At 62.5% G+C, this 56,140-nt stretch carries 53 protein-coding genes, 3 tRNA genes and 3 rRNA genes (2 of these 59 cut by a window edge); 38 read left to right on the plus strand and 21 right to left on the minus strand.

The features are described from left to right. The 4 genes in view from AC3IRM_RS02065 to AC3IRM_RS02080 are tightly spaced (at most 49 nt apart) and all read right to left on the minus strand, a layout consistent with a single transcriptional unit that may run on beyond the window. Positions 1-4 carry the 5' portion of an ABC transporter permease gene (locus AC3IRM_RS02065; RefSeq protein WP_489204657.1) on the minus strand. It extends 1,295 nt beyond the left edge of the window, so the window shows 4 of its 1,299 coding nt (coding positions 1-4); its start codon is at positions 2-4; the stop codon falls past the left edge of the window. An 11-nt stretch (positions 5-15) separates the two neighbouring features. Then, positions 16-738, minus strand: a complete 723-nt coding sequence (locus AC3IRM_RS02070; protein ID WP_489204658.1) for an ABC transporter ATP-binding protein — start codon at positions 736-738, stop codon at positions 16-18. Between the two features lie 49 nt (positions 739-787). Further along, entirely contained in the window at positions 788-988 is a 201-nt protein-coding gene (locus AC3IRM_RS02075; RefSeq protein ID WP_489204659.1) for a hypothetical protein, read from the minus strand. 2 nt (positions 989-990) lie between these two features. After that, positions 991-2,304: an efflux RND transporter periplasmic adaptor subunit gene (locus AC3IRM_RS02080; RefSeq protein WP_489205804.1), complete on the minus strand. Its 1,314-nt coding sequence runs from the start codon at positions 2,302-2,304 to the stop codon at positions 991-993. Between the two features lie 488 nt (positions 2,305-2,792). Here AC3IRM_RS02080 and glmS point away from each other — a divergent pair, with 488 nt between their 5' ends. From glmS to AC3IRM_RS02150, 14 genes are all read left to right on the plus strand, one after another. Further along, positions 2,793-4,625 carry a glutamine--fructose-6-phosphate transaminase (isomerizing) gene (gene glmS, locus AC3IRM_RS02085; protein WP_489204660.1) on the plus strand — a complete coding sequence of 611 codons (1,833 nt, stop codon included), beginning with the start codon at positions 2,793-2,795 and terminating at the stop codon, positions 4,623-4,625. Between the two features lie 552 nt (positions 4,626-5,177). Next, positions 5,178-6,722, plus strand: a 16S ribosomal RNA gene (locus tag AC3IRM_RS02090). A 71-nt stretch (positions 6,723-6,793) separates the two neighbouring features. After that, positions 6,794-6,870 (plus strand) — tRNA-Ile (locus tag AC3IRM_RS02095). Positions 6,871-6,873: 3 nt separating this feature from the next. Then, a tRNA-Ala gene (locus AC3IRM_RS02100) sits at positions 6,874-6,949 on the plus strand. Between the two features lie 241 nt (positions 6,950-7,190). Then, positions 7,191-10,074 (plus strand): 23S ribosomal RNA (locus tag AC3IRM_RS02105). A 167-nt stretch (positions 10,075-10,241) separates the two neighbouring features. After that, positions 10,242-10,355 (plus strand): 5S ribosomal RNA (rrf, locus tag AC3IRM_RS02110). The 16S, 23S and 5S rRNA genes sit together here with 2 tRNA genes alongside, the layout of an rRNA operon. A 559-nt stretch (positions 10,356-10,914) precedes the next feature. Further along, positions 10,915-10,990, plus strand: a tRNA-Ile gene (locus tag AC3IRM_RS02115). A gap of 180 nt (positions 10,991-11,170) precedes the next feature. Continuing rightward, on the plus strand, positions 11,171-12,349 hold the full coding sequence (locus tag AC3IRM_RS02120; RefSeq protein WP_489204661.1) for a tyrosine-type recombinase/integrase: 1,179 nt from the start codon (positions 11,171-11,173) through the stop codon (positions 12,347-12,349). A gap of 359 nt (positions 12,350-12,708) precedes the next feature. Beyond that, complete coding sequence (locus AC3IRM_RS02125; protein ID WP_225218078.1) at positions 12,709-12,798, plus strand: SEC-C metal-binding domain-containing protein; 90 nt, start codon at positions 12,709-12,711, stop codon at positions 12,796-12,798. A 61-nt stretch (positions 12,799-12,859) separates the two neighbouring features. After that, a complete protein-coding gene (locus AC3IRM_RS02130) occupies positions 12,860-13,252 on the plus strand; it encodes a hypothetical protein (RefSeq protein WP_096009489.1) in 393 nt (130 codons plus the stop codon). Positions 13,253-13,308: 56 nt separating this feature from the next. Continuing rightward, a complete protein-coding gene (locus tag AC3IRM_RS02135) occupies positions 13,309-14,589 on the plus strand; it encodes a TolC family protein (RefSeq protein ID WP_489204662.1) in 1,281 nt (426 codons plus the stop codon). Next, positions 14,586-15,566: an efflux RND transporter periplasmic adaptor subunit gene (locus tag AC3IRM_RS02140; RefSeq protein ID WP_489204663.1), complete on the plus strand. Its 981-nt coding sequence runs from the start codon at positions 14,586-14,588 to the stop codon at positions 15,564-15,566. Before AC3IRM_RS02135 ends, AC3IRM_RS02140 begins: the two co-directional genes overlap by 4 nt. 22 nt (positions 15,567-15,588) lie before the next feature. Then, entirely contained in the window at positions 15,589-18,765 is a 3,177-nt protein-coding gene (locus AC3IRM_RS02145; RefSeq protein WP_489205805.1) for an efflux RND transporter permease subunit, read from the plus strand. Position 18,766: 1 nt separating this feature from the next. Beyond that, entirely contained in the window at positions 18,767-19,360 is a 594-nt protein-coding gene (locus AC3IRM_RS02150) for a cation efflux transmembrane domain-containing protein (protein ID WP_095208872.1), read from the plus strand. An 8-nt stretch (positions 19,361-19,368) separates the two neighbouring features. Here AC3IRM_RS02150 and AC3IRM_RS02155 read toward each other — a convergent pair whose 3' ends face one another. After that, positions 19,369-19,764, minus strand: coding sequence for a MerR family transcriptional regulator (locus tag AC3IRM_RS02155; RefSeq protein WP_095208871.1), 396 nt, complete (start codon positions 19,762-19,764; stop codon positions 19,369-19,371). Positions 19,765-19,858: 94 nt separating this feature from the next. Between AC3IRM_RS02155 and AC3IRM_RS02160 the strand changes: the two genes are divergently transcribed. The 4 genes from AC3IRM_RS02160 (at position 19,859) to AC3IRM_RS02175 (ending at position 22,539) form a co-directional block, all read left to right on the plus strand. Next, positions 19,859-20,482 carry a cation efflux transmembrane domain-containing protein gene (locus AC3IRM_RS02160; RefSeq protein WP_095209458.1) on the plus strand — a complete coding sequence of 208 codons (624 nt, stop codon included), beginning with the start codon at positions 19,859-19,861 and terminating at the stop codon, positions 20,480-20,482. A gap of 329 nt (positions 20,483-20,811) precedes the next feature. Beyond that, positions 20,812-21,120: a type IIL restriction-modification enzyme MmeI gene (locus tag AC3IRM_RS02165; protein ID WP_206733290.1), complete on the plus strand. Its 309-nt coding sequence runs from the start codon at positions 20,812-20,814 to the stop codon at positions 21,118-21,120. 10 nt (positions 21,121-21,130) lie between these two features. Beyond that, on the plus strand, positions 21,131-22,243 hold the full coding sequence (locus AC3IRM_RS02170) for a Wadjet anti-phage system protein JetD domain-containing protein (RefSeq protein WP_164972148.1): 1,113 nt from the start codon (positions 21,131-21,133) through the stop codon (positions 22,241-22,243). Between the two features lie 83 nt (positions 22,244-22,326). Continuing rightward, positions 22,327-22,539: a hypothetical protein gene (locus tag AC3IRM_RS02175; protein WP_489204664.1), complete on the plus strand. Its 213-nt coding sequence runs from the start codon at positions 22,327-22,329 to the stop codon at positions 22,537-22,539. A 15-nt stretch (positions 22,540-22,554) separates the two neighbouring features. Here AC3IRM_RS02175 and AC3IRM_RS02180 read toward each other — a convergent pair whose 3' ends face one another. The 3 genes from AC3IRM_RS02180 to AC3IRM_RS02190 are packed head-to-tail and all read right to left on the minus strand — an operon-like array spanning position 22,555 to position 24,163. Beyond that, positions 22,555-23,304 (minus strand): hypothetical protein, encoded by a 750-nt coding sequence (locus tag AC3IRM_RS02180; RefSeq protein WP_394005089.1) that lies wholly within the window; start codon positions 23,302-23,304, stop codon positions 22,555-22,557. Continuing rightward, positions 23,304-23,777: a hypothetical protein gene (locus AC3IRM_RS02185; protein ID WP_394005090.1), complete on the minus strand. Its 474-nt coding sequence runs from the start codon at positions 23,775-23,777 to the stop codon at positions 23,304-23,306. The genes AC3IRM_RS02180 and AC3IRM_RS02185 overlap by 1 nt, the downstream gene beginning before the upstream one ends. Beyond that, positions 23,774-24,163, minus strand: coding sequence for a hypothetical protein (locus AC3IRM_RS02190; protein WP_394005091.1), 390 nt, complete (start codon positions 24,161-24,163; stop codon positions 23,774-23,776). Before AC3IRM_RS02190 ends, AC3IRM_RS02185 begins: the two co-directional genes overlap by 4 nt. Before the next feature lie 326 nt (positions 24,164-24,489). Between AC3IRM_RS02190 and AC3IRM_RS02195 the strand changes: the two genes are divergently transcribed. From AC3IRM_RS02195 to AC3IRM_RS02205, 3 genes are all read left to right on the plus strand, one after another. Continuing rightward, entirely contained in the window at positions 24,490-25,131 is a 642-nt protein-coding gene (locus tag AC3IRM_RS02195) for a hypothetical protein (RefSeq protein WP_394005092.1), read from the plus strand. 55 nt (positions 25,132-25,186) lie between these two features. Then, positions 25,187-26,311: an XRE family transcriptional regulator gene (locus tag AC3IRM_RS02200; protein WP_489204665.1), complete on the plus strand. Its 1,125-nt coding sequence runs from the start codon at positions 25,187-25,189 to the stop codon at positions 26,309-26,311. A 73-nt stretch (positions 26,312-26,384) separates the two neighbouring features. Further along, complete coding sequence (locus AC3IRM_RS02205) at positions 26,385-28,979, plus strand: AAA family ATPase (RefSeq protein ID WP_394005094.1); 2,595 nt, start codon at positions 26,385-26,387, stop codon at positions 28,977-28,979. Positions 28,980-29,162: 183 nt separating this feature from the next. On the opposite strand, the gene AC3IRM_RS02210 is transcribed toward AC3IRM_RS02205, so the two are convergent. Beyond that, entirely contained in the window at positions 29,163-29,588 is a 426-nt protein-coding gene (locus AC3IRM_RS02210; RefSeq protein WP_043766636.1) for a MerR family transcriptional regulator, read from the minus strand. A 41-nt stretch (positions 29,589-29,629) separates the two neighbouring features. Between AC3IRM_RS02210 and AC3IRM_RS02215 the strand changes: the two genes are divergently transcribed. The 3 genes from AC3IRM_RS02215 to AC3IRM_RS02225 are packed head-to-tail and all read left to right on the plus strand — an operon-like array spanning position 29,630 to position 30,487. Further along, a complete protein-coding gene (locus AC3IRM_RS02215) occupies positions 29,630-29,986 on the plus strand; it encodes a mercuric transporter MerT family protein (protein WP_043766639.1) in 357 nt (118 codons plus the stop codon). Between the two features lie 8 nt (positions 29,987-29,994). Next, positions 29,995-30,282 (plus strand): heavy-metal-associated domain-containing protein, encoded by a 288-nt coding sequence (locus AC3IRM_RS02220; protein ID WP_017355169.1) that lies wholly within the window; start codon positions 29,995-29,997, stop codon positions 30,280-30,282. Positions 30,283-30,340: 58 nt separating this feature from the next. Then, a complete protein-coding gene (locus AC3IRM_RS02225) occupies positions 30,341-30,487 on the plus strand; it encodes a GDCCVxC domain-containing (seleno)protein (RefSeq protein ID WP_489205806.1) in 147 nt (48 codons plus the stop codon). Positions 30,488-30,846: 359 nt separating this feature from the next. Here the strand turns inward: AC3IRM_RS02225 and AC3IRM_RS02230 are convergent, their stop codons facing one another. The 11 genes from AC3IRM_RS02230 to AC3IRM_RS02280 all read right to left on the minus strand — a co-directional run bounded on the left by AC3IRM_RS02230 (position 30,847) and on the right by AC3IRM_RS02280 (position 40,889). After that, positions 30,847-31,059: a hypothetical protein gene (locus tag AC3IRM_RS02230; RefSeq protein ID WP_043766647.1), complete on the minus strand. Its 213-nt coding sequence runs from the start codon at positions 31,057-31,059 to the stop codon at positions 30,847-30,849. A gap of 30 nt (positions 31,060-31,089) precedes the next feature. Then, complete coding sequence (locus AC3IRM_RS02235) at positions 31,090-33,444, minus strand: heavy metal translocating P-type ATPase (protein WP_394005095.1); 2,355 nt, start codon at positions 33,442-33,444, stop codon at positions 31,090-31,092. Positions 33,445-33,617: 173 nt separating this feature from the next. Continuing rightward, on the minus strand, positions 33,618-34,109 hold the full coding sequence (locus AC3IRM_RS02240; protein ID WP_394005096.1) for a DUF305 domain-containing protein: 492 nt from the start codon (positions 34,107-34,109) through the stop codon (positions 33,618-33,620). A gap of 158 nt (positions 34,110-34,267) precedes the next feature. Continuing rightward, positions 34,268-35,212, minus strand: a complete 945-nt coding sequence (copD, locus tag AC3IRM_RS02245; RefSeq protein WP_394005097.1) for a copper homeostasis membrane protein CopD — start codon at positions 35,210-35,212, stop codon at positions 34,268-34,270. Positions 35,213-35,221: 9 nt separating this feature from the next. Beyond that, on the minus strand, positions 35,222-35,605 hold the full coding sequence (gene copC / locus AC3IRM_RS02250; RefSeq protein ID WP_489204666.1) for a copper homeostasis periplasmic binding protein CopC: 384 nt from the start codon (positions 35,603-35,605) through the stop codon (positions 35,222-35,224). A gap of 102 nt (positions 35,606-35,707) precedes the next feature. Then, on the minus strand, positions 35,708-36,076 hold the full coding sequence (locus tag AC3IRM_RS02255; protein ID WP_489204667.1) for a four-helix bundle copper-binding protein: 369 nt from the start codon (positions 36,074-36,076) through the stop codon (positions 35,708-35,710). Between the two features lie 51 nt (positions 36,077-36,127). Continuing rightward, the gene (locus AC3IRM_RS02260) at positions 36,128-36,652 is read right to left on the minus strand and encodes a DUF411 domain-containing protein (protein ID WP_489205807.1); all 525 of its coding nucleotides are present in this window, start codon (positions 36,650-36,652) and stop codon (positions 36,128-36,130) included. Positions 36,653-36,666: 14 nt separating this feature from the next. Next, entirely contained in the window at positions 36,667-37,179 is a 513-nt protein-coding gene (locus AC3IRM_RS02265) for a nuclear transport factor 2 family protein (RefSeq protein WP_489204668.1), read from the minus strand. Between the two features lie 82 nt (positions 37,180-37,261). Continuing rightward, positions 37,262-38,500, minus strand: a complete 1,239-nt coding sequence (locus AC3IRM_RS02270; RefSeq protein ID WP_489204669.1) for a copper resistance protein B — start codon at positions 38,498-38,500, stop codon at positions 37,262-37,264. A 5-nt stretch (positions 38,501-38,505) separates the two neighbouring features. Continuing rightward, positions 38,506-40,359: a copper resistance system multicopper oxidase gene (locus AC3IRM_RS02275; RefSeq protein WP_489204670.1), complete on the minus strand. Its 1,854-nt coding sequence runs from the start codon at positions 40,357-40,359 to the stop codon at positions 38,506-38,508. A 104-nt stretch (positions 40,360-40,463) separates the two neighbouring features. Then, positions 40,464-40,889, minus strand: a complete 426-nt coding sequence (locus tag AC3IRM_RS02280) for a CopL family metal-binding regulatory protein (protein ID WP_489204671.1) — start codon at positions 40,887-40,889, stop codon at positions 40,464-40,466. A gap of 628 nt (positions 40,890-41,517) precedes the next feature. Between AC3IRM_RS02280 and AC3IRM_RS02285 the strand changes: the two genes are divergently transcribed. The 9 genes from AC3IRM_RS02285 (at position 41,518) to radC (ending at position 48,532) form a co-directional block, all read left to right on the plus strand. Continuing rightward, a complete protein-coding gene (locus AC3IRM_RS02285; RefSeq protein ID WP_489204672.1) occupies positions 41,518-42,795 on the plus strand; it encodes a TolC family protein in 1,278 nt (425 codons plus the stop codon). Further along, positions 42,795-44,063 carry an efflux RND transporter periplasmic adaptor subunit gene (locus AC3IRM_RS02290; RefSeq protein ID WP_489204673.1) on the plus strand — a complete coding sequence of 423 codons (1,269 nt, stop codon included), beginning with the start codon at positions 42,795-42,797 and terminating at the stop codon, positions 44,061-44,063. Before AC3IRM_RS02285 ends, AC3IRM_RS02290 begins: the two co-directional genes overlap by 1 nt. Further along, positions 44,053-44,322 (plus strand): hypothetical protein, encoded by a 270-nt coding sequence (locus tag AC3IRM_RS02295; protein WP_489204674.1) that lies wholly within the window; start codon positions 44,053-44,055, stop codon positions 44,320-44,322. The genes AC3IRM_RS02290 and AC3IRM_RS02295 overlap by 11 nt, the downstream gene beginning before the upstream one ends. A 179-nt stretch (positions 44,323-44,501) precedes the next feature. Next, positions 44,502-45,458, plus strand: coding sequence for a DUF932 domain-containing protein (locus AC3IRM_RS02300; RefSeq protein WP_489204675.1), 957 nt, complete (start codon positions 44,502-44,504; stop codon positions 45,456-45,458). 3 nt (positions 45,459-45,461) lie between these two features. Further along, positions 45,462-45,779, plus strand: coding sequence for a hypothetical protein (locus AC3IRM_RS02305; RefSeq protein WP_489204676.1), 318 nt, complete (start codon positions 45,462-45,464; stop codon positions 45,777-45,779). A 75-nt stretch (positions 45,780-45,854) separates the two neighbouring features. Continuing rightward, positions 45,855-46,841 carry a YqaJ viral recombinase family nuclease gene (locus tag AC3IRM_RS02310; protein WP_489204677.1) on the plus strand — a complete coding sequence of 329 codons (987 nt, stop codon included), beginning with the start codon at positions 45,855-45,857 and terminating at the stop codon, positions 46,839-46,841. Next, positions 46,835-47,728: a recombination directionality factor gene (locus AC3IRM_RS02315; RefSeq protein WP_489204678.1), complete on the plus strand. Its 894-nt coding sequence runs from the start codon at positions 46,835-46,837 to the stop codon at positions 47,726-47,728. Before AC3IRM_RS02310 ends, AC3IRM_RS02315 begins: the two co-directional genes overlap by 7 nt. Before the next feature lie 21 nt (positions 47,729-47,749). Further along, the gene (locus AC3IRM_RS02320; protein WP_489204679.1) at positions 47,750-47,908 is read left to right on the plus strand and encodes a hypothetical protein; all 159 of its coding nucleotides are present in this window, start codon (positions 47,750-47,752) and stop codon (positions 47,906-47,908) included. A gap of 120 nt (positions 47,909-48,028) precedes the next feature. Then, the gene (radC, locus tag AC3IRM_RS02325; RefSeq protein WP_489204680.1) at positions 48,029-48,532 is read left to right on the plus strand and encodes a RadC family protein; all 504 of its coding nucleotides are present in this window, start codon (positions 48,029-48,031) and stop codon (positions 48,530-48,532) included. 79 nt (positions 48,533-48,611) lie between these two features. On the opposite strand, the gene AC3IRM_RS02330 is transcribed toward radC, so the two are convergent. Then, entirely contained in the window at positions 48,612-49,538 is a 927-nt protein-coding gene (locus AC3IRM_RS02330; protein ID WP_489204681.1) for a hypothetical protein, read from the minus strand. 171 nt (positions 49,539-49,709) lie between these two features. Between AC3IRM_RS02330 and AC3IRM_RS02335 the strand changes: the two genes are divergently transcribed. The 5 genes from AC3IRM_RS02335 to AC3IRM_RS02355 form a co-directional block, all read left to right on the plus strand. Then, positions 49,710-50,972: a hypothetical protein gene (locus AC3IRM_RS02335; RefSeq protein ID WP_489204682.1), complete on the plus strand. Its 1,263-nt coding sequence runs from the start codon at positions 49,710-49,712 to the stop codon at positions 50,970-50,972. Positions 50,973-51,167: 195 nt separating this feature from the next. Beyond that, positions 51,168-51,413 carry a DUF4258 domain-containing protein gene (locus tag AC3IRM_RS02340; RefSeq protein ID WP_489204683.1) on the plus strand — a complete coding sequence of 82 codons (246 nt, stop codon included), beginning with the start codon at positions 51,168-51,170 and terminating at the stop codon, positions 51,411-51,413. Between the two features lie 2 nt (positions 51,414-51,415). Next, on the plus strand, positions 51,416-53,299 hold the full coding sequence (locus AC3IRM_RS02345; RefSeq protein WP_489204684.1) for an N-6 DNA methylase: 1,884 nt from the start codon (positions 51,416-51,418) through the stop codon (positions 53,297-53,299). A gap of 8 nt (positions 53,300-53,307) precedes the next feature. Further along, positions 53,308-55,488 (plus strand): N-6 DNA methylase, encoded by a 2,181-nt coding sequence (locus AC3IRM_RS02350; RefSeq protein WP_489204685.1) that lies wholly within the window; start codon positions 53,308-53,310, stop codon positions 55,486-55,488. Between the two features lie 188 nt (positions 55,489-55,676). Then, positions 55,677-56,140: the 5' end (the start) of a restriction endonuclease subunit S gene (locus AC3IRM_RS02355; protein ID WP_489204686.1), read on the plus strand. The gene runs 589 nt beyond the window's last position; the window shows 464 of its 1,053 coding nt (coding positions 1-464); it begins with the start codon at positions 55,677-55,679; its stop codon lies beyond the right edge, outside the window.

Below are 56,140 nucleotides of genomic sequence, written 5' to 3' on the forward strand. Positions count from 1 at the left end.
ACATGCCGGATCTCCTCAGGCGTCTGCGGGAGCGCGCGATGCGGCCCCGGACAACGGCGCCGCGTGCAGCGCCTGCAGGTCGGTCGCCATGCCGTCGACGATGTGCACGTTGCGATGCGCGCGCGCGGCGAGTTCCGGGTCGTGCGTCACCATCACGATGGTGGTGCCGCGTGCGTTGATGTCCTCGAGCAGCTCCAGCACGCTGCGCGCCATCTGCGAATCGAGGTTGCCGGTGGGTTCGTCGGCGAGCAGCAGACGCGGGCTGCCGGCGAGCGCACGCGCGATCGCCACACGCTGCTGCTGACCACCCGACAGCTCCGCCGGGAAGTGCTTCATGCGCGAGCCCAGGCCCACCAGCGACAGCGATTCCTCGATGCGCAGGCGACGCTCGGACGCCGCCATGCCGCGATAGCGCAGCGGCACGTCGACGTTGTCGAACAGGTTGAGATCAGGGATCAGGTTGAAGCCCTGGAAGATGAAGCCGATCTTCTCGTTGCGCAGCTTCGAGCGCGCATCGTCGCCGAGCCCGCGTACCTCGACACCGTCGATCCGGTATTCGCCACCGGTGAAGGTTTCCAGCAGGCCGGCGATGTTGAGGAAGGTCGTCTTGCCCGAGCCCGACGGACCGGTGACGGCGACGAACTCGCCCTCGGCCACGTGCAGGTCGAGCGAGCGCAGCGCATGGGTTTCGACGAGTTCGGTGCGGTAGACCTTGGCGACCTGGCGCATGTCGAGCATGGGGATGTGTCCTGTGACGTGAACTGGAAAGAAGAAGGGCGCGTCGCGCTCAGCGGATGCGGAACAGGGTGGGCAGACCGTGGTCGACGGTGCGCCGGCGTGCGCGTGCGAACGCCGGCATGCGCGCGCTGGATGACATGTCGGTGGGAATGCCGGCCTCGAATGCCGACGACAGCCGGCGCGGCACCGCGCTGGCGAGTTCGTCGGCGGTCCAGGCGACGGGGAACGGGCAATCGATGCGTGTGTGCATGATCAGAGTCCGGAGATGCGGATGCGGTCCGCGTTGTCGAAGAGATCGGTGCCGGCGACGACGACGCGTTCGCCGGGTTGCAGGCCGTCGACGATTTCCACCGCCGACAGGCTGCTGGCGCCGGCGGTGATCGGCCTGCGCACCGCTGTATTGCCATCCATCACATAGGCCGCGCTGCCGCCTTCCTGATCGAGGAACGGACCGCGCGCCACCATCAGCACGTCCTTGCGCGTGTCGAGCAGAATCCGCGCGGTCAGGCGCTGGCTCTGGCGCAGGCCCGGCGGCTGGCTGTTGGCGTCGAATCGCAGGCGCGCGACAACTTCACCATTGACCACCTCGGGCGAGACCGCAGAGACCTTCGCCGGATACGTCGTGCCGACGCTGCGCAGTTCGGCCGGCATGCCGATCTCGAGATCGCGCGCGAAGCTTTCCGGCACCTTGATCTCGACTTCGAACACCGACAGGTCGACGACCGACAGCACCGGCGCGTTCGCGGCGACGTTGCTGCTCTGTACCGCCTGCACCTGGCCGACGATGCCGTCGAACGGCGCCCGCAGCGTCAGCGCCTCGACCTGGCGACGCACTTCCATCACCACGCTGCGCTGGCGTTCCGCGACGAGTTGCTTGTTGCGCGTGTCCAGGCCCGCACCGCGGCCCTGCAGTCCGAGATCCTCGGTCGCGGAGGACACGCCGATCTCGGTCTTCTTCAAGGTGTCCTGCGCGCGCGCCAGATCGACCTGCGCCACCGCGCCGCCCTCGTACGCGCGTTGATAGCGCTGCAGATCGCGTTCCGCAGCAGTGCGATCGATCTGCGCCTGGTCCAGCACCTTTCGCGCTTCGGCGCGGCGCAGCTGCGCGTCGAGCGCGGCGCGTCCGGCTTCGGCCTCGTAACCGGCGAGGGTGGCTTCTTCCTGCGCCAGCTTGCTGCGCAATTCCGGGCTGTCGATCTCGGCCAGCGCCTGGCCGCGCTCGACGCGATCACCGGCCACGACCTTGAGGTTGAGCATGCCGCCGGAGATCGCATACAGCGTCGGGCTGTTGGCAGCGATGACCCGGCCTTCCGCTGCGATGTCGCGGACCAGATCGCCGCGGGTGACCTCGGCGAAGCGCAGACGCTGCGCGTCGACCGATTGCGCGCCCGAGGCCCAGCCGGTGAGCAACCAGGCGACAGCGGCGATCAGCAATGCGCCCGCGATGCCGCCGATCAGCCAGGGACGACGGCGCGACGTGCCTGAGCGCGCATGGACGGTGTCCTGCCCGGCGGTGTCGCGGATGCCGGCAGGACGGGGGGAGGGACTGGAGACGGGGTTGGACATGCGGGCGATCTCTTGCGGATATGGCTTACAAAGCAGATCCCGTGCCAATTTTTAGTCATTGATTTTCAAGGAATAAATATCTCGATCGTGGTGTCCGCGGAGCATCCGGACGTCCGCGGGCGTACGACGGCGCGGGCGGCAGCGCGCAGTCGGGGACAGGCACGGTGACGACGTGGGATGGACTCGTCAGGCTGGACGGCCATCCACGATGCGCCGGTCCCGGAGCGGGGGCTCTGCCGGTCATCGACGGTCGCGCCGCAAGATTCCGGTGCGCATTGCCTGGGCCGCAGGCGGGTTGTCGCCCGTGCGGGGCTTTCGGTCCGTATCGCCCGCCGCGACGGGGGCGGATCTATCGCTACCAGCGCGCCGCCCGCCCCTTCGAGACCGCGCGGACTATTTGTTCACGCGCTGAACGCCGGCAAGGCCGCCTCCGGGCGTGGCAGTCGGCGCCGCTAGAATGGGCGCTTCTATAGAGAGGAGCAGGCCGGATGTGCGGAATTGTCGGGGCGATCGCGGGGCGTGACGTGGTGCCCGTCCTCGTCGAGGGCCTCAAGCGGCTGGAGTATCGCGGCTACGATTCGGCCGGCATTGCAGTGGTCACGGGCGGCGCCGTCCGTCGCGTGCGTCGCACGGGCCGTGTCGCAGAAATGGAAGCGGCTGCGCGCGCCGATGGTCTGCAGGCCGGCCTCGGCATCGGCCACACGCGCTGGGCGACGCACGGCGGCGTGACCGAAACCAACGCACACCCGCACATCAGCCACGACAGTCTGGCGCTGGTGCATAACGGCATCATCGAGAACCACGAGGCGCAGCGTGAGCGGTTGAGCGAACTCGGCTATGTGTTCGAGTCGCAGACCGATACCGAGGTCATCGCGCACCTGATCCACCATCACCAATCGCAAGGCCTCGATCTGCTGGCTGCGCTGCAGGCGACGGTGCAGGAACTCGAGGGCGCGTATGCGCTGGCGGTGATCGACAAAAGCGATCCCGACCGGATGGTCGTCGCGCGGATGGGCTGCCCGCTGCTGGTCGGCCTGGGCGAGGGCGAGAACTTCGTGGCTTCCGACGTCTCGGCGATCCTGCAGGCCACGCGCCGCGTGATCTTCCTCGAGGAAGGCGACACCGCTGTCCTCACCCGCGCCGCGGTGCAGGTCTATGACGGCAACGGCGACAACGTCACCCGCGACGAACACCTGTCGGATGTCTCGCTGGCCTCGCTGGAACTCGGCCCCTATCGCCATTTCATGCAGAAGGAGATCCACGAGCAGCCGCGCGCGCTGGCCGACACCATCGAGGCGATCATCGACGCGGCGGCCTTCGAACCTACTCTGTTCGGCAAGGATGCGGGCGATGTGCTGCGCGAGGTCGAGGGCGTACAGATCCTCGCCTGCGGCACCAGCTTCTATGCCGGCTCGGTCGCGCGCTACTGGATCGAGGCCATCAGCGGCCTGCCGTGCTCGGTCGAGATTGCAAGCGAATACCGTTACCGCAAGGCGGTCGCCAATCCGAAGCATCTGATCGTCACGATCTCGCAGTCGGGCGAGACACTCGACACGATGGAGGCGCTCAAGTACGCCAAGTCGCTCGGGCATACGCGCACGCTGTCGATCTGTAACGTGCCCGAGAGCGCAATTCCGCGCGCCAGTGGTCTGGTGTTCTACACCCGCGCCGGTGCGGAGATCGGGGTGGCATCGACCAAGGCGTTCACCACGCAACTCGTTGCTCTGTTCGCGCTCGCGGTCACCCTGGCCAAGCTCAATGGCCGTCTCGACGGGGAGCAGGAAGCGAGCTACATCGAGGACCTGCGCCAGCTGCCTGGCAGCGTGCAGCACGCACTCAATCTCGAACCTCAGATCACCTCCTGGGCGGAGAAGTTCACGCCCAAGCACCACGCGTTGTTCCTGGGGCGTGGCGTGCATTACCCGATCGCGCTGGAGGGCGCGCTCAAGCTCAAGGAGATTTCCTACATTCACGCCGAGGCCTATCCGGCCGGCGAGCTCAAGCATGGCCCTTTGGCGTTGGTGGACGCCGACATGCCGGTGGTGGTGATCGCCCCCAAGGATGCGCTGCTGGAGAAGGTGAAGTCGAACATGCAGGAAGTGCGCGCGCGTGGCGGCGAATTGTTCGTGTTCACCGATGCGGACAGCAACTTCAGCGCCTCCGAGGGCGTCCATGTGATCCGCACGCCACGACACGTCGGCGTGCTCAGTCCCATCGTGCACACCATTCCGGTGCAGTTGCTGGCGTACCACACCGCCCTATCGCGCGGCACCGATGTCGACAAGCCCCGCAACCTGGCCAAGTCGGTGACTGTCGAGTAGCGCCGCTGCGGCGATTTCGCTGAACAGGCGACGGCGTTTAACGGGCTGATACAGGAATGTGTGTCAGCCTCTTTTCAAACCGATTGCATCTATGCATAATTCGCGCCCCGCTTGACGGGCTGCACTTCGGAGCAGCGGTTGAGCGGGGCGAGGACGACAACAGCCTTCACGCGGTGTTGACAGCCTCGAAAGTCGCGGTAAGATGTGCGGCTCGCTTCAACGAAACGCTTTCGGGCCGGACGCTGAAGTCGGCGGAAACCAACCCTCACCGAGGTGTTGACGAAAGCCAAAACCGCGCTATGATGGGCGGCTCGCTTCGGAGGAAACTTCGAAGCACTGGGAAGCAGGCGCTGAGGCCGCTTCCGAAGATCTTTGACAGTGTGCGCAGGATACTTATGCGGACGTCTGGCTGGTGGTGTTAGTCCATTAGCAGACGTTCTAGAAAGAGCAAGAAAGATTCAAAAGCATGCAAATGCTGGTGAGTAGTTCGAGTTCTGGAAAAGACATCTGCACTCGAAGCATTAGATGTCACTTCGGTGATGTCGAAACATTTAAGTGAAGAGTTTGATCCTGGCTCAGAGTGAACGCTGGCGGCAGGCCTAACACATGCAAGTCGAACGGCAGCACAGAGGAGCTTGCTCCTTGGGTGGCGAGTGGCGGACGGGTGAGGAATACATCGGAATCTGCCTATTTGTGGGGGATAACGTAGGGAAACTTACGCTAATACCGCATACGACCTACGGGTGAAAGCGGAGGACCTTCGGGCTTCGCGCAGATAGATGAGCCGATGTCGGATTAGCTAGTTGGCGGGGTAAAGGCCCACCAAGGCGACGATCCGTAGCTGGTCTGAGAGGATGATCAGCCACACTGGAACTGAGACACGGTCCAGACTCCTACGGGAGGCAGCAGTGGGGAATATTGGACAATGGGCGCAAGCCTGATCCAGCCATGCCGCGTGGGTGAAGAAGGCCTTCGGGTTGTAAAGCCCTTTTGTTGGGAAAGAAAAGCAGTCGGTTAATACCCGATTGTTCTGACGGTACCCAAAGAATAAGCACCGGCTAACTTCGTGCCAGCAGCCGCGGTAATACGAAGGGTGCAAGCGTTACTCGGAATTACTGGGCGTAAAGCGTGCGTAGGTGGTTTGTTAAGTCTGATGTGAAAGCCCTGGGCTCAACCTGGGAATTGCATTGGATACTGGCAGGCTAGAGTGCGGTAGAGGGTAGTGGAATTCCCGGTGTAGCAGTGAAATGCGTAGAGATCGGGAGGAACATCCGTGGCGAAGGCGACTACCTGGACCAGCACTGACACTGAGGCACGAAAGCGTGGGGAGCAAACAGGATTAGATACCCTGGTAGTCCACGCCCTAAACGATGCGAACTGGATGTTGGGTTCAATTAGGAACTCAGTATCGAAGCTAACGCGTTAAGTTCGCCGCCTGGGGAGTACGGTCGCAAGACTGAAACTCAAAGGAATTGACGGGGGCCCGCACAAGCGGTGGAGTATGTGGTTTAATTCGATGCAACGCGAAGAACCTTACCTGGCCTTGACATGCACGGAACTTTCCAGAGATGGATTGGTGCCTTCGGGAACCGTGACACAGGTGCTGCATGGCTGTCGTCAGCTCGTGTCGTGAGATGTTGGGTTAAGTCCCGCAACGAGCGCAACCCTTGTCCTTAGTTGCCAGCACGTAATGGTGGGAACTCTAAGGAGACCGCCGGTGACAAACCGGAGGAAGGTGGGGATGACGTCAAGTCATCATGGCCCTTACGGCCAGGGCTACACACGTACTACAATGGGAAGGACAGAGGGCTGCAAACCCGCGAGGGCAAGCCAATCCCAGAAACCTTCTCTCAGTCCGGATCGGAGTCTGCAACTCGACTCCGTGAAGTCGGAATCGCTAGTAATCGCAGATCAGCATTGCTGCGGTGAATACGTTCCCGGGCCTTGTACACACCGCCCGTCACACCATGGGAGTTTGTTGCACCAGAAGCAGGTAGCTTAACCTTCGGGAGGGCGCTTGCCACGGTGTGGCCGATGACTGGGGTGAAGTCGTAACAAGGTAGCCGTATCGGAAGGTGCGGCTGGATCACCTCCTTTAGAGACAAGGCTGCATCGCTTGTCCAGGCGTCCTCATAAGTAACCTGCACGATTGGTAATCAAGCAAGACTGGGTCTGTAGCTCAGGTGGTTAGAGCGCACCCCTGATAAGGGTGAGGCCGGTGGTTCGAGTCCTCCCAGACCCACCACATGGGGCCTTAGCTCAGCTGGGAGAGCACCTGCTTTGCAAGCAGGGGGTCGTCGGTTCGATCCCGACAGGCTCCACCATTCTTGATTGATGATTCACCGATCGCTGCGCACACATCAGATTTGAATGTCGCCGGGCACTGTGGCCTGACGACTGTTCTTTGAAAAATAGGGAAGTAGCGAGCGTCTGAGACAAGAACTCATACGTGTCGTGTGGCTAAGGCGGGGACCTCGAGTCCCTAGTAAATTGAGTCGTTATATTTGCGTCGATGCTTTGTACCCATCGACAGAAGTATGGCTCCGAGGCAACTTGGGGTTATATGGTCAAGCGAATAAGCGCACACGGTGGATGCCTTGGCGGTCAGAGGCGATGAAGGACGTGGTAGCCTGCGAAAAGTATCGGGGAGCTGGCAACAAGCTTTGATCCGGTAATGTCCGAATGGGGAAACCCACCTCTTAGGAGGTACTGCATGGTGAATACATAGCCATGCAGGGCGAACGCGGTGAACTGAAATATCTAAGTAACCGTAGGAAAAGAAATCAACCGAGATTCCCTGAGTAGTGACGAGCGAACGGGGAACAGCCCAAAAGTCGATATGGTTTTAGCAAAACGGTCCTGGAAAGACCGGCCATAGAAGGTGATAGCCCTGTATGCGAAAGGGCCATATCGATGAAAAATGAGTAGGGCGGGGCACGAGAAACCCTGTCTGAATATGGGGGGACCATCCTCCAAGGCTAAATACTCCTGACCGACCGATAGTGAACCAGTACCGTGAGGGAAAGGCGAAAAGAACCCCGGAGAGGGGAGTGAAATAGACCCTGAAACCGTGTGCGTACAAGCAGTAGGAGCCTCGCAAGGGGTGACTGCGTACCTTTTGTATAATGGGTCAGCGACTTATTGTTCGTGGCAAGCTTAACCGTATAGGGGAGGCGAAGGGAAACCGAGTCTGATAAGGGCGCATAGTCGCGGGCAATAGACCCGAAACCGGGTGATCTAGTCATGCCCAGGATGAAGGTTGAGTAACATCAACTGGAGGTCCGAACCCACTCCCGTTGCAAAGGTAGGGGATGAGGTGTGATTAGGAGTGAAAAGCTAATCGAACCCGGAGATAGCTGGTTCTCCTCGAAAGCTATTTAGGTAGCGCCTCATGTGAATCTTCTTGGGGGTAGAGCACTGTTATGGCTAGGGGGTCATTGCGACTTACCAAACCATTGCAAACTCCGAATACCAAGACAGACTGCATGGGAGACACACGGCGGGTGCTAACGTCCGTCGTGAAAAGGGAAACAACCCAGACCCACAGCTAAGGTCCCAAATTATCACTAAGTGGGAAACGATGTGGAAAGGCACAGACAGCCAGGAGGTTGGCTTAGAAGCAGCCACCCTTTAAAGAAAGCGTAATAGCTCACTGGTCGAGTCGGTCTGCGCGGAAGATTTAACGGGGCTAAGTGATAAACCGAAGCTTGGGGTGCACATATTTATATGTGCGCGGTAGAGGAGCGTTCCGTAAGCCGTCGAAGGCAGATTGAGAAGTCTGCTGGAGGTATCGGAAGTGCGAATGCTGACATGAGTAACGATAATGGGGGTGAAAAGCCTCCACGCCGAAAGCCCAAGGTTTCCTTGCGCAACGTTAATCGACGCAGGGTGAGTCGGCCCCTAAGGCGAGGCAGAAATGCGTAGTCGATGGGAAGCTGGTTAATATTCCAGCACCTCGCATAAGTGCGATGGGGGGACGGAGAAGGTTAGGTCTACCAGGCGTTGGTTGTCCTGGGGAAAGGCGGTAGGAGTGGGTCTTAGGCAAATCCGGGACCCTTTAACTCCGAGCACCGAGACGAGCTCATTAGAGCGAAGTGACTGATACCACGCTTCCAGGAAAAGCCCCTAAGCTTCAGCTTATGCAGACCGTACCGTAAACCGACACAGGTGGGTAGGAAGAGAATTCTAAGGCGCTTGAGAGAACTCGGGTGAAGGAACTAGGCAACATAGCACCGTAACTTCGGGAGAAGGTGCGCCCTTGATCGTGGCCCATGCGGGCTACAGCGATCGGGGGCCGCAGTGACCAGGCCGCTGCGACTGTTTATCAAAAACACAGGACTCTGCAAACACGAAAGTGGACGTATAGGGTCTGACGCCTGCCCGGTGCCGGAAGGTTAATTGATGGGGTCAGCCGCAAGGCGAAGCTCTTGATCGAAGCCCCGGTAAACGGCGGCCGTAACTATAACGGTCCTAAGGTAGCGAAATTCCTTGTCGGGTAAGTTCCGACCTGCACGAATGGCGTAACGATGGCGGCGCTGTCTCCACCCGAGACTCAGTGAAATTGAAATCGCTGTGAAGATGCAGCGTTCCCGTGGCAAGACGGAAAGACCCCGTGAACCTTTACTATAGCTTTACATTGAACGTTGAGTTCGTCTGTGTAGGATAGGTGGGAGGCTTTGAAACCATGGCGCTAGCTGTGGTGGAGCCAACCTTGAAATACCACCCTGTCGTGCTTGACGTTCTAACCTAGGTCCGTTATCCGGATCGGGGACCATGTATGGTGGGTAGTTTGACTGGGGCGGTCTCCTCCCAAAGAGTAACGGAGGAGCTCGAAGGTACGCTCAGCGCGGTCGGACATCGCGCACTGTGTGCAAAGGCATAAGCGTGCTTGACTGCGAGATCGACGGATCAAGCAGGTAGGAAACTAGGACTTAGTGATCCGGTGGTTCTGTATGGAAGGGCCATCGCTCAACGGATAAAAGGTACTCCGGGGATAACAGGCTGATACCGCCCAAGAGTTCATATCGACGGCGGTGTTTGGCACCTCGATGTCGGCTCATCACATCCTGGGGCTGTAGTCGGTCCCAAGGGTATGGCTGTTCGCCATTTAAAGTGGTACGCGAGCTGGGTTCAGAACGTCGTGAGACAGTTCGGTCCCTATCTGCCATGGGCGTTGGAGATTTGAGAGGGGCTGCTCCTAGTACGAGAGGACCGGAGTGGACGAACCTCTGGTGTTCCGGTTGTCACGCCAGTGGCACTGCCGGGTAGCTATGTTCGGAAGCGATAACCGCTGAAAGCATCTAAGCGGGAAGCGCGCCTCAAGATGAGATCTCCCGGGAGCTTGACTCCCCTGAAGGAACCATCAAGACCAGGTGGTTGATAGGCTGGGTGTGTAAGCACAGCAATGTGTTGAGCTAACCAGTACTAATGATCCGTGTGGCTTGACCATATAACCTCAAGTTGCTTCTAACCGAAGCATCCTTGGCCAACGACACGAATGAGTCGTCAAAAATGTTCGCTACTTCCCAACCTCTGAGAGCGTGAGCGCTGTCAGTCCCACTTTCGAACGCATATCTGCGTCGAAAATCGGGCCGACCTGCGACCCTCCACCCTCTCCCTGGTGACTATAGCTGTATGGAACCACCCGATCCCATTCCGAACTCGGAAGTGAAACGTACATGCGCCGATGGTAGTGTGCATCTAGCATGCGAGAGTAGGTCATCGCCAGGGTTTTTACCCAAAACCCCCGCCGGTATCCCGGCGGGGGTTTTTCTTTGCGGCGGTGTTTGCAGCAACCCTAAGCAGGGAGAAAGTCAGGTGCCGCTTCCGACGCATCAGGATTTAGTCAGGCGTGTACCCAAGGAGATCTAGGGATTGCTGCGCTCCTGCTGGACAGGTGATCGGGAGATATGTCGGGTGTGCACGATGGGCTGATTCAAGGAGTCTAATGATGCCCAGACACCGGGCTGCGCACTGGCACGCGAGTCATCACTCACGCGCTGGTGCCCCGGGCTCTGCTTCGCTCTAATCATCCTACGCAGCAGCGCTCTTGAGATACGTGGTTGTCATTCCTGGGAAAGGTGCGTAACCGCACCAAGGTGGCAGTCAATAATTTGCTGTGCGCCAATAGCGGACAGGTAGCCAAGTTCGTCGCCGATCAACGAGGCACCGTGTTGCTGCCGCGGAGACAGATCGCAGCGCTTGGTTCGGTATCTGGGGCGCAAGCCTTTTACGACGAACACTTCTCGCATTCGCTCATGTCGAGCGAATTGATACGATTGCCGGCCGCGGGCCTATAGCTCAATGGTTAGAGCAGAGGACTCATAATCCTTTGGTTCCAGGTTCGAGTCCTGGTGGGCCCACCATCTTCTGATCCGAGCACGTCCAGATCAGTCCGAATATCCTAGAAAAATAGCTATATTTCGGGTCTTTCTTGTCCAGTCAGGTCCGGTCGCGTGCGCCACCATCCAGCTGGAAGGTGAGTAACGGTGCGAGTAAGATGACCGGAAGGTCTTCGCTTACTCACATATCGGTTACTCACAGCCATGTTGACGGACACTAAGCTGCGCAGCCTCAAGCCCCAAGGCAAGGTCTTCCGCCTCGCTGACGCCAATGGGCTGTGCGTTGAGGTCAGGCCTTCGGGGGCCAGGATCTGGCGCTATCGGTACCGGTTCGCCGGCAAGGCGAACATGCTGACTATCGGGGACTACCCAGCGGTTTCCTTGGCGGAAGCTCGCGCCGAAAGGGACAAGGCCCGGGCCCAGCTTAAAAAGGGCATGGACCCAGCGCTGGTGGTGAAGATCGAGCGGGCGGCGCAGGAGGAAGAGGCCGGCAATACCTTTGGCGCGCTTGCTGAGGAACTGGCGACGCAACGGGCCAAGAAGCTGACCCCTGGGTCAGTCGTTCGGGAGCGCCGGATGCTGGAACGCGATCTGGGGAGCATAGGTGATCTGCCCGTTCGGAGCGTGACTGCGCCAATCCTGCTGAAGGCCCTCCGGAAGATCGAGGCCCGTGGAGCAGTTGAGACGGCACATCGGGCTCGCGCCGCCGCGGGCATGGTCTTTCGCTATGCCATCGCCACCGGCCGTGCAGAGAACAACCCCGCCCTGAGTCTTGCCGGTGCGTTAACCCCTACGAAAACCAAGCACTTCTCCAGCCTGACTGAGCCAGAGGAGGTGGCAAAGCTTCTCAAGGCGATCTACTGCTACCAAGGGTCGCCCATCGTCTCCGCCGCGCTCAAGCTCTCGGCACTTCTGTTCGTCAGGCCCGGCGAGCTCCGCGCGGCGCGCTGGGAGGATATCGACCTGGATGCTGCCGAGTGGCGTTACGTCACCAGCAAAACCCAGACCCAGCACATCGTTCCCTTGGCTGGGCATGTCGTCGAGCTCTTGGAAGATGTCCAGCCCTACGCTCGGAAAAGCCAGTACGTCTTTCCCAGCGTGCGCAGCATCGAGAAGCCAATCAGTGAGAACACGATCAACGCCGCTCTCCGGAACCTCGGGTTCGACGGCGCGATGATGACTGCCCATGGCTTTCGGGCCATGGCGAGAACGTTGCTGGACGAGGTGCTTGGGTTCAGGCCGGACTTCATCGAGCATCAGCTTGCCCATGCGGTGCGGGATCCGCTGGGGCGGGCGTACAACCGGACTACCCACCTCGAAGAGCGCAAGAAGATGATGCAGGCTTGGGCCAACTATCTGGACGAGCTAAGGCGTGGCACATAGGCCTCGATCCATGGATGAAATCATGCGTCGTTGCCGAACCTTGCACGGTGAGCGCGGATCTTGTCCGGTGCTTAGAAGGCCGCTTCCGACCCAAAGCGGACCTCTCGTTGGAACATCGCGCACCACTTCGTCCCACGGATCACTCAGGCAGCCAAGCCCGACCGCATGACCTCGTAGAGCGCAGTCCGGGTATTGCTGTCTGCCATCGAAGGGCTAGCAGCCCATGCAACGGCAAGAGCCCCCAGGAAGAGACTGAGCCGGGGCATCCCGGCGGCTCCCGGCGAGGTCAGTGTCCCCGCGCATGAAATCGAACCGCTGCAGCAGGCGCACCAGTTCCTGGACACGCACTGTCGTCGGGGCTGCGCGATCACCAGCCGTGCCAGTGCGGCAGCGGAAACAAGTACAAGCGGTGCCATGGCCGACAACTGGAACGCGCCTTTTCCCTGTAGCCCTCTCGACGCATTCAGCGGAATTGTATAACCCCATCATCCGCAGGTACCCTGCGCGGCCATGACCCGCCTGCATCCCCGCTTCTTGTTGCCGCTCCTGCGCGTCGTCGTGCTGGGTGTGCTTGCGTTGGGGTTGGCGTTCCAACCGGTGATGACAGCCGCTGGCGAAATGCATGAGCTCGCGCACGATCCGTCGGGCGCGCACAGCCACGGCCCGCATGCCAACGATCCGGGCGCGGAGTTCGCCGCGGCGGACGCGCACGATCAAGACGGATCGGAGACGTTGCACCTGTTGCTGGATTTCGCCCATTGCTGTGGTTCAGCCGCGGCCGTGTTGCCGGTCCTGGATTCATTTTCCACTCGACCGGTCGCCGGTCGAATGGGGGTCGAAAAAGCATCGCCCCCGGCCGCCTTGCGTCTGCCGAGCCCATTCAAGCCTCCGATCTTCGGATGACCGCGCCGTCGGCCTGATGCCGACTCCCGTCAATTCGATTCATCGGAGCAACCCCCATGCGTTTGCGATCAGCGGCCCTGGCCGCGTTCGTCGCCGTGTGTGCCGTGGCATTCCCCACGCACGCCGCCGACCCCCTCACCCTGGACGACGCTTTCCTTCGCGTTGCCGACGCCCATCCCGATCTACGCTTGTTTGGTGCCCGCCATGAGGCCCTGAAAGCCGAACTGGATCGCTCCTCGTTGCGCCCGGCGCTGGTCGCTGGAGCCGAGGTCGAGAACGTGCTCGGTACCGGCCCGGCCAGCGGCCTGGATGGCGCCGAGATCACGCTGAGCCTCGCCTCCGTGCTGGAGCGCGGCGGCAAGCTCGATGCCCGCCGCACGCTCGCGCAAAGCCGGATCGACGCGCTGGCCATCGAGCGCGAGGCGCAGCGGTTGGATCTCCTGGCCGAAGTGGCCCGCCGCTACCTGGCGGTCGTCGGTGCGCAACGCGAAGGCGAGCTTGCGCAGTTGGACGTCGACCAGCGCGAACGCACCGTTGCTGCGGCGCGCCGGCGTCACGAGGCCGGCGCTTCGCCGGAATCGGTCGTACTCACCGCCCAGGCCGCCCTCGCGCGGTCGGAACTGGATCGCGCTCGCGCCCGGCAACGTCAGGCGGCCGCCCGCCAGCATCTCGCGGCCCTGTGGGGCGAGCGAAATCCCGCATTCGAGATCGTCGGGGGCGATCTGCTCGCCGTGCCCCAGATCGCGGACTTCGCGGTACTCGCCGACTGGTTGCAACGCACTCCCGAGCTGGCGCAGTTCGTCGACCAGCAGCGCATTGGCGAGGCGCGCCTGCAGCTGGCACGCAGCGAAGCGACCCCGGACTTCGACTGGCAGGTAGGCGTGCGACGGATGGCGGACGGCGATGACTTCGGCTTGGTCGGCAGTGTCTCGATCCCGCTGGGCACCACCCGCCGGGCACAGCCGGGCATCCGTGCCGCACGCGCCGAGTTGACAGCGCTGGAAATCGAACGGGAGGCCGTGGGGCTGTCGCTCTACTCCACCCTCGCTGAGGCGCATGGCCGCTTCGGGGTGGCCCGCCTGGAAGCACAGCGGCTGGGTGAGGACGTGCTTCCACGTCTGGCCAAGGCCGAAGCAGCGGCCGCCACCGCGTACCGCGCAGGCGCCGCCAGTTATCTGGAGTGGTCGAGCCTGCAGGCGGAGCGCGCCGCCGCACGGCAGCAACAGCTGGCAGCTGCGCTGGAAGCCCAGCGCGCCCTGATCGAGATCCAGCGGCTGACCGGCCAGGCATTCGTCGCCGGCCCGGGCCCGCAAGACAACCAAGGAGCAACCCCATGAAGCCTGTCCACCTGATCCCGGCATTGGCGCTGGCCTTGAGCCTGGCGGCTTGCAGTGGTGAGCCGGACCAGCCTAGCCAGCCGGCAAACGACGCCCATGCTGACGAGGCCGCCGACCACGGCACCGAGGCCGACGAACACGGTCATGAAGCGGGTGAAGTCGCCAGCACGGTCATCCCTGCCGAAATTGCCGAAAAGTCCGGTATCCAGACGCGGCCCGTCGGCCCCGGCGTGATCGCCGACGAGCATGAGGTGCAAGGCCTGTTGACCCCGGTCGAGGGGCGTGTTGCGCAGGTCACCGCCCGCTTCCCAGGCCCGATCCGCTCACTGCGCGCCAATGTCGGAGACCAGGTTCGCGCCGGCCAGATGCTCGCGACGATAGAGAGCAACCTGAGCCTGAGCACCTACAGCGTGGCCGCACCGATCTCCGGCGTGGTCGTCGAGCGCAGTGCCTCGGTCGGCGGCTTGGCCGGCGAGGGCGCGCCGCTGTTCGAGATCGCCGATCTCTCGCAGCTCTGGGTCGACCTCCACATCTTTGGCGCCGACGCCCAGCACATCCAGCCCGGCGTGCCGGTGGCGGTCACCCGCATGAGCGATGGCGAGACGGTCCGAACCACGCTCGAACGCGTGCTGCCGGGCATGGCCACCGCCAGCCAGAGCACGGTGGCCCGCGCAACGATCGACAACGCCGACAACCAATGGCGGCCGGGAACGGCGGTCAAGGCGCGGATCACGGTCGCGCAGGAGCCGGTGGACCTGATGGTGCCGCTGACCGCGCTGCAGTCGATGGATGGCCAGGAGGCCGTGTTCGTACGTGAGGGCGAGACGTACCTGACCCGACACGTCGAACTCGGTGCCCGCGATGCCACGCAGGTGCAGATCCTCTCGGGCCTGAGCGAAGGCGAGGAGGTGGTCGTCGCGGAGAGCTACTTGATCAAGGCGGACATCGGCAAGGAGGGCGCGGCGCATGACCACTGACGCCGTAGCCCTCCAGCCGGGCCTGCTGGAGCGAATCGTCCGGTTCTCGATCCGACATCGCTGGATGATGCTGGTGCTGACCCTCGGGCTGATCGGCGTGGGCATCTGGAGCTTCACCCGGCTCCCGATCGATGCAACGCCCGACATCACGAACGTCCAGGTACAGATCAACACCGAGGCGTCCGGCTACTCGCCACTGGAGTCCGAGCAGCGGGTTACCTACCCGATCGAGACGGCACTCGCCGGCCTGCCGCGCCTTGACTACACGCGATCTCTGTCCCGATACGGTTTGTCGCAGATCACCGTGGTGTTCGAGGACGGCACCGACCTGTACTTCGCCCGGCAGCAGGTGGCCGAGCGGCTGCAGCAGATCCGCTCGCAGATTCCCGAGGGACTGGAGCCCGAAATGGGGCCGATCTCGACCGGGTTGGGCGAGATCTTCCTGTACACCGTCGACGCTGCACCCGACGCGGCCAAGCCGGACGGTACGCCGTGGACCGCCACCGACCTGCGCACCCTGCAGGACTGGGTCATCCGGCCGCAGATGCGCAACACACCGGGAGTGACCGAGGTCAACACGATCGGCGGCTTCGAGCGGCAGATCCACATCACGCCGGACCCGTCCAAGCTGGTCGCACTCGGCTTCACGCTGCAGGACATCGTCGACGCGGTCGCCGCCAACAACCAGAACATGGGTGCCGGCTACATCGAGCGCAACGGCCAGCAGTACCTGGTGCGCGTGCCCGGCCAGGTCGGCGGCGTCGACGAGATCCGGAACATCGTGCTGGACCGGCGCGAGGGCCTGCCGATCCGGGTGGCCGACGTGGCGCAGGTGGGTGAAGGCCCGGAGCTTCGTACCGGCGCGGCCACCCAGAACGGCGAAGAGGTCGTGCTGGGCACCGTGTCGATGCTGGTGGGCTCCAACAGCCGCAGCGTCGCGCAGGCCGCGGCGGCGAAGCTGCAGGACGCGAACGCGAGCCTGCCGGAAGGCGTGACCGCGACGGCGGTCTACGACCGCACCGTGCTGGTCGAACGCACCATGCAGACCATCTCGAAGAACCTGATCGAGGGCGCCCTGCTGGTCATCGTGGTCCTGTTCCTGCTGCTGGGGAATGTCCGCGCCGCACTCATCACCGCCGCCGTCATCCCCCTGGCGATGCTGTTCACCATCACCGGAATGGTGCGCGGCGGCGTCTCCGGCAACCTGATGAGCCTGGGTGCACTCGACTTCGGGCTGATCGTCGATGGCGCGGTCATCATCATCGAAAATGTTCTGCGGCGGTTTGGCGAGATGCAGCACCGACTTGGGCGGACGTTGACACGCGAGGAACGCAACGACCTGACCGCCACTGCCACGGTCGAAGTCATCCGGCCCAGCCTGTTCGGCATGTTCATCATCGCCGCGGTGTACCTGCCGATTTTCGCGCTGACCGGGATCGAGGGAAAGATGTTCCATCCCATGGCGATCACCGTGGTGCTGGCCCTCACCGGCGCGATGGTGCTGTCGCTGACCTTCGTTCCCGCATCCATCGCGATCTTCATGGGCAACCGCGTCGAGGAGAAGGAGAACCGGCTGGTCCGGTGGACGCGGCGCCGCTATGAGCCCTTGCTAGCCTGGTCGCTCCGCCGGCAGAACTGGGTGCTTGGGGGCGCAGTCGCGCTGGTCACGGTGTCCCTGCTGGTCGCCACGCGCCTGGGCAGCGAGTTCATTCCCAGCCTGGACGAGGGCGACCTCGCCATGCAGGCGATCCGCATTCCCGGGACGGGCCTGGAGCAGTCGGTGAAGATGCAACTGGCCGTGGAAGAACGGCTGATGCAGGTTCCGGAAGTCGAACGTGTCTTCAGCCGGATTGGCACGGCTGAGGTGGCCACCGACCCGATGCCACCGAACGTGGCGGACACCTACCTGATGGTGAAGCCACGCGGGCAATGGCCCGATCCACGCAAGCGCAGGGATGTGCTGATCAACGAAATCGAAGCGGCAGTGGCGACGCTTCCCGGCAACAACTACGAGTACTCGCAACCGATCGAGATGCGGACCAACGAGCTGATCTCCGGCGTGCGTGCGGATGTGGCGGTCAAGGTGTTCGGTGACGACCTGGACACGCTGGTCGAGGTGGCCGAACAGGTCGAGGCGGCTGCCAGGCAGGTCGAGGGCGCGGTCGACGTTAACACCGAACAGGCAACCGGCTTGCCACTGCTGACGATCGTCCCGGACCGCGCAGCGCTTGCGCGCTTCGGACTGAATCCGGGGATCGTGCAGCAGACCGTTGCCACTGCGGTGGGTGGCCAGGTGGCCAGCCAGCTGTTCGAGGGCGACCGCCGCTTCGACATCGTGGTTCGACTGCCGGAACAGATGCGTGTCGATCCGATCGCCCTGCAGGACCTGCCGATCCCCTTGCCCGACGTTGCGAACGCGGACCGGTCGAGCTTGGAGCCACGCTGGGCGACCGCGCGGACCGTACCGCTGCGGGAGCTCGCGAAGATCGAGAGCCTGCTGGGGCCCAACCAGATCAACCGCGAGAATGGAAAGCGCCGGGTGGTGGTCACCGCCAACGTGCGTGATCGCGACTTGGGTAGCTTCGTCGAAGAGCTGCAGCAGCGCGTCGGGCAGCAGGTGAACGTACCCGAGGGCTACTGGATCGACTACGGCGGCACGTTCGAGCAGTTGATCTCGGCCAGCCAACGGCTCGCAGTAGTGGTACCAGTGACCTTGGTCCTCATCTTCGGCCTGTTGTTCATGGCCTTTGGCTCGGCCAGGGACGCGGTGATCGTGTTCAGCGGCGTGCCGCTGGCGCTGTCGGGCGGCGTGGCCGCACTGGCTCTGCGCGGTATCCCGTTGTCGATCACCGCAGGTGTCGGCTTCATCGCGCTGTCCGGCGTGGCCGTGCTCAACGGCCTGGTCATGATCGCCTTCATTCGCAACCTGCGCGAACAAGGCCAGTCGCTGGACGACGCGGTCTTCAACGGCGCGCTCGGGCGGCTGCGGCCGGTCTTGATGACTGCCCTCGTGGCGTCGCTCGGCTTCGTCCCGATGGCGCTCAATGTCGGCGCGGGCGCGGAGGTGCAGCGTCCGCTCGCCACCGTCGTGATCGGCGGGATCGTGTCTTCAACGCTGCTCACCCTGCTTGTCCTGCCCACCCTTTACCGTCTTCTGCATCGCGGCGACGCAGCGAAGCCGCAACTGGAGGCCCACTGAGTTGAGTGAAGAGAAGATCGAGATACACGACGCGCACCAGCGCCGGATCCTGTTGATCGTCCTCGCCCTGAACCTCGCGCTTGCCGCGGGGTTCGGGGTCACGGGCGTCGCCGCCGGCTCAAGCGCTCTGATCGCAAATGGACTGGACAATGCGTCCGACAGCGCCGTCTACATCATCACCCTGCTCGCACTCAGTCGCTCACAAGCCTGGAAACGGTCGGCGGCCAAAGTGTCCGGCTGGCTGCTGATCCTGTTCGCCGCTGGGATCCTGGTCGACGTGGGCCGTCGGTTCCTGGGTGACGCCGAGCCCATTGGTACGACGATGATGGTGATGGCGCTGGGGGCCGGCCTGGTAAACGCGACATGCGTGTGGCTGCTCAAGAAAATCCGGCAGGCCAATGTGAACGTGCGTGCCGCGACGACCTTCAGCACCAACGATTTCATCGCCAACGCAGGCGTGCTCGTGGGTGGCGGACTGGTGCTGTGGACCGGGCGGGCCTGGCCCGACCTCGTCGTGGGGCTCGCAGTGGCGGCGATCGCCCTGAAAGGGGGCATCGAGATCCTGCAGGATGCCCGTGGCGAAGAGGACGCTTGAGTGCCGACCTAGGATGGCGGGTGGCGCAGCGTGTCGAGGATGGCGCACTGGCCGCGCTCGCCGCCGCTGCAACTGCCAATCACCCGTTCGAGCTCCGAGGCCATCCGCTGAAGGTCGTTTAGCCGGTTCCGGATGTCCAGCAGGTGCCCGCGGGCAAGACGGTCGACATCCTGGCAGGACAACCCGTCGTCTTCGGCCAGACCCAGCAGGCTGCGGATCTCCTCCAGCGAGAAGCCCAGTTCGCGTCCGCGGCTGATGAAGCGCAGCCGATCCGCGTCGGCGGGACGGTAGTCGCGATACCCGCCCGCCGTGCGCGGCGGGGCAGGCAACAACCCGATGCGCTCGTAGTAGCGCACGGTTTCGGGATGGCACCCGCTGCGCTCCGCGACCTCTCCGATCTTCATGGGCTTGACTCTGTAGCGACTCCGGGGTTTAGGATCGCCGACCTGGAAGCGGGCCGCAAATCCTCGGACGCCCGCTCGACTCGGAGACATGATCATGAGTGATTCGTGCGGCTGCGGAAGCACGGTGGATATCCGCGCCCTGGAGGCGGGGCAGCGGCGCGTGTTGATGATCGTGCTGGCAATCAACATCGCCAGCTTCGTGATGATGATCACCGCAGCGATCTACAGCGGCTCGTCCTCGTTGCTGTCGGGCAGCCTCGACAACCTCGGTGATGCGTTGACCTATCTGCTGAGCCTGGCAGTGATCGGCGCGAGCCTGCGCGCCAAGGCCAGGGTGGCGTTGTTCAAGGGATTGCTGATCCTCGGTGCCGCGGTTGCGGTCGCCATCCAGATCGGCTGGCGCCTGGCCCACCCGGAGGTGCCGATCTTCGAGGCCATCGGCATCGCCGCCGTGATCAATCTTGCGTTCAACGCCTTGTGCCTGTGGCTGCTTACCCCGTACCGCTTTGGCGACGTGAACATGTCATCGGCCTGGGAGTGCTCGCGCAATGACCTGTACGAGGGTGTTGCGGTGCTGCTGGCAGCCGCCGGCGTGTGGCTGTTCGATGCCGGCTGGCCCGATCTGGTCATCGCCGGTGGACTGTTGCTGATGTTTCTGCGGTCCTCCGCTCGGGTACTCCGCATGGCTTGGCGGAGTTACCGGGACGAGGTGAAATAACGAGTTACGGCCCGTTGTCCGGTCCTCGAAGAAGAAATGCTCCGTTCTGACGCGTGGCTGGAGCGGCCAAGAAAGTCAGCTATGACAGGCAGTTAGCTCACCTTTGGCCGTTTTTTACACGAATCCCTGCCGACCCTCTGAAAGAGTGGATTCGAAGCGGCAGTTCGGGTCAGCCAGAACGTCCGCTTCTGGCCGGAAGCGGTCGGTGGGCTAGGGCACCTGGGCCGATCTGGAGGGCGGAAGAGTGCCGCCCAAGGGCGAGAGACCCGCAACAGGCATGGTGTCGTATCCTGTATTGACCGCCAGGATGCGCAGGGCAGGGGGCCCACGTGCCAGACGCCGCAAGTACGGAAGCAGGATCCCAAGCCCAGGCTGCGGCTGAAGCCTTCATCGCCCGCTGGCAAGGTGTCGCGGCCTCGGAGCTCTCCACCTCCCAGAGCTTCCTGATTGACCTCTGCCGCCTGCTCGAGGTCGACGTCCCGCATCCCACGGCGGAGCAGGACTACATGTTCGAGCGGCCGATCACCTTTCTCCACGGTGACGGCAGCACCAGCGCTGGGCGGATTGACCTGTACCGGCGCGGCGCCTCTGTGCCTTTGGGTCGAGACGGTCCTGCGGGAGCAGTTGCAACGCGGTGAGCGCAAGCGGGTGACCAGATCCACCACAGCCGCACAGAAGACGAACGTGAAGCCGACGAACTCCGTCTACTGGAGGGAAGACTTCGAAGAGCGCATGCGGGGTCACGGTCAGATTCAGGACGCCGTCAAGCGTGGCGCGGTTGATGCTGGGTGGGGTGACCAAGGTGGTGATGATCGCCCCTTGGAATGGGTGCGCGTGCGTGACGTGGATGCGCTGGCAAGTCTCCTCGGGGTGGCCACCAATCTGGATCAACTGCAAGTTGCCAGCGTTGAGTTGGCGCCGTGGCTGGATAGGTACCCACGACTGGGTGAGGTCCTGGAAGCTTGGGCGGCGCTTCGGCGCGTTCGCTCTTTGGGGCCGGACTCTTGGCACTCCTGGCAGGATGCCTTGAAAGTGCTCGATGCACTGGCGGCCAGGCCCGGGGAGGATCAGGTCCTTCGTGTCCTCAGCGGACATCTGTTCTCGGATACCAAGCGGATCGAGCAACTCCTTCCACAGCTTGATGTCTTGTCCGGTGAGGGGCTATCGAGCCGCTCGCGCGGCAAGTGGGAAGTGCTCAGGACGCTCGGTCTGGTCAAGCAGCCACTCCCGCTGATGGTCGCCGGCGTTGGTGCCATAACGATGCAGGAAGGTCCTGACTGCACGATCGTGCGGCCATATGTGGGCGTGGCACCACAGAGCGTGCGAGGGTTGATAGCGAAGCCAGCATGGGTGCTGACGATCGAAAACCTGACGACGTTCCACTTGGCTGCAGAGGCGCTGAAGGGGCGGGATGATGGAGTCGTGGTATTCACCGGGGGTATGCCATCGCCCGCATGGGTGGCAGGGTTTCGTCGTTTGACCCGAGATCTTCCTGCGTCGACAGTTTTCTATCACTGGGGAGATATCGACCTTGGAGGATTCCGGATCGCAGCGCGACTGAAAGAAGTTGCGCTGCCGGCTGATAGTTTCCTTCAACCATGGCTGATGGATCTAACGATACACGGGCAAGGCAAACATGTATCGGAAACAGTGGGAAATGCGATGAGGTCGTCGGCAATTCAAGCGGGGTGGTTGAATCTACAGGAGTTGCCAAACAAGGCATTGGAGCAAGAAAGAGTCGAATTGACGCTGCCGCAGTAAATCAGCATCGAAAGATAGCGGAGGGATTAGATTGATTTATCAATGGTAGGCTGGGCCTAAAGTCTTGAACCCCGGTAAATATCTTGCGCATCCAGCAGAGGCTATCCGACAAGGCGTACCGGATCGAAAGAGAAGACGTGCTCCATCGGCGCGTCATGGCAACGGCCCACGAGACGGTCCGGGAACGCGGTCTGGCCGTAGTCAAGATCCACCTCCGCATCGACTTCCGGGTGCTCGATCACCTTATCGTTGCCGGCACTGGCACGACTTCGATGGCGGCCAAGGGTTGCGTCTGATGATTCGCCTTGGTCCTAGGTCAACGGCTCATACCATTGCTGGCACTGGGTGAGCTCAAGGAACTCGCTGCCAGGATGGAGCACGACGCGACGCACCATGGAGGCTTCCAAGGTTTGTATGGAGTAGTCCTCAAACTTGTCCGGGTACTCACTTGACCCGATGCCTTGGTGAATCAGGTCAAGCCGTGCTACGGCTAATGCCAGGCCATTCGTCGTGGAAAGGAACGCCACGGGCACTACCGCTTCAACCAGTGCAGGGCTTCCCATGGATTTAAGAACAGGGCCGAGCTCCGGGTCTTCGGCGTTGAAGTTGTAGAGTGCTTCACCGCCCCAGAGTTCGAGCAGGTAGCGAACGCCATACTCTCGGACTTCGTGCGCTGGGTAAAAGCAGAACCACGCCTTGCCGGACCGGTTGCTATCGCGCACCTGGTTGTTCGCAAGCAAACGTTGCGCGTGCTCTTCGGCAAGCTTGCCTCGCGTGACTTGGGCCGCAATGCGTCTTTCCAGCAACCCGATGCTGAGCACCTCCAGCCCGTTTTCGCGAATGTGCACCGCTTCTTCTTCGGTCAATCGGGTGAAGTGGTAACCACGTAGGGCATGCGGCATGAGAGCTTCGCCAAGCGTGCGAATAGCTGCATCGAACGCGGGCGCGGCGCGGTCTGGTAGCTTCAACTCCCACGAGCGGAACAGCGGGCGCAACTCATTGAGGACCTCGCGCAGCTCGCCAGCCCACGTAGCAGGTTGGGAAAGGTCGAGCGCCGCCATCAGTCGTAAAAGGCGAGCTGAAACACTTCGGGATGCGATGCCATGGCCAAAAACATGACATCGATGGCGGCGCGTGCCAGCTTATCGTCATGGCCTGGGTATCGCTGTTGCCGAGGATGCTCCTTGCCGCCATGCACGAGGTTGTTGCGCACCCGGCGAGCAGCATCCATCAAACGATCGCCCTCAGGCCCGTCACCCAATGGGGCATCCACGAACTCGATACGGCGCTGTGCGCTGACCTGCATTTTCATCGGGGGCGGGTCATTGGAGCCGGTGCCCAACAGAAGGTCCTTGTTTTCCTGTGACAGTTGATTCTGGATGTGCCGGCGCACATGGACGTAGAACGCTGACCATTGCGTGTCCGGCGTCTCGCCGACGGCGCCATTGACGAACTCCGGGATTTGCTTGAGGGCAAACTCGATTCGGGAGAACGCCTTGAGAAGTTTCAGCGTTGTGTGAGGCTCCACATTCATGGGCTTACCTTGTCGAAAACGATGGTGAAGTTGTCCCCATCGAACGCTGTCATCTTGCCCACCCACTCAGGCCGCGCCTTGAAGGTGTTGTTGGCCTTGGAGCCGTCCCCACCGCCCTCGATGAGGGGCACGTTGTCGGTGGTGGCCTTGACGATGCGCACGGGCCGGCCTTCGGCCACGGCCTGGGCCAAGTGCTCGCCCATGAGCTTGGTGCCGTTGCCCGTCCACCGGGACAAGTGGTCCTGGTAGACCCATTGGCCGCCCACGACCTTGATGCGGTGCTCCCACAGGCTGGCGACCAGCTCGGTATCCGTTAGCGCAGAAACGGCCCAGAAGTGGTTGGCCAGCTTGGCCTTGTAACGAGCGAACTCAGCGACGATCCCCATGCAACCCCCTGTGGCACTAGGGGTCCAGTCTACCGGTGGCCAACCGAGGCAAGAACGGTTGGCTCAGTCGAGAGGGAGGCGATGCGCGCACAAGCACTTCTTGTGGCTGAGATTGGCTGGGCTCCAGCTGGAAAGACGTTGAATATCATAGGTTTGTGAGGTTGCTGGCGATGCCGTGCTGGCCTGAATTGGGCCAATTTGGCGCCGAGGACGCGTGAGATGCTGGCGGAGCATGGCAGGGTGCTGGTCAGCGTGCAGCGCAAACTTCTTGTTTTCCTTCCTCAAATGAGGGAGGATTATCGGAAGTCCCCCGAGGCAGGCCCCCGATGCTCCAGAACATCCTTTACGACGCTCCCGAAGAAATCGTCAGCCGCCTGGAACAGTTGGGGGTCACCGAGGTGGCGCTCCGCGAAGCCATCTATCAGGGGCACCTGCAGCGCACCCGGTTGACCTTGAACCACCCCCGCAACTTCCCGGGTTTGGTCATGTGGGGCGAGGTTGTTGCCGCCCTGAGGGACCAGCTGAGGCCTTTGGACTGGATCCGGCAGGATGTCGGCAGCTTCCCGGTGACCGTGAACGAGTCGTTGAACCTGGCTATCGCGGTGGCCTCGGGCGACGAGGGGACGGGCAACCCGTATGCCCATCCGTCGAACCGTTCGAAGAAGGGCCGCAACACCGTTGAGGCCATCGAGGCGAATCGTCAGATGGTGCTCTTCGAAGAGTTCATGCAAGAAATCAAGGACGACGCCGAGGGCAACCAGACGTGGATATTGATGCACCACACGGATACGTCCAAGGGTGAGATCCGCTTTGAACTGTCATTGCCGGCTGAAATCGGTAATGACGGCAAGATCACGTCGTGGTCGGAACGCATCGTGCTCGGTAGCATTTCGTTTGACGATGACCTGGTGGAAATCCTCCAGCCGGGTGGTCCTGACATCGACATTGAGATCCGCCGCAAAGCGTGACGAGGCTGCTATGTTCAATGCTCTACGGCTTACCCTCGCCCGCAAACGGCGAGGGATGAAGAAGCGTGAGTTGGCCGAAAAAATTGGGGTAACAGAAAAATCCGTCTCCAACTACGAGACGGGCTCCCAAGAACCAGAGGCCAATACGCTTAGAAAACTTTCAGAAGCGCTTCGGTTCCCCGAAGCCTTTTTCTTTGGTGTGGACCCGGAAGTTCCTCACCCTGATGTGGCGAGCTTCCGTTCGCTTTCGAAGATGACAGCCAGCCAGCGCGACACTGCGCTTGGTGCGGGCGCTGTTGCCCTGCTGTTGAACGAATGGATTGAGGCGCGGTTCGACCTGCCAGACCCGGACGTTCCGGATTTGGGGCGCGAGGGCGGGGACAGTCGCCCCGTTAGCGTGCACGAGCACGCTCAAGAGCCAGAAGCCTATCCGACATCGTCTTCTTCCCAGACCCCGGAGACGGCGGCAGAAATGCTGCGCGCTCACTGGGGCATCGGCGAGTTGCCGGTCAAGAACATGATTGCCCTGCTGGAATCCAAGGGCATCCGGGTCTATTCCCTGGCAATCGATGCCAAGGAAGTGGATGCCTTTTCGATGTGGAGTGGCGGCCGGCCCTACGTGTTCCTCAATACGTTCAAGTCAGCCGAACACTGCCGGTTTGATGCCGCTCATGAGCTGGGCCACCTGGTGCTGCACCAACATGCCCAACCCCATGGTCCCGACCTGGAGCGCGAGGCAAATGCCTTCGCGTCCGCTTTCCTCATGCCGCGGGCGAGCGTGCTTGCCATGGCGCCGCGTGCCCCGACGCTATCGAGTCTCATCCGGCACAAGAAGCACTGGGCAGTCTCCGTGGCAGCGCTGAACTACCGGATGCATGCCCTTGGCCTGACAACTGACTGGACCTACCGCACGCTTTGCATCCAGCTGGCGCAAGCGGGCTACCGCAAGTCGGAGCCTGAAGGCGTGCCGCACGAGAAGTCATTAGTGCTTGAAAAGGTATTCGGTGCACTTCGCGAAGAAGGCTTGTCGAAAGCGGACGTTGCCCAACAGCTAGCGATCTTTTCTGACGAGATTAACGAGCTTACGTTTGGGCTGATGCTCAATGCATTGAAGGGTGGAGCGCCGAGAATGGCTGAGCCCGCTGCGGGAAGGGCTAACTTGCGTTTGGTCAAGGGCTAGTATCAGGGGTGCGACTTGGGCGGGTCCCTCGTAGCGCATGCTTGTGTTTGGATTCGCTAAGGGGCATTGGTCGATGGCAGCTGTGCATGAGGAATATGGACGTTTCTTGCAGTGGCTGCGAGACGCTCAAGCAAGTGAAGACGCCAGGCGCATTGCCAAGATTGTGCATGCGAACCTGGACACCATCATTCCCACCGTTAACAACGGCGGGCAGCGTGCAACCACGCTCACGCCAATCCTTCGGCGAGATCTCGCAGGCACCACGGATGTCATCGAGGAGACCCCTGCAAACGGGGCGGCAGCGCCGCTTCCTTGGACGCGACTGAAGAAGCTCTCGGTTGGCCCCTTCCGGGGCTTCCGACGGGAAGAGCAGTTCGACTTGTCCAAGAACATTGTGTTGTTCCTGGGGCCCAATGGCAGTGGCAAAAGCAGCTTGTGCGAAGCCATCGAGTTCGCCCTGCTGGGCTATGTCGAGGAGGCCACCGCCAAGCGCATTGAGGACTTGGACGGCTACTTCAACAACTTTCATGCTGGTGAGCACGTCGCGCCGCGGCTGTGGTCTGCCGGCGCCGACGATGGCGTGCTCGTGGAACCCAATCCCGAGCCACTGCGCTTCACCATCATCGAAAAGAACCGCATTGAAGGCTTCGCACGCCTAGCCGCACGGCCACCCGCACAGGCGAGCGCGCTCATTGCTGCGCTGTTCGGCTTGGACGGCTTCAACAGCTTTGTGGGGAACTTCACTGGTGACCTCGACAGCAGGCTTCGTCTGGCGACGCCCAAGGCCGGCGAGCTGGCTCTCAAAAATGCAGCGTTGGAGACGGCAAGGCTGAAGATCAAGGGGAACGGTGCCGCGCTTCAGGTGTTCAACGAGGAGCAAGAAGCGCTGGCGCATGGTTTCGAGGCTGGATTGACGTGGGCTCTACTTCTAGAGCGGTTGGGACTCCATGGGAAAGATGGGCGCTTGCAGCAAATCCATGCTGCATTACAAGAACAGTTGCTCGCATTGTCTGAAGCTGACGCCAGTGGCGTGGCCATGCTCAGAAAGTCTCTGCGGTCGCATCTAAAAAACCGCACCCAGAGTGCAGCCAACTTGGCGGGCAGAGCGGAGCAGGTGTCCTTCCTCGAGCTCTATCGAGCAGTGCACGCCCTCCAAGGTGAGCACGCCGCATGCCCCGCGTGCGAAACACCGCTGGACAATGTCACCCGCAACCCCTTTGAGAAGGCAGCAACTGGCATTGAGCTGTTGCGCGACTTGGCTCAACTCCAACAAGAGCAGCGAGACCTTGCTGAAAAGTGCACGCAAGTCTCAAAGTGGCTTCGCGACCAACTGAAAACTGCCCATAGATTCAGGCCATTTACCGGTGACGATATGGCGGACCTGGTGCAATGGATTGAGCAGGAAGAAGAGGTGCCTGTCTGGACCACTGTACTGATGACGCCAGCCATCTGGCGGGCAGTGTTGCGACACATCCGGGCACTGGAAGATCGTGATGCGGGTATCCGTCACCGGCAGAACCAAAGAGCGCTCCTTCAAGCGGAAGTTGAGCAGCTAGAAGAAGTGAGAGAGCAGGTTGAGGAACTGCGCACCCGCAGGCGGCTTCATGATGCCCACGTGGTGGAAGAGCAAGCCAAGATTGACGGGTTCGCCGAGGCCAACGCTGAACTGATTGCGGAAGTGGGAGCAGAGGCCACGGCCCTCGAGCTCGAGGTGCGTATCCAGGTGAGCTATGAGCACTACCTAACTGCCTTAAGGGCGTATCGCGATGGGTTGCCTGCTGGATTGCTTGCGGACTTGAGCGATACCACCAAGGAGCTTTACAACAGCTTCAACCCTCAAGACCACGCGAATGACATCCTGGCAGACCTGACGCTTCCACAACGCGGCGGCGAGCGAATCATGGTCTCTTTCGCTGGCACACCTGCAAAGAGCCACGATGCCTTGGCTGTCTTGAGTGAAGGACATCTGCGCTGCTTGGGCCTGGCTATCTTGTTGGCCAAGAACATCAAGCTGAACTTGCCGCTGCTGGTCTTCGATGACGCGGTGAATGCTATCGATCACGACCACCGCGAAGGCATCCGCGACACGCTTTTCGGCGATGCGCGTCTGCGTGAGAAGCAGATGGTCATTACCTGTCATGGCAACGAGTTCATCAATCAAGTCCAACAGAGGTTGGGCCAAGGCGCCTCAGCGCTTTACATACTCAAGCATCATGACGGTGATCATCAACCCCGTGTGTTTGGGGGCACAGATCGGCACTATTTGCGACGAGCTATCGAACGCTTGGAAAATAACGACGAGCGCCAGGCTCTGGCATCAAGCCGACAAGCATTGGAGAACCTCACGGCCAAAACGTGGAAGTCTTTGACCAATCGGGACGCTGACCTAGGCCAGCTCAATCTTCTTCTACGCGGCCCCACTGGCGAGCCTGAACTCAGGAATCTGGTGGATGGCTTGTCTAAGGCCGTCGCCACTGGTATCGAACAAGCGCGCCTCCCTGGGGAGGCATGGGCTCAGCGGCAAGAAGCTTTCACCGAGCTATTGCAACTACCGTGGCGCTACTTGAACAAAGGCACTCACGACGGAGACGGTGAAGATTTTGAGATTGCCATCGTCCAGGGGATGGTCAACTCATTGGGCAAGCTCAGCGCCTCCTTTCCCGGATAGGCAGGCTATTCCTCCCATTCCGAAGAGCTTCGCTCTCGGAGGAATCGCGAAGCCTTAAAAGGCTGCACGGGTGGCCCGCTGCGAACATGATTCACGAGCTCCCGGCGTCCCCCTCCCCCAAAAGCTGAAAAGAGCTTAATTGAGGGTCGGCAGGGATTCGTATAAAAACGGGCCGAAAGTGAGCTAACTGCCTGTCGCAGCTGGCTTTCTTGGCCGCTCCAGAAAATCGAGGGTTGGGCAGCACTCTCCCGCCGGCACTTGGGCGCACCGCGCTATTTTCTGTTCGAGATCCCTCTCCAGCTGTCGCAGCTCGCGGATTCGTAGACGGACATCGACGAGCTTTCGCTCGGTCAGCTGACGGGTCTGCTCGCAAGAACGTTCGCCTGTGATCTCTAGCAGGCCAGCGATCTCGTCGAGGCTGAATCCCATCATCTGAGCGCGCCGGATGAACTGAAGCCGATTGACATCGTTTTCGTCGTAACGACGCACGCCTCCTATGGGTCGCTCGGGTTGACGCAGCAGCCTACGTCGCTGGTAGTAGCGCACGGTTTCGACGTGCACATCGGCAGCCGCTGCCAGCCGGCTGATCGTAAACGTGTTCGGACGCACGGCTTGACTCCGTACCTAGGTACAGAGGCTAGTATGCTCTGATGCAAACAACCCCGACCAAATCGTCTGTTCCAGCCATCGTTGGCGCGAGCATCGCCGCCATTGGCGCATCGGTCTGCTGCGTCGTGCCGCTGGTGCTGGTACTGCTGGGCATCAGTGGCGCCTGGATCAGCACCCTGACAGCTCTCGATCCCTTGAGGCCCTGGTTCAGCGCCGCCGCCCTACTGTTCTTGGCCGTGGCGTTTTGGATGCTGTATCGACCGGCGGCACGGTGCGGTGTGGATGGCAGTTGCATCGCCCCGGACGCTCTGCGACGCAGGCGACGTTGGCTCTGGTTGGCGACAGGCCTCATCGTCCTGTTGCTGCTGTTTCCCTATTACATCATCTGGATTTTGTAGGAGGCACGATGCACAAGTGGATACTGGCCCTGGTGGCTGCTCTGTCGGTCGGTGCCGCTCTTGCGACGCCCGCAACCGTAGTAATGCTCGATGCTGAGAACATGACCTGTCCCGCCTGCGGCATCACCATCAGGAAGGCGCTGGAGAAGGTGCCGGGCGTGGCCGATGTGAAGGTGGACACCCGGGCTGAAACAGTCACGGTGACGTTCGAATCGAGTCAGACGGATGCAGCCGGAATCGCGCGTGCAGTCACGGAGGCAGGCTTCCCGGCCAAGGTGCGGACTGGCGGTGAGTGACATCAAGCTGGAAAGCATCTTGACCTGCCCGGAGTGCGGCCATCGGGCGACCGAGACAATGCCCATCACAGCGTGTCAATTCTTCTATGAGTGCACGGGCTGTGGAGCGGTTTTGCGTCCGCATCAAGGCAACTGCTGTGTGTTCTGCTCGTTCGGAACAGTGCCATGTCCACCGATCCAACAGAACAATCCCTGTTGTGGTTGAACCGCGGACTCCGGTAATAGTTGGACAGACAGGCTGCGAGATCGACTGTGCCACCCTGGAAAGCGCGCCGCTCAACCAGCGGTGTGCATGCGAAGTGATCGACATCCTCCGTCTGCACGAGTCGATCCGGGGGTGCCTTTCCGGAGTTCGCGACTGATCCCGCCGTGCACGCGCACCTCTTTTCACCCTATGCCCGTTTGTTGACCGGGCTGCGTTGGACGCCATGGGGCGTGTCGCAGCGGCGGGCGGTCTTCGTAGTTTGCAGGAAACCCGCGATATCGCCATTACATCCTGTAATGGGCTCTCGACATCGCAACCCATGATCCGGGCTCGACGGGCGGCGTCCTGGGTTAGGACTTTCACTTGACCGTCGACGGCCCGCGGTTGATCGAGGTCAACATCAATCCCGGCGGGCTGCTCCTCAATGCAGTGATGCTCGATGCCGTGCGCTCCTGCGCGCCGGCTGCGTGGAGCAGCTGGACCACGGCGGCGAAGGCCCGCAACGCGGCTGTCGCCGCCTGGCTCGACGATGCCCGGCAGCAGTCCGGCCGCACGCCTGCGAGTCTGGCCATCGTGGACAGCGCCCCGCGGGAGCAGTTCCTTTATCCAGAGTTCGAGCTGTACGCGGCCGTCGTCGGTCCCGCCGGGACCGACGCGGACTTCGCCAGGCGAAGGGCATTGGCCACCACCGATACCGAGCTCAGGCTCATCGCAAGCGCCGCGACCATCGGGCTCAGCAGGATCCCGAACGCGGGGTAGAGCACTCCTGCCGCGACCGGAACGCCCAGCGCGTTGTAGACAAACGCGAAGGTCAGGTTCTGCTTCATGTTGGCCACGGTGGCTTGGGAGATCTTGCGGGCGCGCAGGATGCCGCGCAGGTCACCCTTGACCAGGGTGATCTGCGCGCTCGACATCGCGACGTCGGTGCCCGTGCCCATGGCGATGCCGACGTCGGCGGCGGCCAGCGCCGGCGCGTCGTTGATGCCGTCGCCCGCCATCGCGACCCGCCGGCCTTCGCGCTTGAGGCGCTGCACCAGCTCGGCCTTGTCCTCGGGCCGGACCTCGCCGTGTACTTCGTCCAAGCCCAGCTCGGTGGCCACGGCCTGGGCAGTGGTGAGCCCGTCGCCGGTGGCCATGATGATGCGCAGCCCGGCGGCATGTAGCTCGTTGATGGCGGCGGCGGCCGAGTCCTTGATCGGGTCCGCGACCGCGACCAGGCCCGCCAGGCGCCCGTCGACGGCCAGAAACATGGCGCTCGCGCCCTCGCGGCGCATCCGCTCGGCCACCTCGACATGCACGCTGGGGTTGGCACCCAGATCCTCCATGAGCGCGGTGTTGCCCAGCGCCAGCTCGTGGCCGGCCACGGCTCCACGCACGCCCATGCCGGTCACCGAGTCGAAGCCCTCCACGCGGTCGAACTCGAAGTTCCGGCGCCGGGCCTCGGCGACGATCGCATCGGCTAGCGGATGCTCGCTGCCCTGATCCAGGCTGGCCGCAAGGTGCAGCACCTGGTCGGCATCGAAGCCCTTGAAGGCCACGACCTCACGGAAAGCGGGACGTCCTTCGGTGAGCGTGCCGGTCTTGTCGACGATCAGGGTGTCAATGCGGCGCATGTGCTCGATGGCCTCGGCGTCGCGGAACAGCACACCGACCTGCGCCGCCTTGCCCGTCGCGACCATGATCGACATCGGTGTGGCCAAGCCCAGCGCGCAGGGGCAGGCGATGATCAGCACCGAAACCGCGTTCAGAATGGCGTAGGTCCAGGACGGTTCCGGACCGAAGTTGCCCCAGATGAAGAACGTCGCCACCGCGATCGCCAGTACCGCGAGCACGAACCAGTACGCGACGGTGTCAGCCATTCGCTGCATGGGCGCGCGCGAGCGCTGCGCCTGCGCGACCAGCTGCACGATCTGCGACAGCACGGTGTCGGAGCCCACCTTGCCGGCGCGGATCACCAGCGCGCCGGTGCCGTTCTGGGTCGCGCCGATGACCTGGTCGCCTGCGGTCTTCTCGACCGGGATCGGTTCGCCAGTGAGCATCGACTCGTCGACGCTGGAGCGGCCTTCCACCACTTCGCCATCCACCGGCACCTTCTCGCCCGGACGTACGCGCAGATGATCGCCCACATGCACGTGGGTCAGCGGGATGTCCTCCTCGGTGCCGTCGGCATTGAGACGCCGGGCTTCCTTGGGCGCCAGGCCCAGCAGACCCTTGATTGCTGCGGATGTTTTCGAACGTGCCCGCAGCTCCAGCATCTGCCCCAGCAACGTCAGCGACACGATCACCGCAGCCGCCTCGTAGTACACGCCGACCCGGCCATGCTCGGTAAACGAGGCCGGGAACAGTCCGGGTGCGAGGGTGGCAACCAGGCTGTAGCCAAAGGCCGCCGCGACGCCGATCCCGATCAGCGTGAACATGTTCGGGTGCAGGTTTCGGATCGACTGCACGCAGCGTTGGAAGAACGGCCAGCCGGCCCACAGCACGACCGGGATGGTCAGGACCAGCTCGACCCATGTCTGCACATCGATCGAGAGCGGCAGGACCTGGGCGCCGCCCAACGAGACACGCGGGAGGTACTGGCCGAACATGGCCAGCACCAGCGTCACCACCGTTAGCGGGAGCGTCCACCAGAACCGCCGCGAGAAGTCGCGCAGTTCGGGATTGTCATCGTCTTCCAGGCTGGGCATTTCCGGCTCCAGCGCCATGCCACAAAAAGGACAGTTGCCTAGGCCCTGTTGTCGGACTTCCGGGTGCATCGGGCAGGTATAGATGGCGCCGGGCTGTGCCACCTCGGGCTCGTCCCGGGGTGACAGATAGCGTTCGGGATCGGCCACGAATTTCGCGCGGCATCGCTCCGAGCAGAAGTGGAACGCGACGCCCTCGTGGTCCGCGTGATGCGGCGTGGTCGCGGGATCCACCTGCATGCCGCAGATCGGGTCGGTAACGTGCTCGGCCATTGTCTCAGCAGCGTTGGTCGCGCCATCAGGGTGGGAATGGTGATGGGAAGACGGTGGGTTCATGCCTGATGCTCTTCAAATTGGAACGGACTGCGAAGGCCACGCCAGGCTGGGACACAAGCCACCCATCAGTCGCCTTCAGACACAACTGAACAACGTCTTGGTTTACACACCTACTCAAGACGGGATCTGATGCTCTCCATCTGGTCGATCTCGGAGCGCTGCGCTTTGGTGATGTCGTCACACAGCGCGAGCAATTCGGCGTCACTCAGTCTGGCTTCCCGGCACATGAGGATCGCACCGGAGTGATGGGGGATCATCGAGTCGATGAACTGGCGGTCATCTACAAGCGCCTGCGCGCGCGTTGCGCCGAACGAGCCGATCGTCAATGCGACAAAGATCGCGTGAAGGGCCCTGTTCAAGCGCTTCCTGGGGAACATGCCAGGCATGGTGGCGAGCATGAAGATCCCCATCGGAGCCCACATGGTCACTGCCATGTAGAACATGTTCAGGTTGTTTCGGAAGTCGCGGACACCATCGATCATCGAGAACATGACGATGTACATCACGGCGAGACCGAGCGCCATGTTGATCCAGAACAACAGATACGGACGACCCTTGCCATCGGCGTGCTTGTGATCGGTCCCTTGAACAACGTGTGCCATTTCGCTTCTCCTAGCATTGAAGGATCAAGTCCAACCCCGACATCCACCATCCTGAAAAGCTTGCACCGCGACAGTTACGGCAACGTGTGCGGTCAGGACCTTGTTATCGGGTGCATCGGACGCGTACAGGGGCTATCAGTCAGGCCTGCCAGCGAGTCTCATTGAAAGGTATGGTTAAGTGGGCTGAGCGTGCCGAGCACTGAAACAACGGTGAGGATCAGGATGGCCAGCGCAGCCTCAGCTGCAACGCTCTGCCGCAAAGCGCGCACCTCCTGTGCGGGATTTCCGCTGGCCAGCGCCCGGTCAAGGCGCGGCACCAGCGTCCAACGGTGCAGCGCTCCCAAACCGAGCATTCCACCGAACAAGGCAAGCTTGAAGAGCAGCAGCTTTCCATAGGTGCTCTGGACCAGCGTCGACAATGACCACCCGGTGAGATCACCGTAATGCGCGATGCCGGACACGATGAGCGCAGCAACGAAGATCGTTCCCAGCGTCGAAAATCCATGCAGGAAATCATGGGTTGATCGCAGACGCCCGTTGCCCGTGGCGTTCTTGCCGCGCAGGAGCATTCCCAGGAACATCAGCACCGCCGCGATCCAGCCGCCTGCAGCGAGAAGATGGACCAAGCCCGCAGCAAGCCGGACTGCGCCGGCCACGCCCTCGCCAGCGGCGGCGTGGCCGTTCCATGCCAGCGACGCGAGGGCGCCGCCTGCCAGCACTGCGGCCAGTGGAAAGATGGACGTCACCTTTCCGCGGCGACGATGCCAGCCGAGCCCAGACACCATGGCGAGGAGCAGTGCGCCTCTCGCCATGGCTGCGCGGCCTGCGGACGTCTCGAGCAGATACCAACCAAGCGATTCGCGATCAACCTCGCTGACCGGCATTCCCATGATGCCGGCGGTCTTCAACACCACATCGGCTCCAGTGAGCACGAGACCAAAGGCGGCACCCGCCAACAGAACGTCCAGGAGCGGCCAACCGGCCAGGGCGTCGACGAGTGCTGGCCGCCGCGCAGCGTACCAACCGAGCAGTGGAATTCCGAAGAGCACCATGAGAACCAGGTATTCAAGGAATCTCAGTGCATAAGCCGACAGGTCGAGCATTGCGAACCCTCAACGCACCGTGAAGTCGAAGCTGCCGGGCATCGGGTGGTTGTCGCCTCCAACAGCGCGGTACTCGACGGTATAAACGCCCGGATCCAATGGACGAGGCAACGTGGCACGCAGGGTCTTGCCGTCGTTGACGATCTCGGTCGTGAGATTCCCGATCGGCATGGTGGAACTGCCGTGCTTCATGAGCAGGTTGAGACGAGACGCGCGCGGAATCAGCGTCTCGTTGAACACGAGATCGATCTGGCCTGGGGAGGCCACCACCGCATTTGCTGCCGGCGTGGACTGCTGCAACGCCGCGTGGGCGTGCGCGACTTGCAGCGAAAACTGCCCTGCCGCGATTGCGAGTACGAGGGCGAAAGAGCGAAAGACGTTTGAAGACTTCATATGAACCTCTTTATGGATTGATGAAAAGCCCCGTTCGTGGGCGCCGTGCCTTGTCGAATCGGAGGTGAGGATCCCGCCATCGCAGGCGGGATCCTCGATGCATCAAGCTGCCATGGCGCTGCAGCTTTCCGCGCATCGACAACACGCTTCAGCGCAACGCGTCATCTCGGGGTCGTTCATGGCATCGCATGCATCCGCGCACTGGCGGCAGATCTCCGCGCAGGCACCGCAGATGACCTCGTGAACGCTTGCGCCGCGCAGCATTGCGTCGGCACTTGTCGCGCAGATATCCGCACACGTCGCCAACAGGGCGATGTGCTCCGGCGCTGCGTGGGGACCGCCCTTGGCCAGGCAGTGGTTGATGGTTTCCAGGCAAATCGCATGGCATTGCGTGCAGTTGTCGATGCACGTGTTCATGGCTTGGGACCGGTGATCTGCGGAATGGTGAGTCATGTGGATCTCCTGCTTCATCGCGGACGAGAATCGGCGCGCCCGCAACACCGCCCCTGTTGCTTGAATGCATCAGTGCTGTGCGAAGGGTTCGGTGCTTCCGTCGTGATGGACCAGCTCGACGGTGAAAGACTGCTGACGTCCTTTTGGAACCTCCATCCCCGGCGACCCAAGCGGCATTCCCGGGAGGACCAGACCACGCGCGTCGGGTTTTTCCGCGAGGAGGCGTTTGATGTCGGCAGCTGGTACGTGACCCTCGACGAGGTATCCACCGACCTCGGTGGTGTGGCAGGACCCCTTTGCATAGGGCACGCCAAGTCGCTCTTTGACCGGACCCAAGTCATTCATGTCGTGCACAACCACCGTGAAGCCCGCTTTCTCCATGTGCTCGATCCAGACACCGCAGCAACCACAGGTCGGAGTCTTGTGGACAGTCATCCGTGGCAGAGCTTCAGGATCCGCGTCGGGCGATGTTGCTGCGACCTGTGCGGCGGGTGCGATGGACGATGGGGCGGGGGTCGCTGCCTGAGTGCAGGCAGCCAGCCCGGTGACGGCAACAGCCAACCATGTCAGGCGGTTGAATTGAGGAGTTTTCATTTCGGGTTCTCCGCTCATGGCTTGGTCCGTGAGGACCAGTGGATGTGGACGATCTGCCAGCCGTCCGTGGTCTGCTTCAGCACCATGGTTTCGGTGCTCAGGACGGTCAGTGGTTTTCCTTCCTTCTGGGCGTGCAGCTCGCTTTCGGTTCCGATCCATACGAGCTCGCCAGCGGTTCGTGCCCGCTGTCGCAGCAGTTGGCGATGGACGTCCTTGAGGAATGCCGCATCGCTGGCAGCGTGATCGCCCATGTATTCCTCGCGAGTGCGCTCGGCGCCCCCGGACTCAAGAACAAGGACGTCGGGGGCAAGCAGCGCTTCGACCGTGGCCAGATCACCGCTCGACAGGGCGGTGTTGAACTGCTCTGCCACGGCAACCGCAGCCTGTGCAGCGGCTGGCACGTCTACAGCCGCAGATGCCTCTGCGGCAGGGTGGTGTTGTGCATGCGACCGTGTCGACTGCGCGGTTGCGGGCGATACGACGGCGAATGCCAGTGCGAGGGCAAGGGAGACTGATGTTGCGTTCATGCGTGGACTCCAGGAGGTCAGTGGGTGTGCGCTTGGCTGCACATGTCAGCCAAGCGCCCGCGGTTTCAGTACCCGGTTCCTGTCAGAACCAGATGCGGACGCCTGCCACGACCCGGGTGTCGTCGACATCTCCGGACTCCGCGCGACGTTGGTCTGCGGCTCCGCCGTAAGCACGCTCCCAGACCACGCCGACATACGGCGCAAACTGCCGATGAAGTTCGTAGCGCAGACGGAAACCGGCTTCGACTTTGTTCAACCCACTGGCGATTCCCACCGACGGATCGTCCTTGCTCCAGGCTTCGCCTTCGACCAGCCACTGACCGATCAACCGGTTGGTGAACAGCATTTCGTATTCGGCTTCCGCGCCCACCCCGATCTGACCGGACTCGCCGACGTAGGCCGTGGCGGAGACTTCGAATTTGTACGGCGCAAGACCGATCACACCGAGCGCGGCATACGTGCGCGACGGGTCACCGCCGAAGCCGAAGTCATGGCGGACACCAGCGACTGCGTCCCACCATCGGGCGATCGCTCTGCCGTACAGCACTTCCACATCCGCCGATTCAGTGGATCCGTCGGCACGCTCGCCCTCGCTGCGCAGCCAGAGCCGGTTCAAGTCGGAACCGACCCAGCCTTGTGCTTCCCAGGCCATACCGGTGCCGTCCTCGTCCGCATCCCACGCCTCGAGCCGGTCGAGCGCCCAGTAGGAATTGATCGATTCGCCATGCATCAGATGCTCGTCGAGGTCCGGGAACGCCGCAGCCCTATCTGCCGGCGTGACGACCGGGATAGGCTCGCGCGGCTCGGCCTTCGGCGGCAGGTCCTGGCTGACACCAGACTGATGGCCCATGGACGCGTGATCCATGGTCGAGTGGTCCATCCCCGAGTGATCCGTGGTCGAGTGATCCATGCCCGACTGATCCGTGCCCGAATGGTCCATCCCGGAGTGATCCATCGTGGAGTGGTCCATCCCGGAATGGTCCATCCCGGAATGGTCCATCGCGGAGTGATCCGCCCCGGAGTGTTCGCTGGTTTCCGAAATCGCAGTCCCGCGGCTCATGGCGCCGTGGTCCATGCTTCCGTGATCCATGGTCCGGTGATCCATGGTCCCGTGATCGTCGGAACGCTTGTCCTGAGAAGTCGGCAGATGACCGGCGTGCGGATCAGCAGGTCTGGACGACGATGGTGAAGCAGCCGGTTTCGCTGCCGGATGGTGCGCGGCGTGGTCCATCTCCTGCGCCCAGGCCGGCGCAAAACCGGCTGCGAGAGACAATGCGGAGAACAGTCCGATGGCCAACGGGTGGCGACTGGAAAGGATCATGGCGCTCATTCCTCCACCCGCACTTCGCGGAACATGCCGCCTTCCATGTGGTAGAGCAGATGGCAGTGGAAGGCCCAGCGTCCAAGGGCGTCGGCGCGCACCCGGAAGGCGCGCTTGGTACCCGGCTGCATGTCGATCGTGTGCTTGCGCACCATGAAATTGCCGGACTCGTCCTCGAGGTCGCTCCACATGCCATGGAGATGGATCGGGTGCGACATCATCGTGTCGTTGACCAGCACGACTCGCAGGCGCTCGCCGTATTTCAGACGCAGCGGTTCGGCGTCAGCGAACTTCACTCCATCGAACGACCATGCGAAGCGTTCCATATGGCCAGTCAAGTGCAACTCGATCGTGCGGCCGGGCGCGCGCCCGTCGGGGTCGGGGAACGTGCTGCGCAGATCGGCGTAGGTCAAGACGCGGCGACCGTTGTCGCGTAGTCCGATGCCCGGATCATCCAGCCTGGGCAAGGGCGCCATCGTCTGCATGTCGACCAGCGGGTTGCCGGTTTCAGTGGCTGGGTGCGCCTGCATCCCGCCGGCACCGTGGTCCATTCCGGCCATGCTCCCGCCGGCGGCCGTGCCTGCGGCCATCGACGACATGTCATGGCCGCTGTGATCCATTCCGACCATTGCACCGCCGGCCATTGCACCGTGCGACATCGAAGACATGTCGTGACCGCCGCCGCCCATTCCGCCGTGGCCCATATCGGCCATGGTGAGGAGTGGCTTGGGGTCGACGTCCGGCACGGGCGCCCGCAAGCCTTCCCTGACGGCCAGCGTGCCGCTGATGTATCCGGTACGCCCACTGTCCTGGGCAAAGATGGTGAACGCATCCTGCCCGGTGGGTTCGACGATGACGTCAAACGTTTCAGCGGTGGCGATGCGGAACTCGTCGACCGCGACCGGACGGACGTATTGGCCATCGGCAGCGACCACGGTCATCTTCAGGCCCGGAATGCGCACATCGAAGTACGTCATCGCCGAGCCGTTGATGAAGCGGAGGCGGACCTTCTCTCCCGTCCGGAACAGTCCGGTCCAGTTGCCAAGCGAGGTCGTGCCATTCATCAGGAAGGTGTAGGTGTTGCCGTTGACGTCCGAAAGGTCGGTCGGTGTCATCCGCATCTGGCCCCACATTTTGCGGTCTTCGACCGTGGCAGCCAGGCCGTTCTGCTTCACGTCGTCGAAGAAGTCGCCGACCGTCTGCTTGGAGAAGTTGTCGAAATCCGACCGCTTCTTGAGCCGGGCGAACAGGCGGGCCGGATCCAGATCGGTCCAGTCGCTGAGCAAGACCACGTAGTCGCGCTCATAGGCAAAGGGCTCGGGCGCCAGCGGCTCGATCACCAGCGGCCCGAACAGGCCGGCCTGCTCCTGGAAGCCGGAGTGGCTGTGGTACCAGTAGGTACCGCCCTGCACGACGTCGAAGCGGTACTGATAGGTTTCGTCGCGGTCGATGCCGTCGAAGCTGAGCCCGGGCACGCCGTCCATGTTGGCCGGCAGCAGGATGCCGTGCCAGTGGATGGATGTCTGATGGCCATGGATCGAGCCGGCGGGCAGGGCATTTCGGACCCGCAGGTTGACCGTGGTGCCCTCGCGCCAGCGGAGCAGGGGGGCGGGAATCGATCCGTTGACCGTGATCGCCGTTCGCGTGGCGCCGGTGAAATTCATCGGCGTTTCGCCGATGGTGAGGTCGAAGTCGGTGCCCGAGAGCACGTTGGGTACGCCTTCAGCCTGGACGGCCCAGCTGGAACGGGGCCACAGGCCGAACGCCGCGGCAGCGCCGCCGAAAGCAAGGCCCTGGACGAAACGACGACGGGATGGGGCAGACAGCCCCTCGGCACGGCCGAGAGAATCGGATGACATGGGAACTCCGGGAAAGGTCGGGGGCTCGCAATGCGAGCGCTACCCTGTCGGTGCGACAGCAGCAGACAGGGTCCATCAGCGCCCTGGCGGGCGCGAAACGACACTTAGCCGATCGGAGGTCGGAAGAGATTGGTCAGGACAGCGGACGGGTGCCCTGACAGGAACGATTCGGTGGTTTTCCGGTAACGGAGCGCGAAGTCCGCGAGCGCCGGCGCATGGATTGCCGCAGCGCAATGATGCATGCATGCGCAGCAGTTGCTTGCTTCACAGCAATCTTCCGAAGGAGATCCTTCCCCTGCATTGACCGTGACCTGCGAGCCATGGTCCTCGTCGTCCAGCGGGGCGGCCGCCAAGGCTTCGTGACAGGCGGTCATCGCTTCGGCTGTCGTCTGAGCGGTGCTCATGGAGGTATCACCACCTCTTGAGTCACTCATGTGCTCAACATGCACGGACGCACCAGCGATGCCCGAGCCGTTCGCCAAGAGGGCAACGATCAGGAACAAACGCATCAGGAGTGCGCGGACAGCCATGCGCCGGAGTATACGGATGGATATAAACAACGGATGAATGTAGCGGCAACGTACCGGTTCCAAGTCATAGGCATCCCCCAAAGCGAGTGCGGGGACCGCACCCAAATACCTTGAACCTGTATGCGCAGACAGAGAGTCAACCTCTATTCCGGTTGGACTTTTGGGACTGTATAACCGTCCCATCGAGCGCTAGGATTCGCCGATGATTCGGGCTCCCCGTCGCAAACCATGGTTTCGAGCAGCCCTGCTGGGCCTGCTCGCGCTGTGTCTTGCGGTGCAGCCGGCCCTCGCAGTGACCGGCGACCTGCATGAGCTACTTGATCATCCCGAACAGGCCGCGCTGCAACTTGGCGGCACGGAACATCATGACGCCGCTGGGCCCGCGGACGAGCCGGCCGAGTTGCTGCATACGTTGCTCCACGTCGCCCACTGTTGCGGACAGGTCGTAAGTTTTGACCCGTTGATCCAAGGCGCCGGCTGGACGCCCACAGACGATTCGCGCCCTTCGAATCCCGCGCCCGCGCTGCAGCTGCGGCGCGGCACTCCGTTCCGACCTCCGATCCAAGCGTAAGGCGCGACTGGCCGACCGGCCACCCGCCCCCCTTCTGCTTCATCCGGAGAAACTCCCATGCAATTGCGACTCACGGCCTTGGCCGTGTGGGTTGCGGCGTTTGCCGTGGCCTGGCCGGCGGCTGCCGCCGAAAGTTTGACGTTGGACGCTGCATTCGAGCGCGTCGCCCGATCCCATCCTGACCTGCGGCTGTTCGGCCCACGAGGCGAAGCCGTTGCGGCAGAGCTTGATCGCGCGTCATTGCGGCCCGCGTACGTGGCCGGCGGCACCGTCGAGAATTCGCTCGGCACGGGCGATGCCAGCGGCTTGAGTGGCGCCGAACTGACCTTGACGCTTGCGTCCGTGTTCGAGCGTGGCGGCAAGCTCGACGCCCGGCGCACGCTGGCGCAGAGCCGGATCGATGCCTTGGCCGTCGATCGGGAGTCACGCCGACTGGACCTGCTCGCGGAAGTCGCGCGACGCTATCTGGCTGTGGTCGCCGCGCGGCAGCAGGCCGTAATCGCGCAGCTGGACATCGAGCAACGTCAGCGCACTGTAGCTGCCGCCCGGCAGCGTCACCAGGCCGGCGCATCTCCGGAGTCGGTGTTACTGACCGCACAGGCAGCGCTGGCGCGCGCCGAGCTGGACCAGGCGCGAAGCGACCAGCAGGGCGTCGCCGCGCGCCAGCATCTGGCGGCGATGTGGGGTGAGCAGGCACCGGACTTCGAAGTGGTGCAGGCGGACGCGCTGCAACTGGCTGACGTGGCGGACTTCGCCACGCTGGCGCAGTGGCTCGAGCGCAATCCCGAACTGGCGCGCTTTGCGGACGCGCGCCGCATTGGCGAGGCGAGGCTGCAGCTGGCACGTACCGAGAGCACGGCGGATGTCGACTGGCAGGTGGGCGTGCGCCGCTTGCAGGCAACCGACGACTTCGGCCTGATCGCCGGCATTTCGATTCCGATCGGCTCGTCCCGCCGTGCGCGGCCAGGCATTCGCGCGGCCGAAGCTGAGCTGGCCGGCCTGGAGATCGAACGCGAAGCGGCCGGCCTGTCGCTGTACTCCACGCTTGCCGAAGCCCACGGGCGCTATCGCGTTGCACAGTTGGAGGTATCCCGCCTCGATGAGGACGTGCTGCCCATGCTGGCGCGCGCCGAAGCCGCATCGGCTCGTGCATACCGCGCAGGTGCCGCGAGTTACCTGGAGTGGGCGACGCTCCAAGCCGAGCGCACCACGGCCCTGCGGCGGCAGCTCGACGCCGCCTTGGAGGCCCAGCGTGCCCTGATCGAAATCCAGAGGCTCACCGGCCAGGCGTTCGTCGCTGGCCCGGCGCCCACGTCCGAAGGAACCACCCCATGATGTCTGCTTCCACATTCCGCCCCTTGGTCGCTGCCCTCGCGTTCGCGTTGATGCTTGCGGCCTGCGGTGGCGACCACGATGCCAACGACGGCCACGGCCATGCCGAAGAGGGCGGGCAGGCCGACGGCGAAGAGGCCGGCAAAGGCGAACACGGCGGGCGCCTGCTGGAGCAGGACGGCTACACGGTGGAGTTGGCGATCGCCGAGGACGGCACGCCGCCCAGGTACCAGGCTTGGCTGTACAGGGATGGCAAGCCGCTGCCGGCCAGCGAGGGCAACGTCGAGGTGAATCTCGAGCGCCTGGGCAACGTGGATGAGCAACATGTGCTGGCACCCCAGGCAGACGGTAGCCTGATGGCCACGAGCATCGTCGGCGAACCGCATTCGTTCGACGTCGAGGTGCGGGCCACGATCGACGGCCAGCCGCTGCGCTGGACCTATCCCAGCTACGAAGGCCGCACCGTGATCGCGGCGGCCGTCGCCGAGCAGTCCGGGATCAAGGTCGCACGGGCAGGCGGCGGCACTATTGCCGACGAACATGAAGTCCAGGGCTTGCTGACGCCGGTCGAAGGCCGCGTGGCCAGCGTGACCGCGCGCTTTCCCGGTCCGATCCGCAGCCTGCGCGCCAACGTCGGCGACCCCGTGAGGGCAGGGCAGCCCCTGGCGACCATCGAGAGCAACCTGAGCCTCAGCACCTACACGGTCAGCAGCCCGATCACCGGCGTGATCACCGAGCGCAACGGCATGGTTGGCGGTGTCGCGGCCGAAAGCGCGCCCCTGTTCGAGATCGCTGATCTTTCGGAACTGTGGGTCGACCTGCACATCTTCGGCTCCGACGCCCAGCACATCCGTCCCGGCGTGCTGGTGACGGTGACCCGACTCAGCGACGGCACCAGCATCGAGACGATGCTGGATCGGGTGCTACCCGGTACCGCCACGGCCAGCCAGAGCACCGTGGCCCGCGCCACCATCGACAACCGCGACGGCGAGTGGCGGCCCGGAAGCGCTGTCAAGGCGCGCATCACCGTGGACCGCGAGCCGGTCGACCTCATGGTGCCGTTAGCCGCGCTGCAGACGTTCCGAGACTGGGACGTGGTGTTCGTGCGGGTCGGCGACACCTACGAGATACGGCCGGTGGAGCTAGGCAAGCGCGATGGCGAGCGGGTGCAGATCCTGTCCGGACTGGAGCAGGGCGCGGAGGTGGTGATCGAGCAGAGCTACCTGGTGAAGGCCGACATCGAGAAGTCGGGAGCCTCGCATGACCACTGACAATCGCGGCGCACTCGAGCGAATCATCAGCTTCGCCATCGCCGCTTGGGCGGGGCCTGGGTGGAACTGCGGCCTGAGCATGAAATTCCAGGCGAGTCCCGACCCGGGCAACGCTCGTACGACGGGGCAGAGTGAAAAGAGCAGCGATATCCCATTCAAAAAAATCTCATCCACATATCACCTGATTGAAGCCAGTAAGGTCTGGCTTTGCGCAAGGGCACAGCGCTCCCTGTGCGCCTTCATCGTGGACTCCGTATGAGTGAGAGGTCCGAAGCGATCTACTGCATCCTTGTAGTAGTCGCAACTGCTCTGGTGAGCGTTGCCAAGTGCGTCCATCGTCAACGCCCAAAGTTTCCGTGATTCAACCCGTGAAACACCACAAGGCCCGGCAATCGCCGGGCCTTGTGCGTTTATGCCCATGACTAAGGAGAGAAGACGATGCACCTGGTTGAAACAATGGCCTATGCCGGCGAGCGGCCGTGGCACGGCCTCGGTCACAAGCTCGCGCCGCAACAGCCCATCGATGTCTGGAAGCGTGAAGCCGGAATGGACTGGTCGATCGAAGAGTCCCAGGTTCGCTACGTGGTCGGCAAGGACGGAATCGGAGCCATCAACGCCTTTCCGGATCAGAAGGTTCTGTATCGGTCGGACACGCAAGCGCCCTTGTCTGTCGTGTCCAAGCGATACAAGGTCGTCCAGCCAGGCGAGATCCTGGAGTTCTACCGCGACCTGACCGAAGTGGGTGGCTTCGAATTGGAGACTGCGGGTGTCCTGCGCGCAGGGCGCAAGTTCTGGGCTTTGGCCAAGACCGGGCAGAGCACGGTGCTGAGGCGCAAGGATCGTGTCGATGGCTACCTGCTGCTGGCCACGGCCTGCGACGGGACGCTGGCGACCACCGCCCAGTTCACATCGGTCCGGGTGGTGTGTAACAACACCCTGGCCATCGCGCTTGGTAGCAACGCGGGGGCCGTCAAGGTGCCGCATCGCAGCCAGTTCGATCCCGAAGTGGTGAAGCGCCAACTGGGCATCACCGTGTCGACCTGGGACTCTTTCGTGGCACGGATGAAGGCCTTGGTCGATTGTCCGGTGGATCCCGATTCGGTCGATGGGCTGCTGCGCCGAGTGCTGACCTACCCGAACCCGGACGGGCAAGGCTTAGCCGTCAACGAACAGGCGGTCACGGTAGCCCGCGCGCTGTACGACGGAGCAGGCAAGGGCTCAGATCTCGCAAGCGCCCGTGGAACGGCCTGGGGCGTCCTGAGTAGTGTCACCGAGTTCGTCGATCACCACCGGCGCGCACGGAGTGACGACCATCGCAGGGATGCGGCTTGGTTCGGGGCGGGTGCCCAGATCAAGCAGCGTGCATGGGACGAAGCAATGAAGCTGGTGGCCTGAGCGATGGACGTCGATCAGCTCGACGTTGCATACATCGCCATCGGAGCCAAACAGGCGTTGGACAAGAGTGGTGCGCCGTACGAGAGGGTTCCGTTCCAGGGGGAGTTGGGTTACGTCCAGGCCTGCATCGACCAGGCCGAGCTTCTGGCTCGCGCCTGGCAGACCTGTAGTGCCGTGTTCTCAGGCGTCTGGTGTTACGAGGTCGCTGAGCCGTTCGGCGTTGCCTTCGGCAAGCATCTGCTGGCAGGCGGCGGCACTGAGGCTGCGGAGCGCATCTTGAGTGATGTTCTTGCGTCTGCAATGGCGACAGCGCCCGAGTAGGCACGTCACCCCTAAGCAAGCCCATAGTCCCGGCCCCCGCAAGGAGGCCGGGCTTCATTCATTGGAGGATTGGAAATGAGCAGATCGGCGGCGATACGCCTGGTCGACACGCGCTCCTTGGAGCGAGACCAGTGGTTGGAAGTTCGCAAGCAAGGGATCGGTAGCTCGGATGCAGCGGCTGCAGTCGGACTGTGTCCGTACAAGAGCCAGTTGGAGCTGTGGTTGGAGAAGACCGGCAGGGCTGGTCGGAACGAAGAGCCGGGGCAGAGCGATCCCATGTATTGGGGCACGCTGCTGGAGCCATTCGTGGCTGCTGCCTACACGGAGCGAACCGAGCGCAAGGTGCGGCGCATCAATGCCGTACTGCAGCACCCAACATACAGCTACATGCTGGCCAACATCGACCGGGAAGTCGTTGCGGCGACCGACGTCCAGCTCCTGGAGTGCAAAACGGCAGGGGAGTTCGGCTCGCGGTTGTGGCGGGACGGGGTACCGGAATATGTCCAGCTCCAGGTCCAGCACCAACTCGCGGTGACGGGAAAGCAGGCCGCGGATGTCGCCGTGCTCTTGTGCGGTCAGAAGCTTGAGGTCCATCGGATCGAGCGCGACGAGGAAGTGATCTCACGCCTGATTGTGCTCGAGGCCAGATTCTGGGAGCACGTGACCCATGACACGCCGCCCCCGGCCGATGGAAGCGAATCTGCCGCCAAGGCGCTTAGTAGCCTGTATGCCGACAACGGCACCAGCATCGACTTCAGTGAAGACGCCGAGCTCTCAGCCACCTTCGACGGGCTGGTGCTGCTGCGCGACGAGATCGCCCAAATGGACAAGCGAGCAGAACAGATGCGTCAGCAGCTGGAGCAGTCCATGGGGGATGCCTCCAAGGCCATCTTTCAAACGGGCGAGATCACCTACAGGCGCTCCAAGGACGGCTCCAGCGTCGATCTCAAGGGGCTGGCTGAGACTCACCCTGAGCTCGTGGCCCAGTTCACCGTTGAGCGTCCCGGTTCCCGGCGGTTCCGGATCATCCCCAATCAAAACGTAGGAGCAACGACATGCTGAAAGGCTTGGCGATCACCCCGCCCGTGGTCGGGCGGATTTCAATCGGCCGCGTGGTCGAACGCAACGGCAAGCGCCTGCCGGAGAAGGACGATCAGTTCACGCTGACCAGCCAGATCCAGAACCGGGAAGGCTGGGTGCTGCATCCGCTGGACGAGACCTTACGCAAGGATGCCGGAGGCAAGCTTCGCTCCATCCCGATGCGGCTTTTGTTCGACGACCCCGGACTGAATCTGCGGGCCGACTACTCACTGTTTGATCGGGCAACCGGCCGCCCCGTGTGCGTGGGCAACGGGGAGACGAGCCGCCGGATGGGCAAGGAGGGCGTCACGCATGAGACCTGCTCCGGGCCCGATGGTTGCCCCTTTGCCAAGGGCGAGTGCAAAGCGTACGCGCGCTTGAACGTGAGGGTGGGGGACGACGATGAGCTTGGAAGCTTCGTGCTCCGCACCACGTCGTACAACACGATCCGGACGCTTGCGGCCCGCCTGGCGTACTTCGATGCCGTCTCGGGCGGGCGTCTCGCCTGCATGCCGTTGGAACTGAAGCTTCGTGGCAAGTCCACAACGATGAGCTTCAGGTCGGCGATCTACTACGTCGATCTGGTCGTTCGATCCGGCATGACCCTGGAAGAGGCGATTGTCGAGGCGAGGAATCTTGATCAGTCCCGGCGGGACGCCGGATTCGAGCAAGCGGCACTGGACGAAGCTGCGCGACGAGGCTTCGCGAACGGATCCTTCGAGGATCTGGCAGACGACGTGCCGGCAGTGGTTGAAGAGTTCTACCCCGACGATGTGTCACGGGAGGACAGGCCAATCACGAACGGGCGTGCAGGCCTCAACTTGCATGACCGCTTGGAGAGCAAGGTCGCTCGCTTGAGCGTCAGCTGATCAATCAAGGGAGACGTGGCAATGCTGAAGGTGATTGGTGGGGCCGTGGTCTATGGCTTCGCGCTGTACGGGCTCAACAGGTTTGTTGAACAGATGAAGGCCGCGCAGCGCGGCAAGCAAACCGTGGAGTCGATTGATGGTGGGCAAGTGGCGGTGCCAGAGCATGCCACCGCCGGGTAGGAAGGAATACCGAAACGGCACGGTGCAATGGCGCAGCGAGACGGAACAAAAAACAGGGGCGCGGAAGCGCTCTTTTTCTTGCAGTCAGATCAAGGCGTGACGTTCCATCAAGGAGTTCAAATGGAGGCACAGAACCTGGGCTTAGCCCCGTTGTATGTTCGAAGCGGGTCGCGATCCTACAAAGTAGCCAGCGCCGACGACGTTCTGGAGGTGGCGCGCGCCGTCATTGGGCAGAGAATGCAGCGTGGAGCCGCGTTCTCGGATCCCCAGACTGCCAAGGCGTTCTTCCGTGACAAATTGGGTGGACTGGAGCGAGAGGTCTTTGCTGCTGCGTTCCTCGATACCCGCCACCGCCCGATCGAGTACATGGAGTTGTTCCATGGAACCATCGACGGCGCGGAGGTCCATCCGCGGGAGGTGGTTCGTCACGCGCTCCGCTGCAATGCCGCAGCGGTGATCGTGGCGCATAACCATCCGTCGGGCTCGGAAGAGCCATCCGCTGCGGATCGCGCAGTCACCGCACGGCTCAGACAATCGCTGGCCTTGGTCGACGTGCGCCTGATCGATCACGTGGTGGTCGGTGGACTGAAGACGGTGACCCTGGCGGAGCGTGGCTGGCTTTGATCGCCCGAATTTCGAAGCGGACGAAAGAAGCTTGACGAACTTGCCCGCCAGCCATGGAGGTTGGCGGGCTGGGCTGTCTTCACTTTTTTTCTTGATCGTTTCCATGCTTGCCGGTTTCGTTGAGCACCGCTGCTACGAGAGATCGCCCTACCAAGCGCACGGGGTCGAACGAGAACACGTGTTCCAGCGGCGCATCATGGCACCGGCCAACCAGACGGTCTGGAAAGGCGGACCGCCCATGGTCGAGATCCACCTCGGCGGAGCAGATCGGACACATGCCCCAATGGCGCACGACGGCGAACTGGCGGGATTTCAGCTTTCGGCCTGGTGCGGGCATGGTGCGAAGCTGGCCGTAGAGCTCGTTCCAAGCTAGAAAAGACGGCCCCGCCATGGTGACCCGCTGTGTGGGCAGATGGAACACCGGCCGCGACAACGACCAGAGTCCGACCGTCACCAGCATCGCCAAAACGAGCTGAGCCAGTGTTGCGGTGGTGACAGGGGCGCCGCGGCTCCATGAGGAGAATAGCCAGAACCAGGCGAGTCCAATCAGCACCATGTTCATGGCGGCGCTGCCGATGAGCACGTAGCCGCGCCAGGACTGAATCGGGAACGGCCGGCTGCCCACCACCAGCCTGAGCCACAAGGCAGGCCTGACGGGATCCATCTGGTAGCGCACCAGGTTCGGATCGACCTCGGGCGTCGCGATGTCCTCCTCGGGCTCAGCCTCAAGCGTCGGCCGAAACTCGAAGGACAGCCGGGAGGGTAGGCCACGGCCGCCGCCTTTCTTGACCACGAGGTAAGGGGTCAGGGTGCAGCCAGCCAAGACGCACCGCTGTCGGAGCTGCTCCTGTCGAGAGTCCCACCAGTTCCCCAGCTCAGTCGCCCGAAACGCCTTGGAGGCGCCATCTCCCACCCCTTCGAGCCGCTGAAGCAGCGCTCGTAGCGTCGTGGTGTCCGTCTCAGGGGGCGATTCACCACGCGAGATGGCGGTCAGGGTCGTGTCCATGACCTCCCGGAGGACCCTGGGGTTGCGCTGTTGGCCTCCCTCCCGATCCAGCCATTCGAGCGCCTGTTGGAGGGATTCAACCTGTGGATTACCCGTTTGGGCGGGTTTAGATCTGTTTGCGTCCATGGCTTGCCGCGAAATTTTGCTTTCCCTCCGATCAAGGAAAGCATCATGGACACCATCCCAGAGCAGTTCACGCTGCGCAATCCATCAGGCGATCTACTGGCTCGACGCGGTGGTTTTCGCGTCCCATTTGGTCTGAAAGAGGGCCGAGTCTGGGCACCGAACGAGGTGCCCAGGGGCAAGGCCTGCGGCTGCATCTGCCCGGGGTGTCATGCCCCCTTGTCCGCCAAGGCTCAGGAGAGCCGGCGCAAGCGTCCACACTTCGCTCACCTGACAGACACTGGCTGCCACACCGGTCGCGAGACTGGCATCCACCAGCGGGCCAAGCAGCTGATTGCCGACCATCAGCGGCTGACGACGCCGGCCTGGGTCGGTGATCTGTTCGACATGCCCAACCCGCCGCATACGCGTGACGACGATGGGCGGCTCCACTCAGGACGCCGGGTCGACCATCCGGCCCACAGCACGCAGCTGCGCGATGTCGAGATCGAGCGATCGTTTGGAAGCTACAAGCCCGACGTCGTTGCCCTGGATGAGGTTGGCGAGCTCCTGATTGAAATCCGTGTGACCCATGCCGTTGGCGACGTCAAGGCGGCGCGGGTCCAGGCGCACGGTCGGAGGATGATCGAGATAGACCTTTCCCAGCTGCACCGGGACATTCCCCACGACCCGACGGCCTTCCAGCATGCGGTGCTGGATGACGCTGCCAATCGCCGCTGGATCTCGTGCCCCGCGGCGGTTGTGGAGTGGCAGGCCTCCAAGCAGGAGCTGGACGAGCAGGTTGCGGCGAGGAACGGTGAGATCGCCCAACTACGGGACGACATGATCAAGGCTGCCCAGGCCCGCCAGGAGCGCGAGGTCCGCTCCGCCTGCCTGCGCGCCCATGTAGATGCCTGGATCTTCGGGGTTGATCCGGCTCTGTGGCAGCTTCTGGCCCATGCTCATTTCGTGGCACAGCGGGCTCCCGGTGATCGCTTCAACCAGAAGGATGTTGCCGCCTGGGTGCGCAGGAGCTTCTATCCGGAGCGGGCGCTGTACAGGCTATTCGTCACCCAGTACGCCAACCGAGCCGAGGCCCAACGCGCGGGATTTCCCAAGAGGCAGCTGGCCTACTGGGTGTTCACCGACGAGGAAAATGATCGGATTCCGAACTTCTACTCCGCCGTCAACGACTTCATTGACCGACTGGAGAGCGCCCGGGTCATCCGGAAACTGCCCGCCCCCATTGGGGAATGCGAGGTCCTGCCGCTGCCGCCGTCGGGCTTCACGCCTGCGGCGGCAGTGGGAATGGGGCCGTTTCCGCGCGTTTAGAGGTGAAAGCAGACGCCTCTGCTTCTCGTTTCTCTTTTTTTTCAATGGGATAGAGTGCTGTGGTCAGGCCAGCCTAGCGACAAAACTGAACAAAAAGTAAACTTAGGTAACAACATTAGACAATTACTGCATATCAGCAATTGAACTACGTCCTTCTTCGGTGCAACCTACGCTCAAAAGAGGAGGGCACTGCAAATGCATAAGACGAAGCACTTTCGGCAGCGGATGGGCCAGCGGGGCATCAGCCAGGCGATGATCGATCTGGTTTTGGGGTACGGCGACAACGAGGGCAGCAAGGTGGTCCTGAGCCGCAAGAAGTCGGAGCAGCTTCGCGAAGCGCTTCGCACCCTGATGAAGATCGTGGACAAGGGCGGCTTGGTGGTCGTTGCCGAGGGCGATGCCCAGATCACCACGTACAACTATGCGGGCAGGAGCCAGTGACCATGTCCAAAGACAATTCCGGACAGGTCCTGTTCCAGGTGATGGAGCACTTCCGCAGCACCTCTCTCAGCGTCGACGAGTCCAAGTTGCTGGCGTTCCAGTTGCTCACGTGGGCGCATCTGTCGGCAAAGGGCAGGCTTGAGTCCAGTGTCACGCTTGATACCGCCTTGGCTCAGGGAGGCGTCGAGGGTCTGTTGAGCGCTCTGAAGAAACTGTTCTGGCAACCCGGCGCGCTGGGAATGGCGTTTTTCAATGTCAGTCGCTACGTCGAGCAGGCAAATGATGCGGTCTTCGCTGCGCTGAGAACGGTGAAGTATCTGGTGGACGGCGGTGTATTCGAGAGGTTCTCGCCGGTCGATGTCGCCGGTGACCTGGTCGGTGGCACTTTCGGGGGCTTCGAGGTGCCCGTCGAACTGGCGCGTCTGATGAAAGATGTAGCGGTCGGCGAGACTACGCGTGCGGCCTACTTGCCTTGGGAGACTAGCGGCCAGCTTGTCGGGGTGCTGATGGATCAGCCTGACCTGCGCGTCCATGCTGAAGCACATCTCGGATCGCAAGTTGCGGCATTGCTGGCCGTGTTTCGTGCAGCGCCTACAGGCGTTGCGCCAAACGATCCGCTGCGTGCGCCTGCAGCAGTTCATGGCGGACACCTGGAAAGATTTGACGCAACTCTTTCGATTCCACCGATGGGCATGGCCGGCGGCGTCGATGACGTGGTGATGCAGGACATCTACAGCCGCTTTCCTGTGGTCAAGGCCAGCGTGACAGGTCTGATGGTGCAGCACATTGCAGCGCAGACACGTGGCATTGCCGCAATCGTTGTACCTAATGGCTTTCTCTTCAGCTCGGGCAAGGATCGGGACGTTCGCGAATACCTGTTGAAGCAAGGCTGGGTCGAGGCGGTCATTGCGCTGCCCAATGGCATCTTCCAGCCCAGCGGGCTGGGAACATCCATGCTGGTGTTGAACACGCAGGCGCGCCACCGGCGCGTCGGATTCGTCGATGCATCGTTGCCGCACTTCCGTGCGTCGATGGGCAAGGGGCGGGTTGCGCTCCAGAATACCGGCCTAATTCTGGACTTCTGCAGGCAGTTGCGCGTCGAATCTGACATCCAAGCGGCTGCTGGACGTCAAGAAGAGGACTCGTATACGCAAGTCGTCAGCCTGGACGCCATTTTCGACAACGATGCCACGCTGGATGTCGGTCGCTACGTCATTCCAGACGAGCAGCGTGAAGCGCAAGCGCGGATGGAAACCCTGCCCACCGAAACACTGGAAGATGTGGTTCGCATCCTCATTCCAATACCCAACAGGGACCGCGGAGTGGATGCGTCAGAAGGAGTCGATGTTCTCGAGGTCGGGGCTGTCGATCTGCCCAGCGCCGGCTACATCCGGACCCCCGACAAGAGTGTCAGAGTGCAACTGGCCGCCAAGCGTTCCGGCGATGTAATGGATATCTTCCTGCGGCCGCATGATCTGCTGTTGGTCGTGAAAGGCACCGTGGGCAAGATTGGCATCGTGCCAGACAACGTGCCGCCACCCGGGGAAGGTGGCTGGATTGCCGGACAGTCGTTCGTGGTCCTGCGGGGGTCAAAGCCGGGTGTGGACCTCCGTGGCCTGGGCTTGTGGTTGCGGTCGAAGATGGGCCAGCAGGTGCTGGACGGCATCAAGACCGGTGCGACCATCCCGATGATGTCCATCAGCACGCTGCGCAAGCTCAAGGTCTTTGCGCTCAACGCGCCATTGACTGAGGCCGCAGTCGAAATCCTCGAACAAGAGAAAGAGCTGCAATGGCAGATCGAGAGTTTGCACGATGAGCAAGCCGGGATTGCAGAGGACTTCTGGAAAGAACTTTTTGCCGAAGCGCAATCGGCGGACAAGGAATGAACTACCCCATGAACATCCAGCAACTCGAAAGCGACCTGTGGCAATCGGCAGACGACCTGCGCGCCAACTCCAAGCTCACCGCCAGCGAGTACTCGATGCCGGTCCTGGGGCTGATCTTCCTGCGCCACGCCAGCAACCGCTTCAACGCCTACCTGCCCGAGATCACCGCCGGAATCGGCCCGAAGGTTCCCGCGTCGCGGCGGGAGGCCCTCATCAAGCTCGGATTCCAGGGCAAGGCCGCGATCTACCTGCCGGAAGCGGCGCGCTTCGAGCACATTGCCGCCCTGCCGGCCGGCCCCGGCGTGGGAGAAGCCATCGATGCGGCCATGGACAGCATCGAAGCCGAGCATGAAGTCCTGCGAGGTGCGTTGCCGCGCGGCTTCCCCGCGTTCGAACCGGAACTGCTGGCGCGGCTCATCAAGGTCTTCGACGGGGAGGCGATCCGCAACGCCACCGGCGACGTGTTCGGGCGCATCTACGAGTACTTCCTCAACAAGTTCGCCATGACCGGCGCCCAGGAGGGCGGTGAGTTCTTCACCCCACCATCCCTGGTGCGGATGATTGTCAACATCATCGAACCCGACCACGGCCTCGTGCTCGACCCGGCCTGCGGATCGGCGGGCATGTTCGTGCAGTCCGGCCATTTCATCGAAAGCCACGGGCAGGATCCGCTGGACTCCGGCGTGGTGTTCCACGGGCAGGAAAAGAGCGACACCAACACCAAGCTGGCGCGCATGAACCTGGCGGTGCACGGCCTGGATGCCAGCAACATCCGCCAGGGCAATACCTTCTACGACCAGATTGAACCGCTGATTGGCGAGTGCGACTTCGTCATGGCCAATCCACCGTTCAACGTGGATGGCGTGGAGACCAAGAAGGTCGAACGCCAGGTCGCACCCGATGGCCGCCTGCCGTTCGGCTTGCCAGGCCTGAACTCCAAGACTGGTGCGATCTCCAATGCCAACAGCCTGTGGATCCAGTACTTCCATTCCTACCTGAACCCGACCGGCCGCGCCGGGTTCGTGATGGCGTCCAGCGCATCGGACGCCGGCAACAAGGACAAGGAGATCCGCGAGAAGCTGGTCAGGACCGGCGACGTGGACGTGATGGTCGCCATCGGCAACAAGTTCTTCTACACCCGCAGCCTGCCATGCACGCTGTGGTTCTTCGACAAGGGCAAGCCGGAGCCGCGCAGGGACACGGTGCTGATGCTGGATGCACGCAACGTCTATACGGTCGTCTCCGCGCGTTCGCATGTCTTTACCGAGGAACAGCTCGCCAACCTCAACGCGGTGGTGTGGCTGTATCGGGGGGAGGGCGACAGGTTTGCAGCGCTGGTGGCCAGCCATCAGCAGCATGCGGTCGGCTGGTTGACGCGACTGCCTCAGCGGCTGGCCGACGACACGGCGGCCATCGAGGCGCTGGCCCGGCATCTGACCGTGTTCGGCAAAGGGGCGACGCTGGCCGAGCTCAATGATGGTGTGGACGACGAGGCCCGGCTCGATGAAGCGACGCTGGCGGCCTTCAAGGCAGGGCTTGACGCGGCTCGAGAGGACGGCAAGGACACCGGGCAAGCTGTCGCAGACCTTGAGGCGGCGGTGACGCTCGCACGCAAGGTCGTTGCGAAGGCTCGGCCGGACAAGCTTGCCAGCGTGAAGGTCGCGCAAGCCGCGCTGGAAGACCTTGCGCCGCAACTGAAGGCCATGGCCCGGCAGCTTGAGGCCCGGCACAAGCAATGGCTGAAGCTGCTGGACAAGGCCGAGAAGGAGCTGCGCGGGCGCAAGAGCGAGGCCTTCGATGCCAAGGCCATTCGAGAAGCTAGGCGCGCCTTGCTGGCCGCCGACCGGAATCGGAACGAAGAGGCCACGGTTCGCGACTTGGCGTTGGAGGCGCTCAAGCAATCCGGCTACTTCATCGCCCAGGGGCACTGGTTGCTTTCGAGATTTCCCGACGGCGTCTTCGTGGATGTGCCGGGCCTCTGCGCGGCCGTCACCCGTGAGCGCATCGGGCAGAACGACTGGTCGCTCACGCCGGGGCGCTATGTCGGTGTAGCGGTGGTCGCCGAGGATGACGAAGAAGGGTTCGCCGAGCGCATGCAGGCAATCCATGACGAGCTGGCGGAGTTGAACGAGAAGGCATCCGAGCTTGCGCTGACCATCAGCGAGAATTTCGAGGAGCTGTTCGCGTGAGTGGCAGTGTACGAACGATTCGAGACATTGCTATTGGCGTTTACGACGGCCCACATGCAACGCCAGAGCTTCATCAAGACGGTGCAGCGGTTTTCCTTGGAATTCCTAACATTTCGGCAGATGGCAGAATTGACCTAGCCACTGCTCGGTGGGTTGCCGATCGCGATCTTCCGAGATGGAATCGTCGCGTGACGCCGCAGGCTAATGACATCGTTTTTACCTATGAAGCAACTTTGAACAGGTACGCCATCATTCCCGATGGCATGAGCTTCACCTTGGGTCGTAGAACCGCATTGATACGCCCGGATCCAGAAAAAATCGACTATCGCTATCTGTTCTACTACTTCTTCGCGCCGAGATGGCGGGCGCAGATTGAAGCAAAAACGATGACGGGCGCGACGGTTGATCGGATTCCGTTGACGAATTTCCCGGGATTCGAGATTTTTGTCCCGTCGTTGGGAGAGCAGCGAAGAATCGCTGCAGTGCTGTCCGCCTACGACGATCTCATCGGCACTAATCGGCGCCGCATCGCTCTTCTGGAGGACGCCGCCCGCCGCCTGTATCGAGAGTGGTTCGTGCACCTGCGTTTTTCCGGCCATGAGGCCGCCACTGTGGTAGGTGGTGTGCCGGATGGGTGGGCAAGAACTGTTTT

It is taken from the genome of Luteimonas sp. KH_071 (assembly GCF_057838005.1).

Bases quoted from the DNA above. Each gene is read 5' to 3' on its own strand.
- AC3IRM_RS02305 (WP_489204676.1), top strand. From the start codon at position 45,462: ATGGACGTCGATCAGCTCGACGTTGCATACATCGCCATCGGAGCCAAA.
- AC3IRM_RS02080 (WP_489205804.1), bottom strand. From the start codon at position 2,304: ATGTCCAACCCCGTCTCCAGTCCCTCCCCCCGTCCTGCCGGCATCCGC.
- copC (WP_489204666.1), bottom strand. From the start codon at position 35,605: ATGAAGTCTTCAAACGTCTTTCGCTCTTTCGCCCTCGTACTCGCAATC.
- AC3IRM_RS02220 (WP_017355169.1), top strand. From the start codon at position 29,995: ATGCACAAGTGGATACTGGCCCTGGTGGCTGCTCTGTCGGTCGGTGCC.
- glmS (WP_489204660.1), top strand. From the start codon at position 2,793: ATGTGCGGAATTGTCGGGGCGATCGCGGGGCGTGACGTGGTGCCCGTC.
- AC3IRM_RS02200 (WP_489204665.1), top strand. From the start codon at position 25,187: ATGAAGAAGCGTGAGTTGGCCGAAAAAATTGGGGTAACAGAAAAATCC.
- AC3IRM_RS02280 (WP_489204671.1), bottom strand. From the start codon at position 40,889: ATGGCTGTCCGCGCACTCCTGATGCGTTTGTTCCTGATCGTTGCCCTC.
- AC3IRM_RS02135 (WP_489204662.1), top strand. From the start codon at position 13,309: ATGCGTTTGCGATCAGCGGCCCTGGCCGCGTTCGTCGCCGTGTGTGCC.
- AC3IRM_RS02350 (WP_489204685.1), top strand. From the start codon at position 53,308: ATGAACATCCAGCAACTCGAAAGCGACCTGTGGCAATCGGCAGACGAC.
- AC3IRM_RS02130 (WP_096009489.1), top strand. From the start codon at position 12,860: ATGACCCGCCTGCATCCCCGCTTCTTGTTGCCGCTCCTGCGCGTCGTC.
- AC3IRM_RS02205 (WP_394005094.1), top strand. From the start codon at position 26,385: ATGGCAGCTGTGCATGAGGAATATGGACGTTTCTTGCAGTGGCTGCGA.
- AC3IRM_RS02315 (WP_489204678.1), top strand. From the start codon at position 46,835: ATGCTGAAAGGCTTGGCGATCACCCCGCCCGTGGTCGGGCGGATTTCA.
- AC3IRM_RS02270 (WP_489204669.1), bottom strand. From the start codon at position 38,500: ATGATCCTTTCCAGTCGCCACCCGTTGGCCATCGGACTGTTCTCCGCA.
- AC3IRM_RS02275 (WP_489204670.1), bottom strand. From the start codon at position 40,359: ATGTCATCCGATTCTCTCGGCCGTGCCGAGGGGCTGTCTGCCCCATCC.
- radC (WP_489204680.1), top strand. From the start codon at position 48,029: ATGGAGGCACAGAACCTGGGCTTAGCCCCGTTGTATGTTCGAAGCGGG.
- AC3IRM_RS02265 (WP_489204668.1), bottom strand. From the start codon at position 37,179: ATGAACGCAACATCAGTCTCCCTTGCCCTCGCACTGGCATTCGCCGTC.
- AC3IRM_RS02230 (WP_043766647.1), bottom strand. From the start codon at position 31,059: ATGGCCAGACTCGCAGGCGTGCGGCCGGACTGCTGCCGGGCATCGTCG.
- AC3IRM_RS02190 (WP_394005091.1), bottom strand. From the start codon at position 24,163: ATGGGGATCGTCGCTGAGTTCGCTCGTTACAAGGCCAAGCTGGCCAAC.
- AC3IRM_RS02195 (WP_394005092.1), top strand. From the start codon at position 24,490: ATGCTCCAGAACATCCTTTACGACGCTCCCGAAGAAATCGTCAGCCGC.
- AC3IRM_RS02320 (WP_489204679.1), top strand. From the start codon at position 47,750: ATGCTGAAGGTGATTGGTGGGGCCGTGGTCTATGGCTTCGCGCTGTAC.
- AC3IRM_RS02140 (WP_489204663.1), top strand. From the start codon at position 14,586: ATGAAGCCTGTCCACCTGATCCCGGCATTGGCGCTGGCCTTGAGCCTG.
- copD (WP_394005097.1), bottom strand. From the start codon at position 35,212: ATGCTCGACCTGTCGGCTTATGCACTGAGATTCCTTGAATACCTGGTT.
- AC3IRM_RS02075 (WP_489204659.1), bottom strand. From the start codon at position 988: ATGCACACACGCATCGATTGCCCGTTCCCCGTCGCCTGGACCGCCGAC.
- AC3IRM_RS02260 (WP_489205807.1), bottom strand. From the start codon at position 36,652: ATGAAAACTCCTCAATTCAACCGCCTGACATGGTTGGCTGTTGCCGTC.
- AC3IRM_RS02330 (WP_489204681.1), bottom strand. From the start codon at position 49,538: ATGGACACGACCCTGACCGCCATCTCGCGTGGTGAATCGCCCCCTGAG.
- AC3IRM_RS02160 (WP_095209458.1), top strand. From the start codon at position 19,859: ATGAGTGATTCGTGCGGCTGCGGAAGCACGGTGGATATCCGCGCCCTG.
- AC3IRM_RS02335 (WP_489204682.1), top strand. From the start codon at position 49,710: ATGGACACCATCCCAGAGCAGTTCACGCTGCGCAATCCATCAGGCGAT.
- AC3IRM_RS02295 (WP_489204674.1), top strand. From the start codon at position 44,053: ATGACCACTGACAATCGCGGCGCACTCGAGCGAATCATCAGCTTCGCC.
- AC3IRM_RS02215 (WP_043766639.1), top strand. From the start codon at position 29,630: ATGCAAACAACCCCGACCAAATCGTCTGTTCCAGCCATCGTTGGCGCG.
- AC3IRM_RS02070 (WP_489204658.1), bottom strand. From the start codon at position 738: ATGCTCGACATGCGCCAGGTCGCCAAGGTCTACCGCACCGAACTCGTC.
- AC3IRM_RS02240 (WP_394005096.1), bottom strand. From the start codon at position 34,109: ATGGCACACGTTGTTCAAGGGACCGATCACAAGCACGCCGATGGCAAG.
- AC3IRM_RS02255 (WP_489204667.1), bottom strand. From the start codon at position 36,076: ATGAAGCAGGAGATCCACATGACTCACCATTCCGCAGATCACCGGTCC.
- AC3IRM_RS02290 (WP_489204673.1), top strand. From the start codon at position 42,795: ATGTCTGCTTCCACATTCCGCCCCTTGGTCGCTGCCCTCGCGTTCGCG.
- AC3IRM_RS02345 (WP_489204684.1), top strand. From the start codon at position 51,416: ATGTCCAAAGACAATTCCGGACAGGTCCTGTTCCAGGTGATGGAGCAC.
- AC3IRM_RS02120 (WP_489204661.1), top strand. From the start codon at position 11,171: ATGTTGACGGACACTAAGCTGCGCAGCCTCAAGCCCCAAGGCAAGGTC.
- AC3IRM_RS02225 (WP_489205806.1), top strand. From the start codon at position 30,341: ATGCCCATCACAGCGTGTCAATTCTTCTATGAGTGCACGGGCTGTGGA.
- AC3IRM_RS02180 (WP_394005089.1), bottom strand. From the start codon at position 23,304: ATGGCGGCGCTCGACCTTTCCCAACCTGCTACGTGGGCTGGCGAGCTG.
- AC3IRM_RS02155 (WP_095208871.1), bottom strand. From the start codon at position 19,764: ATGAAGATCGGAGAGGTCGCGGAGCGCAGCGGGTGCCATCCCGAAACC.
- AC3IRM_RS02340 (WP_489204683.1), top strand. From the start codon at position 51,168: ATGCATAAGACGAAGCACTTTCGGCAGCGGATGGGCCAGCGGGGCATC.
- AC3IRM_RS02285 (WP_489204672.1), top strand. From the start codon at position 41,518: ATGCAATTGCGACTCACGGCCTTGGCCGTGTGGGTTGCGGCGTTTGCC.
- AC3IRM_RS02310 (WP_489204677.1), top strand. From the start codon at position 45,855: ATGAGCAGATCGGCGGCGATACGCCTGGTCGACACGCGCTCCTTGGAG.
- AC3IRM_RS02185 (WP_394005090.1), bottom strand. From the start codon at position 23,777: ATGAATGTGGAGCCTCACACAACGCTGAAACTTCTCAAGGCGTTCTCC.
- AC3IRM_RS02235 (WP_394005095.1), bottom strand. From the start codon at position 33,444: ATGGCCGAGCACGTTACCGACCCGATCTGCGGCATGCAGGTGGATCCC.
- AC3IRM_RS02300 (WP_489204675.1), top strand. From the start codon at position 44,502: ATGCACCTGGTTGAAACAATGGCCTATGCCGGCGAGCGGCCGTGGCAC.